This is a genomic window from Halobacillus salinarum, from assembly GCF_022919095.1.
Lineage (GTDB): Bacteria > Bacillota > Bacilli > Bacillales > Halobacillaceae > Halobacillus_B > Halobacillus_B salinarum.
The window spans coordinates 2,879,851-2,937,521 of record NZ_CP095073.1 but is presented as its reverse complement, the minus strand read 5'-3'; the positions used below and the strand labels follow the sequence as shown (position 1 = coordinate 2,937,521).

Below are 57,671 nucleotides of genomic sequence, written 5' to 3'. Positions count from 1 at the left end.
GATAAGATGACAGCTCTTCCATTCTGATCACCTCCTGGAAGTTAGTTGCTTGCTTAACGTTACCCCTGGTTTCTTAAGCTTAAACATCCTTTAGACAGGGCCTAATGCTCGTATACCATTTTTCGAGTCATCCCCCCATCAATCACTAAATTCTCAGCAGTCACAAAGTCATTTTCCTCATCTGTTAAATAAAAGCAGGCTTTAGTGATATCCTGCGGCGACCCCACTCGTTTACTCAAGTGCTGGTGATGATCCTTGGCTCTTAACTCATCATAATGATTGGTTTGAATCCAGCCGGGACTAATTGAATTAACGCGAATTTTATATTGAGCTAAGCTGGCTGCCAAGGCATGAGTTAAAGCGATAATACCTCCTTTAGAAGCGGCATAGCCTTCTGAATCCGGCTCTGACATAAATGCCCGGGTTGAAGCCATATTAACAATTCTTCCATGGAGTTGCTTTTCTTTCCAACGCGCTGCGGCATGTTTAGAAAATAGGTAAACGCTCCGCAAATTCGTATTTAATATTTCGTCCCATTCTGTGTCTGATTGATCAAACATAGATTTGAATCGGCTGATTCCGGCGTTATTAATTAGAATAGAGATGACGCCGATTTCATGAGTGATCGTAGTCATCAGCTGTTTGATTTGCTCCGGTTGACTTACGTCGCAGCGATAGAAGTATCCACTTCCTCCTTGGTCGCGTATTTCTCCTACAAGCTGCCTGCCGTGCTCTTCATCTATGTCACATGTGATCACAGCAGCTCCTTCAGAAGCGTACGATAAAGCTAATTTTCTTCCAATTCCGTTACTTGCCCCGGTTATAAGTACAATTTCATCTTTGAATTTCATATCCAGCCTCCTTGCTGGCTTTTTCCTCTTTTCAAAATGGAATAAACCACTTCGTGTCATCTATACTTGTAGGAATACAAGAAGCATGATATATTAACTTTCAAAAAATCTATAGGAGGCTGGCAAATGACGAGAGTCACCTTAGTTGAAGTATTTAAACATAGAATCACTCAAAAATATTTGCAAAGATCGGGAATTAACCACGCAGTAACAGTGGCCGGCTATGCCTTTGATTTGGCTTTGAAAAATGGTGTAGATCCTAACCTGGCTACTAAATCAGCCCTTTTACACGATATGGGGCATTATGAATGGTACAGGGATGGAAAATGGGATTATGAAGAATACCGGAAACATGATATCCATGCCATCAAAGGAGCAGAGAGAGCCCATAAACTATTGATTCGATTAGGGGAGGACCGCTTAGTTGCCAAAGAAGTTTCATTGGCCGTCCTGCTTCACACAGACAGCTACCTGCCTTTTGACTTGCATAACAAGAGAACGAAACTTCAGCAGGTGGTCGCTGAGGCGGACCGAATTGACGAACAACCGAACGGTTTGCACCATTATAAAGAAATGGATAAAGGAGACGCGGTTAAAAGTCTGTACCAACTCGATCTGAAGATCGACCATTTTCTTCAAAGTGATGGAGAAGAAATGTCAAGATGATTTTGTGACAAATTTTCAAAAAGTTCTTTACTTGTCAGCTCACGTCCGATATAATCTGTTTGTAAGAATAAATTTCCAGAAAGCGAGGTCGGATAATATGTTAAACAAATTAATGAATCTTGATAAACAATACAACCAATTTCAAACGACCTGCGCTGAGCAAATTCACTAATTTTTAATAATTTAATCATATCAGCCGCAGGTGACGCATATTGTATTCCTGTGGCTTTTTTAGAGAAAGGCTGGTTTGACCGTCTTTTTTTAACTATTTACAGCCACAGGGAGCCTGTGGTTTTTTATTTTGCTTAAAAAAGGTAAATTTTACCTTTTAAAATAAAAAACCTCCATCAAACCCGCTGCCTCATTCGTTATCTAGATGAGGACCACAATTCAACAGGCAGCAAATTTTAAAGGGTTTAATTAAAGGAGGTGAGATATGATGACAATCCATTTTTTCGTCTTTACGATCCAAGTAAAGAAAAAAACAGAGGCTCCACCGATGCCGGGTTACCGGCCCAGTGAGCTTGAGAAGATGTTAGATCGAAAAGCAGCAAGTATGTACAACAATTAGAAAGGAGATGGCAATTATGTCAGGGATGAGAAGAATGATATTTATGGAATGGTTAAATGTGGAGAAGGATAGTGCGTAGCTGATCATTATACGTATATTGGAGGTAATTAGTTATGAGACTGAACTTTATTTTGTTCACGGTTTTTATTGAATGGCAGACTCCGGAACTACGAGACCAGGCAGTTGTCCGGAAACAGACCATTGAAAAACATATTGATGAAACGAAAATAAAACAATTGCATTTATAATTAAGAAGGCATCGACTAATCGAGATGTCACCGAAGAACTGCTGACTTTTTGGGTTAAGCATTAAAAGAAGAAGCCGCACTGAACGATAAAATCGTTCAGTGCGGCTTCTTTAATACGATTTGTGAGTATCAATGACAGACTTTAACAGCATCTCTGCCTGAATCGGCGGCGACTATTCCATTAAAACATGCTGGGAATGTCTGACTCCGGAGTGGGGTAGGCCCACAGCATTTGCTGTAAATCCTGTTTTGTCGCTTTTTTGTACATAGCGAAAGAGAATAAGTTGATAAGATGACTGGCATACGACGATAAAAAGTGGGCTCCTAGAATTTCATCTGTAAACGGGTTGATGAGGAGTTTGACATATGCTGATGGTCCATCCGTTCGTTTATAGGTGAAAAAATCCGAAATGTTTCTGGATTGTACTTCATACGGGATATCGTTCTCCTTCGCTTCCTGTTGAGTAATTCCAACAGAAGCAAGCATTGGATAGGTGAACACAACAGAAGGCACGGGGAGTGAAATAGGTGTTTGCTCTTCACCGTGAATTAAATGGCGGGAGAGCCGTTCGGCTTCTTCACCAGCTACAGGTGTAAGAGGTTTTAAACCAGTTTCAGCCGCGTCTCCTGCTGCATAAATGTGCGGATGGAAAATCGCTTGAAAATTATGATTTACGGGGACACCCCTCTTCGAATATTCCAGCCCAATCGACTCCAGCCCTAACTCTTTAAGGTTCGCATGTCTACCTGCTCCATGGATAACAAGATCTGCAGTTAATTCATGCTCATGGTCAAATTTTCTAACATAAGCTTGAAATTTCCCACTGGTTAATTTTTCAATGGATTGAACTTCCGTGCTCGTATGAATCGTTACACCTAAATCCTTCGTATGCTCGACTAATTTATTCGTAATCTCCTTGTCAAAGCCTTCCAGCACATGTCTGTTTCGATGTACGATCGTTACGTTTTTTCCTAATCGTGCGCAAAGGTGAGCGAATTCAAAACTGATGTAACCTCCGCCCACAAATAACAAATTGTCTGGAAGTTCTTCCAGTTCAAAAAAGTCATCGCTCGTAATCATGTGTTCACTGCCTTCTATAGGAAGTGAAGCGGGAGAAGCTCCTGTAGCAATAACGAATTTACCTGCCTGAAGCTGGTGCTCTCCTACTTTTATCGTGTTGGGATCAATAAACGATGCTGTGCCATGGTACGTATCAATTCCTTTTTCTTTAAGAGAGCTTTCAACTTGTTCAGGAACAGGGGTAGTGAATGTGTTTTTATATTGAACGAGATCTTTCCAGGATAGTGATACTTCACCCGTCAGGCCTTTTCCATTAACCCGGGAAGCATCATCGTAAATTTCGGCGATCCCTGCCAACACCCGTTTAGGATCACATCCTCTCTGCGGGCATGTCCCCCCGTAAGATCGATGATCTACGATTGCAGTAGAAAGTCTATTCCGTTTGGCTGCAGCAGCTGCGCGGCTGCCCGCAGCCCCAGTTCCAATTACTAGAACATCATAGGCATGGTTCATAAACATTCCTCCTCTTTCATCCTAATTGTTTATACCCCTGTAGAGAAAGGGAAAAACAGTATATATAAAGAAACAAAAGCTTTGATATTTTCTACTCATTCCGTTAAGGTCAAAACAAATGATTAGACAGTTAAGGGGGAAACTTATGAAGTTACATAGAAAACCAATCCCAGTGAAGGAAGCAGTCTCTAAAGTAATGGAGCGAATGAAAAAAAATAGTCATGAACGTGTAAACCTCGAAAACAGCCACAATCGTTATTTAGGCGAGGATATCACTGCTTCACATCCTATTCCACCTTTTGATAAATCTCCGTATGACGGCTTTGCGTTACACTCTACAGATACCATAGGTCTCGGGAGGGGGCAGGCAGAAGAGTTTCGTGTGATCGAGCAGATCGGTGCAGGGCATCGGGCGAGCCGCCCTTTAAAAAAAGGAGAGGCAGTAAGGATTATGACAGGGGCTGAGATTCCTGAAGGTGCTGATTGTGTAGCGATGTTTGAAATTTGTCAAGCCTACGAAAAAAACGGCCAATCCTATATGTCCTTAAAAAGAGAGCTTAAGCCGGGACAGAATGTTATTCATCAAGGCTCTGAAACGAAGAAAGGGACCGTACTCGTTCAATCAGGAACGAAAATTAATCCCGGAATTAAAGCACTGTTAGCAACATTTGGGTATGATCAAGTAAAAGTTCAAAGAAAACCAAAAGTAGGGATATTTGCTACGGGAACGGAATTACTTGATGTGGATGAGTCTCTTGAACCTGGGAAGATCCGCAATTCAAATGCATACATGATTACTGCCCAGGTGGAAAGGGCAGGGGCCGAGGCCGTTTACTTAGGGAAGCTTAAGGATGATTTTTCGACTTGCTTTGAGGCAGTCAGCAAGGCCGCAGCCGAAATGGATATTCTCATCACTACCGGTGGTGTTTCGGTAGGTGATTTTGACCTTATGCCGGACATTTACAAAGAACTCGGGGCTGAGGTTTTATTTAATAAGATAGCCATGAGGCCTGGCAGCGTGACAACGGTTGCTGAAGTAGAAGGAAAGCTGTTGTTCGGATTATCCGGTAATCCATCAGCCTGTTATGTAGGATTTGAACTGTTTACTTTTCCAATTATTCAAGGATTTCTAGCGAATCCGTTCCCATTTAGAAGGCGTACAAAAGCTTATTTAAACAAAGATTTTCCAAAAGCTAATCCATTTATGAGATTTGTCAGGGGAAAAGTAACCATGAGGGATGGAAAAATCTTTGCTTCACCTGCGGGAATAGATAAATCAGCCGTGGTTACCTCTTTAGCTGAGACAGATGCTTTTATTGTGCTGCCAGGAGGAACGAAAGGATTTAAACTAGGGGATATGGTAGAAGTTATTCTCATAGAAGATTCAGGAAAGCAGGAAGCCTTCCATTAAATCAGCTTCCTAGAAAGGAGCATAAACGTGGTAAATTATGTATTGGATAAATATGACCGTCCGATGAAGGACTTAAGGATATCGGTAATCGACCAATGTAATTTCAGATGTTCTTATTGCATGCCGAAGGAAATTTTCGGAGACGATTATCGGTTTATGCCGGCAAAGGAACTATTGAGTTTTGACGAAATTGTCCGGTTAGTTGAGATATTTGCGAAGTTTGGGACTGAGAAAGTGAGAATTACCGGCGGCGAACCACTGATGCGTAAAAATTTGGACCAGCTGATCGCAAGAATCCACCAAATTGAAGGGATTAACGACATTGCTGTAACTACAAATGCAGTATTTTTAGTTAAACAAGCGAAGAAACTAAAAGAGGCAGGATTAAGTCGGGTAAATATCAGCTTAGATGCGATCGAAGATGAAGTCTTTAAAGAAACGAATGGAAGAGGCATTAAGACAAAGCCGGTTCTTAAAGGAATCGAGGCTGCCAGAGAAGCTGGTCTTAAAATTAAAATAAATATGGTCGTGAAAAAAGGGATGAATGAAAGTCAAATTGTGCCGATGGCCCGTTATTTTAAAAATACAGGAGACACACTCCGATTCATTGAATTTATGGATGTAGGTAACCATAACGGCTGGAACTTCAAACATGTGGTTTCGAAAAAAGAAATTATCGACCAAATTCATCAGGTTATGCCCTTGAGCCGTTGGAAGCTAATTATTACGGGGAAGTCGCTTCACGCTATCGCTATAAAGATAGTGAAGCCGAAATAGGAGTGATATCATCCGTCACTGATTCTTTCTGCGCAAGCTGCACACGTATTCGTTTATCTGCAGATGGAAAGTTGTTTACCTGTCTGTTTGCAACAGAAGGATATGATTTAAAACAAATGCTCAGAAGTCACTTGTCAGACCATGAAATCATTTTACAGCTGATAAAAATTTGGACAAAAAGGGATGACCGCTACTCCGAGGAACGAGTGGAGAATGGCTCCAAAGGTAAAAAGAAAATAGAAATGTCTTATATTGGAGGATAAGTTCAGGTTGAATTAGTGGCCTGAACTTGCTTGTTTTTGCTGAATAATAGAGCGTCCATTATAATAAAGAAAATGATTGATACTTGGAGGTGAAGAAGTGAAAACTTTTAAACTTGTCTCATTAGATATTATTGAGGAAAAAAAAGAGGACATTACTCAGCGCAGGATAAAGCTTCACGATGGCTTGATCATTAATCGTGAAGATGATCGGGGAAGGTGGGTGATTGAAGCCTTTGTAGACCATAGTTACAGTGATTTCTTTAATGAGCTCTGCGATAATAGTGAAGAATTAATGGTACAAGTGAAAATTACGAAACAAAGTAATGAACCAGCCACTTTCTTAGTCAAGCCTATTGACACAAATCAAATCGGAGATTACATGAACGTCATCTTTATGGGAACAATCATTGATCGCAGAAGAGAACAAATCGAGAAAATGCTGAAAATCCTCATGGATGAAGGTTTTCAAGGGGAAGCGCTGCTGGAAGAATTCAAGAGACGCAGAGATGAAGTTACTTCCTGATTTACTTCTGAAGTACTGAAATGGAAGAGGATCATTTCGTTTGTTCACGTCTTTTTGCCTGAGTATAAAGACCTTGAATCTGTTATACTTAAATTTGGAAAAGGATGAATCCTGGGAATAGTAATTCTCAGCTTTCTTCTTAATAACAGATTAGGTCCATCGTCTTAGGAGGCAGAGCAATGCCTAATGATAACAAAAAATTGAACGGCCGGTTTGTAATTGGTTAATACGTCATATAAGAGATGCTTTAATTATTACCGATGAGCATGGAGAAGTTTTGCAGATAAATCCTCCGGCTGTACAATTCCTGGGGCTTAAAGAAGGAGACCGCTTGGATCTTCTGCTGGAAATCAAGGATGGATCAAAGCGTTTGTTTCAATGCTATTTCTTATAATCAATGGCGTCTCCTAATAGATTGGAATACGTTATTTTGCTGCATCCGGTAACCCTTGACATCCCTGTACCTAGTGTGAGAAAAGAATTGGATTTACTGCAGAGTTTAAGGTCAGAGGGGCTTGTTCTTCATGCACAAGGGAAAATTATTGATTGCGACCAGAGTTTCGCTCGTATTCTGGGGTATTCTCTAGAAGAATTGAAAGGGATGAGGTTATCGGAATTAAAAATCGCCCTATTAGAAGATCAGGGACTTCAGGCACTTCATCATCCCTCGCAGTTAAGAGCTTCAAAAAAGGATGGAACCTCCATTTATTTAGAAGTTTTAGAAAATCCCTCTTCCCCAGATGATAACCATTTAGGCGCCATGATTATCCGTGATATTACGGAACGTGTACATAACGAAAAAATTAATGGGTTTGAAAAACAGATAGAGTCTGCCCCTTGCTTCAAAAATAATAGAGTAGTTTTTACGAGGCTGCTCAATGGTAATTAGAATCTTTTCCATTTAGTTCATTCAACTAGTTGGGAAAGGTTCTTTTCTTTTATTAAAAAAATTCTCAACTAAAAAATGCCTGCAGAGAAATTTTCTCTGCAGGCTAGAATTGCACTCAAAATAACATGGATTGTTTAGCAATAAAATGCTGCGCCAACAATGATCAATAAGATGAACAAAACAACGATCAATGCGAAGTTGTTTGCGTAACCACGGCCGCAGCCATATCCGCCAACACGACCGCAACCTCCCCAACCTCCGTAAGGATAGCCGTACATAAGCTCACCTCCTGTTGTTTACATACTCAGCGTATGCAAGGAGGGACAAATGTGTATAGTTATCTACCCAGTCCTTCGACTAATCATTTAGAAACGGATAGGCGGTGAAGATTGCATGATTTTACTTTTCTGCGGTTCTGCATCCGGACGTGAAGGCTCTCTTATATGGTCATACTGTTCGAGCTCATCGCACCAATGATTCAACCGTTCGTTTACTGCTTGATTGAGTGGGTATGAGGAGGTGGAATGAGAGGGGAAATGGGCTCCGGATACCCGCTGATTGGAAAACATGGGAATCCCTCCTTCCTTTGCTTTAGTATGGCCTAATAACATGAGAATATGATCAATTGAACTTAGCAATTCTCCTCCTTTGATAAGGTTATGTTAAGTAGGTTTAGGGAACATTTATTCCATCCAATAGTAAGGGTAATGGAAACAGCACATTGACTGATCTTATAAAATTGTTAGTTTCATACAGGTTTTGTATAATGATTGTACAATGATTATATAATCTGAAAGCAGGTGCTATAGTGAAAACAATAGGGGTCATAGGGGCAGGTCCCGGTGGTCTGGCCGCAGCGATGATACTTTCTTCACAAGGGTATAACGTTCACGTGTTTGAAAAAAAAGATAAAATAGGTGGCAGAAACGGGAGGTTAGAACTAGGAGCTTACTCTTTTGATATAGGACCTACTTTTTTGAGCATGCCGCATATCATGGAAGAAATTTTTCGGATGGCGGGCAGAAATGTCCATGATTATATGCAATTAAAGGAACTCTCACCGATGTATGAGCTGCAATTCGAATCAGACAGGGTCCCTATGTTTAGTGAAAGGGATAAAATGCTTGATTCGATTCGAACTTATTTCCCAGGTAATGAGCATGGCTATGAACGGTTTATGAAAGATACACGGGAAAAAATGAATGCCCTTATGCCTCTGCTTCAAACACGTCATCACAGACTACGGGATTATGTCAGCGTGAGGGCTATCAAAGCGCTGCCTAAACTATCGCTAGGAAAATCTGTGTATGACGTACTTTCTAAGTATTTTACAGACGAACGCTTAAAAATTGCTTTTACATTTCAAGCAAAGTATTTAGGGATGTCCCCGTGGGAGTGTCCCGGTGCTTTCTCCATATTATCTTATATGGAACATGAGTATGGAGTTTTCCACCCGATGGGAGGGGTGAACCAGCTGTCAAAAGCGATGGCTGAAGTTACAAAAGAGCATGGTGGAACGATTCATCTTAGTGAAGGAGTAAACAAGCTTCGTATCAATGAAAAGCGTGTGAAGGGTTTTGAACTTGAATCAGGTAGTCAATTTGATGCAGATGAAGTAATCATCAATGCTGATTTTGCGAATGCTATGAATCATTTAGTAGACGATGGGGTGCTCAAAAAATATTCTAAACAAAAAATAGCAGATAAGAAATATTCCTGCTCCACGTTTATGATCTATTTAGGAGTCGACAAGCTCTATGATATGCCTCATCATACGATTGTTTTCGCTAATGATTATAAGAAGAACGTGGAAGAATTGACGAAGGAGCTCGTGCTTTCAGAGGAACCGTCGATTTATATTCAAAATGCGAGTGTTACGGACGAATCATTGGCCCCTATTGGTCATTCTTCGCTCTACGTGCTTGCACCAGTGCCAAATAATTATTCAGAAATTGACTGGGATGCAAAACAGAAGACTTTTCGAAAGCTTATCCTTGATGAAGTTGAAAAGAAAACAGGTTTTACTGACTTAAGAGAACATATTGTGTCTGAGAAAATTTTGACTCCTAAACAGTGGGAGCTTGACTATCATGTCCATAAAGGAGCGACGTTTAGTCTGGGACATCAGCTTTCGCAAATGATGTACTTCCGGCCGCACAACCGTTTTCAGGAATTGGAGAACTGCTGGCTTGTCGGTGGAGGCACACATCCGGGCAGTGGCCTTCCGACGATTTTAGAATCCTCCAGAATTACTACGAATTGGATCCATGAAGCGGAGGTGAGGTCTTCATGAAGAATCGGCATACGGCTATTGTTGGAAGCGGAATTGGGGGCTCGTAACAGCTCTGTTATTATCCAGGAGTAAGGGTCAGAAAATAACGATTTTTGAAAAAAACAGCCATTGCGGGGGGAGACTTACGTATGTGAAAGAAAAAGGATTCAAAATTGATCAAGGACCCACCATCGTCCTATTACCGGACATGATTTTATCTATTTTAGAGGAGGGAGGCATACATAGAAAAAACATCCCTTTAATAAAGCTGGACCCTTTATATACAATTGATTATCCTGACGGAAGAACTTATACCAAATTTCCAGATCCCAGCAGGCAAAAGGCAGAAATCGAAGCGAAATTTCCAGGCAATGAATTAGGTTTTGACCGCTTTCTGTCAGATATGAAGCAACGTTTTATTCAAGGAAGCGCCCAATTTTTGGAACAGTCGTTTGAGAATAAAAAAAGCTTTTTCACCGGAAGAAATCTTCACGCACTCATGAAATTGAAGGCGTACCAAAATGTTAAACGTATGATGCGAAGTTACTTTAAAGATGAAAAGCTGGTTCAGGCATATTCATTGCAAACCTTATATATTGGGGGACACCCACAGCAATCCCCTGCTATGTATTCACTTGTTTCGTACAGTGAACATCAGCATGGAATTTGGTACATTCGTGGTGGATATGCTCGTTTAGTGGAGATTATTGTTGCTGAACTGCAGGCCAGGGGGGTAACCTTTCATTTAAATACGGAAGTGGAAGAAGTAAAAACAGAAAACAATCGAGCTCATTCCGTGAAAGCTTTAGGTAAAGAAATCAAGGTAGACCGAGTAATTCTAAATGGGGATTTTCCAATTATGGATAAACTGGTGGGGTGCGCCACCAATTGAAACGTAAGTACACACCTTCTTCGGGCTGCCTGCTCATTTATTTTGGCCTGGATAAGAATTTCACAGAAAATCCGGTGCATCAGTTTTTTATGTCGAGAGATTTCGATTATCACTTGAAACAAGTGTTTGAAAGAAAAGAAGTTCCTTCTGATCCTTCCTTTTACACCTTTCACCCGTCGTTAATTGATGACAGTCTTGTCCCTTCTGGGAAGGGAGTACTTTACACTTTGGTGCCGGTACCAGCTGGGACAGCCATTGATTGGGGAAAGCAGAATGATTTAGTACAGTATGTGATTAATCAAATGGAGAAGCGGGGCTTCCCTGATATCCGCGGGCATATTCAATGGATGAAGGTACGTTCTCCTGAGGATGCAGAGAATGAAGGGTTATATCAAGGAGGCAGTTTTGGGATAGCCCCTACCTTGTTTCAATCAGGAGTGTTCAGGCCGCAGCTGCGCCCGTATCCTATCGATCAGCTATTCGCAGTTGGTGCCTCCGTACACCCTGGTGGAGGAGTCCCTATTGTGATGCAGGGTGCCAGATTACTCGCCAACTATTTAAAAGGCAGTGACGTTGACAGGTGTAATTACAAGCGAGGTGTTGAAGGATGAAGGAATTAGACAGGGCATATGACTATTGCAAAGAAATGATTGAAAAACATTCAAAAACTTTTTCCAAAGCATTCGCTATGCTGCCCAAACCACAAAGAAAAGCTTTGTGGGCTGTATATGCTTTTTGCCGGAGAGTAGATGATATTGTAGACGAAGGAGAGCATCCTGAGCATGAGCTTCGGTTATTTTCAGAAGCGTTCGATCGTTTTATTAACGGTAACCGGGAGAGCAGTGATCCCCTGTGGGTTGCGCTTGAGGATGTATTTTCCAAATTCGAAATGAATATTGAGCCTTTTTATGACATGATTAAGGGCCAATCAATGGATTTGTCCTCCATCACGATAGAAAATAAAAGTGATTTACTCTCGTATTGTTATTATGTAGCAAGCAGCGTAGGATTAATGCTTTTGCCGGTTCTTGCCCCTGGTAGAGATGAGGAATTAAAAGAAGGTGCCATAGACCTGGGATATGCCATGCAAATTACAAATATTTTAAGGGATATAGGGGAAGACCTGGAGCGTAATCGTATTTACCTTCCTGCTCACACAATGGAAAAATATCAATATAGGAAAGAGGATTTGATAAATCACAAGGTCAACCACGCTTTTAAGGAGCTTTGGGAGGACTTAGCCTCTATGGCGGAGCACTATTATTCACGTGCCTTGGCGACCATTCCTCAATACCCGGTTTACTCAAGGACTCCTGTTGAAGGAGCAGCAAGAATGTACAGGGCGATATTGAGTTCGGTCAGAAAAAATCATTATGAGGTATTCCACACCCGAAATTTTGTTTCAGATGAAGAGAAGAAGCAGATTATTGCCCGCATACAATAATCTGCTTTCTACTTCATCATTCCATAATTACAAGTCTGCCTAATAGTTGATTTGCTACATTTTGGCCGCTTAAAACGACTAAAGGGGCCCCTCCTCCTGGATGAGTACTGCCGCCGCAGAAATACAAGTTTGAAAAATCAAGGGATCGATTAAATGGACGCATAAATGCTTGACGTTTATTATTTGAGCTGGGACCATAAATAGCCCCTTTAAATGCTCCGAATTGACTTGCTATTTTCTCAGGAGTCCAAACTTCTTCTGCTTGAATATAGTTTTTAATGGGAATGCCGGCAGTATTTAATAGTGAGTAGATTCTTTCTTTAACTTCCTCTGGATCCACGTCATTTCTGCCTGCCCCGACAGGTGGGGCATTGACTAATAGGAAACAATTATCACCGTAAGGAGAAACTGTTGGGTCAGATTTGGATGATGTAGATATATAGATGGTCGGATCCGTTGGATAATCGCCGTTTTTCAAGCTATTAAATTCTTTGTGGTAGTCCGCTGAAAATAAAAGATGATGATGGTGCAGTTGGTCCAGTCTTTTATTAAGACCGGCTAATAAAACGAATGCTGAAGTCGAAGGGTCGTAGCTGTTAATTTTATCATCTGACAGATGGTTGCGTTTTTCATTTTCAATCAGCTCAGGTATAGAGTGAAGAAGATCTCCATTCAAAATGACGTAATCGGCTTCCTGAAAATCTCCTTCTTGTGTTACTACTCCAGTTACTTTCCTGTTGGCAGTGGTAATTCGCTGGATTTTCGTGTTGTTATACAATTCTGCTCCTTGTTTCTTTGCTGCTTTGACAAATGCTTCAGCAATTTTCGTATTCCCTCCTCTTACATAATAGACCCCTTGATTAAGTTCCAAATGAGCGATCATAGCAAACGTCGCCGGAGCATGAAACGGACTTGATCCTATATAAGTTGCATACCGGTTTAAAGATTGGCGGATATAGGGATGGCTGAAATATTTGGCGAAAAACGAATCCATGTTCTGCCATGGTTTTACTTGCACGATCTTTGCTGCCAATGAAGGGGAGAGGTAATCCTTCCAGCTTGAAAAAGTTCTGTTGAGAAAGCTTTGCTTGGAAAGGTTATATAAACGCTCCACCTCTCTTGTAAAGGAATCATACTGATGTTCCTTCCCGGGTTCAAGGGCGGCGATTTGATTCTTCATATCCTGATGATCCGAGGAAAAATCAAAATGACCTCCATCAGGAAATTGGTTTCTCGTATGCCGTTCAATTTTTTCGAAAACAGGCTGATCCTTGGCAGCAAGACCACCTTGAGTAAAGACTTCTTTAAAAACTTCCGGCATAGTAATCGTATTCGGCCCAAAATCAAAATGATACCCATCTAAGTCTATCGGCATCATTTTTCCGCCAAAATGGGGATTTTTTTCAAAAAGTTTTACGGATGCACCATGTCTGGCTAGTGTTACAGCAGCAGATAATCCTCCGAGGCCGCCTCCAATTATGATTACCTTCACTCGTAAGACCTCCCTTTCCATTTGTATGCTTTTCCTCTTACATGTGTAAGCATGGAACTAATCATTACTGCTAAAAGCGCTGCAATAGAAACGGGCAGAAGCCACGCAAGCCATAAAGGGTGGCCGGTTCGTGCATCTACGAACATTTTAAAAGCAACCGTGAGCAGAAAAGGGAGCAGTAAAGTCCAGTTTCCAAGTGCAAGTCCAGTCATTGCATAGGCAAATGGAGTGAGAAACAAAACACTGTAAACCAAAATGATACCAGTTACCATGATTTTTGACCGGCCTAAGCCAGGGAAAATGTTTTTTTTAAACCCTTCCCAAGTTTCTTTAGCGGTATCATACATGAAAGAAACAACGGTAGGAGTAAGATTGGCTAGGATCATTTTATACCCGGACTTCTTAACTTCACGAGCGATATCGACATCTTCCACTAAGGAATTTTTTACAGATGCGTGTCCGCCGATCAGATCGTATACTTCTCTATTTATCAAAATAAAGATGCCGCATGCTGCAGTGAATTTCGGTTTTAAAGTGGAATTAGCGACCATCAAGGGTAAATGGAGCAAGACGACCATATGCTGCAGTGGAACGAGCAGGCTTGCAAACAGGTTACGGCTCGGATAGTTTGGAAATCCGCTTATCATAGCAGCATGGTATTTGTACAAGGTCGCCAGTGCTTTCTCAACAGCTGAAGGTGCCATTCTTGCATCAGCATCAAAGAAGAGAAGATAAGTTCCATTAGAATGGTGAGAAAGCTGATGACAGGCATAAACTTTGCCATTCCAGCCGTCAGGAAGAGGGTCTCCTTTGAATAAGTGGAACCGTTCATCCCCTTTTATCTCTGATTGTAACCGTTCATATGTGCCGTCTTCGGATTGGTCATCGAGAAGGTTAACTTCAAGGTTCGGGTACGTCAACTTTTTTAAGGATTGGACAAGCCCTTCCACTTGTGAAGCTTCATTGCGCAATGGAACTAAAACAGAAACCTTTGGAAAGTGATCCAAACGTTTAGAAGGAGCAAGGGGAAGTAGGAATACACTATTGATGATCGTCCATATATTAAGCACGATTGTCATGATTACAAGCAGGTAAAAAAGCAAGTTGTCCACCTCCTTTCTAAATGGGGGTAAACCCGTTATGATCCTCTGCAATGATTCTTTCCTTCAGCCTGTCCAGCTGTTCCGTGCAATGTTTCTCGAAATAAATCGTCTTCTGCTTCCTCGGAAGAGTATGGTAGCTTTCCTTTGAGAGCGGTTCTCCTAATAAGATATATACATTTGGTTTTCTATGATGCTCAAGTGTGTAATACAGCGAAACCGGGATTACTTGAATGCGGGGTGCTTTTTCAGCAATATAAGAGATGCCATTAAAAAAATCGAGCGGCCTCTTTTCTAAATGCTGCTCTTCCCCTTGAGGAAATATCCAGACAGTCTTGCCTCGATTAAGAAGTTCAATACTGTAGTTTAAAGAATGGAGTAAATGAGTACGGCTTGCTGTATTAATTGAATAGACTCCTATTTTTGAGAAAAATGGAAAGCGGTTCATCCCTTCTTCATCCATCATCCCATATCCATCGGATCGTACGTACTGGTCATTTAAATAGTATAGGATGAGAGAATCCCACCAGCTTGAATGATTGATTAAAAATAAGGAGTGAGAAAAATCGCTCTCCTTTGCTTCCGAGAGTACTTTCATACGATGAAAATTCATTCGCACAAAAAGGCGGTTAAATCGTTTGAATCCCCATTCTATCCATCCGTTTTTAGTTGCTTTACGCATATTTTTTCACTCTCCAATGGTAAATGAAATACCACATGACAGATAAACCAGCAGTCAAGATGGCAGCCCAAAACAGCTCCCCCGTGATGGCAATGAGTATGAACATTCCGTTGATTAAACCAAAGGTCAGGCCCATTCTTCGTTCCCAGCTACTGTTGCAAGCGTGCTTAGAAAGCAAAAGGGAACCAGTGGTATGAAACAGGGAAGCTAATAGAAACCACCCAATAAAATTAGATAATGGAATTCCATAATAGACTCCTTCGTTTTCCCATTCCCAATAGTGTTTTATTATGTATGAAACTGGGTCAAGAATAAGGTCCATAGTCACCGTTACGAGGGAACCGGCTGCGATAAAGCTGACCCACTTGGTTATTCCCTTCATCCCCTTAGTCATCCCTCTTGCCATTTCATGAGAACACCCGATAACGAGCAGCCATGCAAACCCGATCGTTACAGGAGTTTCTCCAATCATGAATCCGAAATTCGTATGATAGTCATAAGCTCCGAATAAAAAATTCGTAGTCACGCCTAAATGTTCTATATAGATACTGGTTACAATAATAAAGAAACTATAAACTCCCCGGTTATTAAGCCATACCGTTGGGTAAAGTAAATACCAGCAACAATTCCTGCGAGCATAAGAAATACAGTGTTTGCCCATTCCAACCATGGCGGAAGGATATTAAACGTTAACAAAAATGCACCGCAGACATACCAGAAAATAAAAATACGATAAAATAAATCCGTCATGAGGCACCTCTTTTTTTCATTGTAGCTGACGTTAGAATTTATTGTATAATAAGAAGCAGGCTGAAATCGTTTAACTCTTTCTTACCTTTAATAAGAGCAGCTTAAACAATTCGGTATGGATTCCTTAAAAGTAGAAGTAACGGAAGCCATTATTTGATAGAATAGACGAGGGGGTGAATCAATGGAAATCGTTATGTTTTTCGTGTCATTGGTCGTCTTATTGGGGTTAATAGGATTTTGCCTGTTTGATCACGGTTAAAGGTTAACCCTCCGGCCGGAAATTATACTTAGTTACGGAACCTGAAGAAAGCGCATTCTTGCTTTCTTCGGGTTTTTTTATATGGGCAGACACCTTTTTTCAAGTGGTTTCGATTATAACTGTGAAAGGAGGTGAACAAGATGGCTATCACATCAGACGTGATTCACTCTCAACTACAGCTAGTATTTGAAACAGGGAAAGATGAAAAAGGGAAGTCAATTTATCGTACAAAATCATTTAACAACGTGAAAATCAGTGCAACTGCAGAACAGCTTTATCATGTAGCCACGGCTTTTAGTCCCTTGCAGCAGCACGTATTAGCTCAAGTAGAACGAAATGATCGTTCGAATCTAATCGACCTTTAATTGAATTACTATCTTAGCGAAAGGAGGGGAAGGATATGAAGAAACTGGAGATGAAATTTCTAGATCAGGAAAACAAAACTGTTACTCTTTCTTTAGATGACCCTAAAGAACCGGTAGATCCTGTCCAAGTCAACCAGGCTATGGACGCGGTACTTGCGGAAAATTGCTTTTTCTCTAGTAATGGTGACTTGGTTGCCAAGAAAGAAGCACGTATTGTGGAAAGAAATGTAGAGGATATTGTGTTATAAGTGACGCGCCACTATGATGAAGATCATAGTGGCTTCTTTACTACAAGTGAGGTGAGAAAAGTGGAAGTTTGGATGCCGTTTATCACAGATGTCGGTTTCCCAGTTGCGGTTACCTTTTATCTGCTCCACCGCATCGAGGGAAAGCTGGATGATTTGATAGAAACGCTTCATCAGTTCCCTGAAAAACTCATGGTAAAATAGAGGGTACTTGGGTTGGAAAATTATAAAAAACAGCCAGCTGCCTGTCAGCTGGCTGGTGAGTTATTTTGTAACGCCCCATTCGTTAAATGGATATACGATAAGTTCGGTTTTTCCGATAATATCCTCTTCGTTTACATAGCCTAACCCATTCCTGCTGTCTTTACTAATCTGTCGGTTGTCACCCATAACGAAGTATTTACCTTTTGGTACTTTAACTGGGCCAAAGTCACGTGTACCTTGAATAGCTTGTTTATTTAAATACTTCTGGTGCTGCTTTTTGCCGTTTATAAATAGCTGGTGATTCCTGATTTCTACTGTATCACCCGGTTCTCCAATGACGCGTTTCACATAACTCTTAACCGGTCTTTCTATAATTACGATGTCGCCCCGCTCAGGTTCATCTAAATAATAGGCGATTTTATTAAACATCACCCGTTCTCCATTTTGAAGGGTGGGATCCATGCTTGCACCTTCAACAATAGAGGTTGCGAAGAAAAAGGTTCGTAAAATGAAGGCTAAAACGACAGCAATAATTATTGCCTTTATCCATTCCAACCATTCTTTCTTAGACTGTTCTGACACTTAAATCTTCCTTTCTAGGTGAACCAATAGGGCTTATTCACTGCTATTTTATCATAAGAAAAACAAATGAAAACAGAACAAGCGATATTTAATTGTGAATTTTTCGTTAAGATTGTAATCTAAGTAAAAGGTCGTAATACTTTACAAGCAGTAAGAAAATTGAGATAATTTAACCCCTGTGTGTTATAATAGCAAATGGAAGGATTAGTCCCTATATGTCTGTTATTACCTTTAAAAAAGAATAAAGAAGACAGGAGGCTATACGGCTATGGGGGATGCAGAAGAGAAGTCACTTACATTTAAAATAGAACAATTAAGAAAAAAAATGACAGAAACAGCCATTCAGCAAGGGTTTTCAAGCCCGGAATCTATTCAAATCAGCCAGGAGCTTGACCATTTGTTAAACCTTTATCAAAATCAAAAAAAACAAAAGTAAACCCAAAGAGTGTACCTTTGCTCTTTGGGTTATTTTATGAATTGCATTAAGAAGTCAGAAACTTCTCCAGCCGGTTTAATGCTTCCTTCAAAGTATCCATGCTGTACGCATATGACAATCTCATGTAACCGTCTCCATACTTTGAAAAAGCGTCACCAGGTACGAGGGCTAATCCTGATTTTTCGAGAATTTCAACAGCATAGTTAAACGAGGATTTGTCTTTAGTCGTAAGCCTTGGGAACACATAAAAAGCTCCGTCTGGAGTTACGTAATCAAGATCCATTTCTTTTAGCCTTTGCAAGACATACGCTCTTCTTTGATCGTAGTCCTCCTTCATGATTTCAGGGTCTTTTCTACCGTTTCTTATGGCCTCCAGAGCTGCGTATTGACTGATGGATGTGGCACAGGAAACGTTATACTGGTGGACTTTCAGCATATGACCGGAAAGCCATGCAGGCGCCAGGATATAGCCGATTCGAAAACCAGTCATCGCATGTGATTTGGATACTCCGTTAATGACAATGACTTGATCCCTTATCTCTTTAAACGTACCAATCGAGGTATGAGGCTGGTTATATACAAGTTCACTATAAATTTCATCAGCAATAACAAACAATTCTTTGTTTTCGACGAGATCTGCAATCTCTTTTAATTCACTAGATGTAAGTGTAACCCCCGTTGGGTTAGAAGGATAAGGGAGTATGATGGCCTTAGTTTTTGAAGTAAGGGCCTGCTTAATCAGATTTGCAGTGAACTTGAATCCATTATGACGAGTGTCCACGTATTTAGGCGTTGCCCCAGCCAGCTTAATAAGTGGTTCATAGCCGGGGTACACCGGACCCGGAAGCACTACTTCATCTCCAGGTTGGATGATCGTACGTAAGCTTACATCAATTGCTTGAGAAGCCCCGACCGTTACAATAATTTCGTTATCAGGATGATAATGAAGCTGGTACCGTTCGTTAACAAAGGAGCTTATCGCCGAACGCAGCTCCCATATCCCGGCATTATGTGTATAAGAAGTCTTATCCGCTTGAATCGCAGCTATGGCAGCTTCTTTCACATGAGTGGGGGTGGAAAAATCCGGCTGGCCAATAGTTAATGATACGACATCATCATATTGACTGACCATGTTGAAAAATTGGCGGATGCCTGATATCTGGATCGTAGTTAAGTTTTGATTTATTAAATGTTCCAATAGTTCCCCTCCAATGGAATGTTAACAAAATGTTCAAATAATTTTGATTATTTATTTACAAATTCCTGTTATAGTGAGAATTGTAAAGCTTGAGAAAGGAGTTGGGCAAATGAGACCAAACCGTACCCCATTTCAAGAACTCTTTGATCAAAATAAAAAAGAACTTCTAGAAGATCAAAAAGAAATGGAAAAAATAGAAAAGCAGATAGATGATAAGCATGTAAAGAAACAGCAGGACTACGTAAACTGATCATATCATACCAAAAAAGCAATCGCCCAGCTGAGCGGTTGCTTTTTGCGTGAGAAGTCTTTTTATCCTAAAACCTTCCGATTGTTGTTATACTCTATAGTATGGAAATGAAAAGGAGGCAGGCTCTAAGTGGAACAGGTTGGTTTAGTTTTGGAGGGTGGAGGAATGAGAGGTGCATATACTGCAGGTGTTCTCGATTTCTTTCTCGACGAAAAAGTTGAATTCCAATATGTAGCGGGCGCATCTGCCGGCGCTTGTAATGGGAGTTCCTATATTTCAAAGCAGCGTGGAAGAAACTATGAAGTAATTGTTGAATATGGTTCACATCCTGAATATATCTCCTTTACAAGAATGCTGACGAAACGCCAGTTATTTGGAATGGATTTTATTTTTGATACGCTCCCTAATCGATTGGTGCCATTTGATTTTAAAAGCTTTTATGACAATCCGTCTGTCTTTGTCGTAGGAACGACAGATATGACCACTGGGAAGCCGTTATATTTTGACCAGTTTCCTAACCCTGAAAGTCTGCTTAGTTTAATTCGAGCTTCAAGTTCTATTCCTTTAATGGCTCCGAGCATATCTTACCAAGGCTATACACTCATGGATGGCGGAATTGCAGATCCAATCCCCATAGGCCCTTCCATTTCATACGGCAACCAGAAACATGTAGTGATCTTGACTCAAAATGATGGATACATAAAAAAGAAGATGAAACTTGGCTGGTATATGCAGAGAAAATTTCGTGAATTTCCGCAGTTCACTAAAACCCTGATCAATCGACATAGCCATTACAACGAGCAGCTAAAGCAAGTCAAAGAAATGGAAAAGAGAGGGGAGGCCTTCGTCTTCCGGCCGATTAGACCTATGCATGTCAGCAGGGTTGAACGAAAGCGGGAGCGCCTCCACAATCTGTATATTCAAGGTTATCAGGAAGCAAGGCTTCATTATGACAAGCTCGTACAATTTTTACAAAAACCAGTGTTATGGGAGGGAAAGGTTTGAATAGAAGTGATCAATTTTCCCAAGTGATTTGGAACACGTTGAATGAGCATGCGAATGAAAATAATCGACCAGCTATGGAAGCTTATATGAAGCACCGATTTGCTTTCTTTGGGATTAAAACGCCTGAAAGAAAACAGCTCCTTAAGCCTTTGTGGAAAGAATATAAGGACATCTCTGAAACGGAACGGCTAGAAACCGCCAAACTGCTGTTTTCAAAAAAGGAAAGAGAATGTCATTATGCTGGACTGGCACTACTGGAGAGGGGAGCTAACAAGTCTCCGCGATCAGCGGTTGGTTTTTATCATGAGCTTCTTAAAACCCATTCGTGGTGGGATACAGTGGATATGATTGCCGCGAATTTATGCGGGGAATATTTTCGCAGGTTTCCAGAATACCTTGTACCGGTTACAGAATCATGGAGGAGTTCCACAAATATGTGGGTACGCCGGTCAAGTCTTCTCCATCAGCTTAGTTATAAAGAAAAAACAAATGAAGCGCTCTTGTTTAGTACAGTTGATCTTCTAAAAGAGGAGAAGGAATTTTTTATTGAGAAAGCGATTGGCTGGGCTTTGCGGGAATACAGCAAAACTGAACCGGAACGAGTCATTAACTACTTAGAACAAACAGATTGCCGTCCTTTAAGTAGAAGGGAAGGTCTAAAATGGTTGAAGAATAAAGGGATGATAACTACATAATCTTCCTCGTTTAAACATTCTCCTTCGTGTCCATAATGGTCATAAAAGACGCACAAAGGAGAATTGACGATGGACAATTGGTTCGATTTTTCATTTCTCGACCAAGTCATAAGCATTTTAAATCCAGATGTACTGCATGTCTTTGGAATTCAACCTGTTTACATTCAGTTTGTACTTGTATTTGTTTTAGTAAGTGCTTTAAGGTGGGTTATGCTTCCGGTCATTGAATGGTTGATGATCAAGCAATGGTCCATGTTTCTCAGTTATGTCGGGACGGTGATGGTTACCTTAATGTTCTTGCAGCTCGTGGACCGTTACGCTATGGGCTCGGACGCTTCCACGCTGCCGGTATTTTTCTGGCCAGTCAGTTTGCTTGCTGTAAGTGGATATGGCGCACTGTACATTTTTGTTCGTCTACTGAGAAAAACAGTAGTACGAATCATAAACTCTAAAAAGACCGCTGCTTAGAATTATTGAAACGTTCCTCCCTTCTTTTCGTATAGTGGAGAGAAGGAGGAATCCGTGTGGAAATTGGAATTATCTTACTTTCGTTCTTATTTTTTGGTTTATTCCTGCTGGTATTAAATATTGTTACCAGCGTTTGGGCTTATCGTGACGCTAAAGGAAAAAAGAAGAGTCAGGAATATTGCTTAGTAGTACTGCTGGGAACTCTCTTCTTTCCAATAGTCGGTTTGATTGTGTATTTCCTGATCCGGAATGATTAATCACGACAATTATGATGCTTAAAGTAGATCGTTGATGCATTTCATCGATCTGCTTTTTTTGCTTTAGAGGCTACCTTTTTCAATAATTATTTTCCTTCTTTTATTTCAACATTTGCTCTAAAAGCCGATATTAATAAAAAGAGAGGCTAAAAGGAAGGGCGAGGTCATTGAATAAAGATCAAGGAATATTACTAGAAAGTGGAACAAATGAACTGGAAATTGTCGAATTCAGCGTTGCCGAAAATCGTTTTGGAATTAATGTCATTAAGGTAAAAGAAATTTTAAATCCAGTTCCTGTAACGAAAATCCCTCATTCTCATCCTTCTGTCGAAGGGATCATAGAAATTCGGGGAGAGGTAGTACCGGTCGTTGATGTAGCTCACGCCCTTGGTTTTCCAGCTTCCAAGAATCAAGATCAGGACAAATTTATTCTAACCGAATTTAACCAGACGAAGATTGTTTTCCACGTTCATACAGTAACCCAGATTCACCGTATTACATGGGAACAGATTGAAAAGCCAAGCCACATGTATCAAGGGCTGGAAACACAAATTACCGGTGTAATAAAGAAGGAGCAGGAAATGCTATTGCTGCTCGATTTTGAAAAAATTGTTGCTGACATTCATCCGGAATCCAGTCTGAACACGGAAGCCATTCATCAGTTGGGTGAAAGAGAAAGGTCAGAGAAGCAGATCTTAATTGCTGAAGATTCAGGTCTTTTAAGAAATTTACTTAAGCAGACTTTAGAGGAAGCCGGGTATCACAAATTAGTCATCGTTGAAGATGGCCGTGCTGCGTATGATAGACTTCTCCAGCTTGCAGAGGAAGGTAAAGCAGTGGAAGAGGAATTCCAATTAGTGATCACAGATATTGAAATGCCTCAAATGGATGGGCATCATTTAACGAAAATGATTAAAACCCATCAAAAACTTAAACAGCTTCCTGTTATTATCTTTTCTTCGTTAATTACTAATGACTTAAAGCATAAGGGTGACGGAGTAGGTGCGGACGCTCAAATTTCAAAACCAGAAATCACTGAATTAGTAGAAATGATGGACCGGTATATTCTTTAATCCAAAATAAGCTCAAGCGAAATCCATGGATTTTGCTTGAGCTTTTACTTTTTATTTAGTCATAATGAGATTTTATAAAGCAGAGGGACGGTTTTTCTCTACATCCTTCCTGCCATATACTTAAGTTCTTTTTCTTCGCTGGTTCCAGGGGGATCCAGTTCTCTGCCCTAGCATCGATGGTTGAGTAGGTGTGGCGAAATTACGCGGCGATTGATGAGTTGGATGCTCCCAGTTCAAATAACGGTATAATGTTTTTTTAGCTTTCGATAAGGATAACTTTGGTTTTGGGTTACGATAGGAATGATCAATTCTCCCTAAATGCTTAAGTTCATCAAAATCTTTTTTGCTTGCAGGTACATGAAAATAATAACCCGCTATTTCTATGAGAAGAGTAGAATGCTGCTGACTTAGTTTGGGGTGGTCTGAAAAGTGAAGTCCAACTTTGCGGGCTCTATCTTCTTGAAGTAGTTTTTCAATTGTATGCTTTTTAATATCGTATAAGTGTTTAGGCTCCGGGGCTGTTTTCGCATGTCGATTCACGATAAACAACGACTCTGCCAGCTCGCGGTTCTTACTATATTCTTTCATCTGTAGACTCCTTTCAAGAGGATAATTCTATCTTAGATCATTTGGAAAAAGTTATCAATTTTATCCGTATTCAACCGGTTAACTCTGTTTTAGTTTTTTTAAGTCTTCAATTATTTGATCAATTTCCTCTGCTTTTGTCCCTTTGTACCTTTTGATTACTTTACCCTCTGGTGTCACGAGAAAGAATCTCGTTCCATGGGCTACCTGATCAGAATTCTCTATATTAGAAACAGGAGATTGAAAGGACTTAATAGAAAGTTCCTTTACATCCTCAAAAGAATATCCGGTTAGAAAACTCCATCTGGAATAATCCGCCTGGTACTGCTCCGAAAATTTCTTTAACACTTTGGGCTGATCATGACTAGGATCTACACTGATTGATATGATTTTTGTATCCAGATTTTCTTTCTCAAGACGGGATTGAAGCCTTGAAAGATTCCCAGTCATTGGAGGGCATACGGTCTTACAGCTAGTAAAGAAAAAATCGATAATCCAATAGTTTCCGTGCAAGTCTTCAGGCAGGTGAATGGATTCTCCGTTTTGAGTTGTGGCAGAGAAATCTCCAACTTTTCGTGACATATTTTCTTCTATTGGCGACCCGCAGGCCGTTACTATGCTAAAAGATAGTAAAATCAATAAAAATTTTGTCATCCTCATTTCATGGGCCTCCGTTTTATTCAACTCCTACTATTGTAACATTTGGTAAGGGATTAGCAGAAGAATAACCGAACTGTCACAAAACTGTTAGGAAATAATACAAACGGGAGGCTTTTCTTATTCTTCTAAAATATTTATAACTCCCCTACCCTTCTCCATTCACTAAATAAACCTATTATTTCCAATTGAAACAAGTTTTTAATCAAAAAACAAAAAAATGAACAGGAATTCATTTTTTTGTGTGGAATGTAGTTATTAAGCAGAAAAGGGGGATGGATAATGAAAGATCAAGTGATTATTGTAACTGGTGGGTCGAGTGGCATGGGATTATATATGGCGGATAGGTTTCTCAAAGAAGGGGCCAACGTGGCGATTACCGGCAGAAATATAGACCGCTTACATAAAGCAGCACAGATGCTGGAAGAGAACGCTGATAATGATAAGCTTCTTTTGATTAACATGGATGTGAGAAACATTGAGGATACAGAGCGAATGGTAAAGGAAACACTGGATCGGTTCGGAAGAATAGATGCTTTAGTAAATAATGCTGCTGGTAATTTTATCGCACCAGCGGAAAAACTTACCGCTAATGGCTGGAGTTCTGTGATCAATATCGTTTTAAATGGGACATTTTACTGCAGTCAGTCAGTAGGTAAATATTGGATAGACAAAGGTGTAAAAGGTTCCATTCTAAACATGGTTGCCACTTATGCCTGGAATGCTGGCGCCGGGGTGATTCATTCTGCTTCTGCCAAGGCTGGCGTTCTTGCAATGACTAGAACGCTTGCTGTCGAATGGGGAAAACGCTACGGAATCAGGGTAAATGCAATTGCGCCCGGACCGATTGAAAGAACGGGAGGAGCGGAAAAACTGTTTGAGTCGGAAGCAGCAGCTAAACGTACGCTTGATTCTGTCCCACTTGGTCGCCTGGGCACTCCTGAAGAAATTGCCGGTCTGGCAAAATTCATACTGTCTGAGGAAGCTTCTTATATGAATGGAGAAGTTGTTACCCTGGATGGAGGACAGTGGCTGAACCAATATCCTTTTTAATTTCAAGCCGCACTCTTGGATAGTGCGGCTTATATTACGTATAGAATAATCGAAAAGAAATGGAAGATGGTTCCTCCAAGTACGAATAAATGCCAAACCATATGGTGAAACGTGAAGCTTCTCCACACATAGAAGATGGCTCCGACAGAATATAATAATCCACCGGTTACTAAATAAGCAATGCCTGCATCAGGAACCTGTGCTTGCAGCGGTCCCCAGGCAAGGACAACGAGCCAGCCCATTAATACATAAATCAGCGTAGATAAAAGAACAAACCTTTTGACGAAAAAGATTTTGAAGATAACACCGAGCAAGGCAATCCCCCACACGACTCCAAACAAGGTCCATCCTAACGAACTTCTCAGAGGAATTAAAAGAATCGGTGTATAAGTTCCTGCTATAAACAGATAAATAGCGGAATGGTCAAAGATTTCGAACAAATCTTTCAGTTTCCCTTTTGGAAAACTATGGACAAGTGTCGATGAAGTATAAAGTACAAGCATCGTAATGCCGTATACAGTGGCAGAAATGACTTGCCAGCTTCCTTCAAAACTGGCAAACACAATGAGAAGGACAAGCATTGCAACACTTAATACTGCCCCGACACCATGTGTGATCGCGTTTGCGATTTCTTCTTGTTTTGTAAACGTATGAGTAGTCACTTTTTCAGCTCCAATACAAGCCAAGATGTTATTATTATACGACCTTCTTATTATTTTATAAAGCTGATGAACTTTTGTGCGTTTAACCTAGAACACTTTTTGGGTATAAAAGAGTGGTTCAAGACCATGGCTGTCGAAAATTGCGATTCGTTAATTCAATCAAAGTATGTTAAAATTATCTTTGGTTATGTTAAACGTTTCTTTCTGCTCCTTCAGTTTGCAAAATTAAGGAGTGATTTATAATGGTAAGTGCAGAAAAGGAAAAATTAGAATTGCCTCTAGTGAGTGAATTAATGATTCCATCAGAAAAGGTCGCTCACGTCCAGGTGGGAAATCCACTTGAACATGCTTTACTAGTACTTGTGAAGTCAGGCTATTCAGCCGTCCCCGTACTTGATCCTAACTATAAATTCAGAGGAATAATCAGCAAAACGAAAATTCTGGAAGAGACGTTGGGCATAGAACAATTTGAATTAAACCGTTTATCTGAAATTCAAGTAAGTGAAATTATGGAAAAAAACACCCCTTGTTTAAAAAAGGACGATCATATGATTGATGCTCTGCACAAATTAATTGATCATCCTTTTGTCTGCGTTGCTGCAGATAACGGAGAATTTGACGGGATTGTTACGAGAAGAACAATTTTAAAACAATTTAGTAAGCATTATCACGAAACACTGAAGCGAGCGTATTAGAAATCAGACGATTATAGAACTATGGCAGAATAGATGGCACCGAATAACGGTGTCATCTTTGTTTTCGTTGCAATGAGGTGTCCTGAATGAATCAAAGTCATCCCACTCTAAAGCGTGGATTTATATTAGTTTCCATTATGCTGGCTATGTTTCTCGCAGCCATTGAAGCCACAATTGTTTCTACAGCTATGCCGAGCATAGTCGCTGATCTAGGTGGTTTCAGCTTGTACAGCTGGGTTTTCTCCGCTTATTTATTAACCAATGCCGCAACTGTTCTCATCTTCGGAAGACTGGCAGATGTTTTTGGAAGAAAACCGATTTTCCTGCTTGGAATAAGCCTTTTTTTAATAGGTTCTGTTATTTGCGGGTTCGCTGGTTCCATGGTTGTACTTATCTGCGCGAGATTAATTCAGGGACTAGGGGCAGGAGCCTTGATGCCTATCGCCTCGACAATAGTCGGCGATATTTACACAAAAGAAGAGCGGTCAAAAATTCAAGGATACCTTTCGAGTGTATGGGGGATTTCTGCTGTAACCGGCCCAGCCTTGGGCGGTTTTTTTGTAGATGTCCTCAGCTGGCCTTTCGTATTTTGGATGAACATACCTCTCGGCTTCCTGGCTATTCTAGGAATTATGATTTTCTTTAAGGAAGATGTCGCTAAAGAAAAGGTTGAACTGGATATGAAAGGCTCTTTATGGGCTTTTATCGCGGTGAGTACGTTAATGGTAATTCTCGTGGAAGGTGGAGTAAGAATTGCCTGGGGCACTTATTTGATGTTGTTCCTACTGTTCGTGCTGGTTATAAGTCTCGTGTTGTTTATTAGGCAGGAGTTCAAAGCCCATGCGCCGATGATGCCATTTTATATTTGGAAGTACCCTGCGATTAAATACGCTAACCTCACTTCGTTAACGACTGGAATGATCTTAATTGGTGTGTCCAGTTATCTCCCTGCCTTTGTTCAGGGAGTTATGGGAAAATCCGCCATTATTGCCGGCTTTACGTTGACGACGATGTCGATAGGGTGGCCGATTTCCTCCACGATTGCAGGAAGATTGATTTTATCTATTGGCTACAGATCTACATCCATTTTAGGTGGAGTCTCTTTGATCATTGGAGGAGCGCTTTTCTCTTTACTTTCTCCAGAAAGAGGTCCGTGGTTTGCAGCTGTAGGTTCTTTATTTATCGGCATAGGAATGGGACTCACATCAACGTCTTTCATTGTCTCTGTGCAAAATGCAGTGGAATGGAAAACGAGAGGCATTGCAACCGCAACCATGATGTTTATGAGGACGATAGGTAGTGCAGTTGGTGCAGCCTTGCTTGGCGGCATATTAAACAATAGAATTGATCATTTACTGGATGAGAGCAGTCTTTCAAAGAAAGTTACCGTTGATTCAGCTAACCAGCTGCTCACAGAGAATGGAAGAAAAGAATTAGGCGCCCAGGCTTCACATGTTTTACGCGAAGGGCTGACTACAGGACTTCATCTTATTTACATAGGAATCCTGGTATTGGCGGCTGTAAGTTTTCTATTCATTCTGCTTCTGCCCAGGAAGGAAACGTAAAGTTCTTGTCACGCTTCCAGCCCTTTGATAAAGTAAAGAATGACAGCTTAATTGTAAAGGAGGAAGTACATATGAAACAAATGGACGCAAATGAGATCATCTCATTTATTTCAAATAGTGAAAAATCTACTCCGGTTAAGGTTTATTTAAAAGGTAAATTAGAGAATCTTGATTTCGGTGAAGATGTTCAGGACTTTATTTCTGGGAACAGCGGTGTTATTTTCGGGGAGTGGAAAGTGATTCAGCCCTTACTTGAGAAATACAGCAGCAGTATTGAAGATTATGTCCTTGAAAATGACCGCCGTAATTCTGCTATTCCATTACTGGACTTGAAAAAGGTAAATGCACGTATTGAACCGGGTGCCGTAATCAGGGATCAAGTCGAAATTGGCGACGGTGCTGTCATTATGCTCGGAGCTATGATTAACATTGGTTCTGTCGTAGGAGAAGGAACGATGATTGACATGAATGTGGTCCTTGGTGGCAGAGCTACAGTTGGGAAAAATTGTCACATCGGAGCGGGTTCCGTTCTCGCAGGTGTAATAGAACCGCCTTCTGCTAAACCTGTCGTGGTGGAAGATGGCGTTGTTGTAGGTGCGAATGCGGTTATTCTTGAAGGCGTAACAGTTGGTGAAGGATCAGTTGTCGCGGCAGGAGCGATCGTTACAGAAGATGTACCTCCTAATACTCTGGTTGCAGGAACGCCGGCTAAGGTCATTAAAAATATTGATGATCAGACGAAGTCAAAAACCGAAATTAAGCAAGAATTACGCAAACTTGATAATTAAAACAGTGGGCCTTGCTGGAGAGCAAGGCCTTTCTTATAAAGGAGTCATTTAAATTGAACTTAGAACAGTTAATCAAGATTCGCAGAGAACTCCACCAAATCCCGGAGCTTGGATTCCAGGAAGTCAAAACGCAGGCTTTCCTGCTTCATTTTATCCAGCAGCTTCCTCAGGAGCATTTAGAGGTTGAAACCTGGGAAACAGGACTGTTTGTTTTTGTAAGAGGAAAAAATGGACACAAAACCATCGGTTATCGCACAGATATTGATGGTTTGCCTTTAGAAGAGGATACAGATTACTCCTTTTCCTCAACACATCAAGGACGCATGCATGCGTGTGGTCATGATTTTCATATGACCATTGCCCTGGGGGCATTGCAGGAACTGGCTCATCAGCCTGCAGATCATCATGTTTTATTTATCTTTCAGCCTGCGGAAGAAGGTCCAGGTGGAGCAGAGCCAATGATTCAATCAAATGAAATGTCAAAGTATAATCTGGATACGATTTTTGCGCTCCATATTGCCCCTGAGCTGCCTGTCGGAACAGTTTCCTCTAAACCCGGACTTTTGTTTGCGAATACGAGTGAATTATTTATTGATCTTGAAGGTAAGGGGGGACATGCTGCGTTTCCTCATTTAACTCATGATATGGTTGTAGCCGCAAGTTCACTTGTCGGCCAGCTTCAGCAAGTAGTGGCGAGAAGAGTGGATCCTCTTGACAGTGCAGTGATTACGATTGGAAAAATTGAGAGTGGGACGGTTCAGAATATCATCGCTGAAAAAGCTAGGCTGGAGGGTACGATCCGTACACTATCCCCTGAATCCATGCACAAAGTAAAAGCTGAAATAGAGAAAATCACCCGAGGAATAGAGATCTCTAACGACTGTTCCCTATCCATTGATTATGGTGCTACGTATCATCAAGTAGAAAATGATTCAGAAAAGGTGTCATCATTTAAATCGATTGTTGCGGACACTGAGTTTAATTATCACGAAGCTAAAATGGCTATGACGGGAGAAGATTTCGGATACATGGTAAAAGAAGTTCCAGGTTTTATGTTTTGGCTTGGAGTTGATTCTGAAGCAGGGCTTCATCATTCGCAGCTGAAGCCAAAGGAAGAGGCATTACAAGTCGGGCTTTCCTTGTAGAAAAATGCTTGCGTGAGCTTTAAGTGCAGATGAATACTCATGCAGACTCAGGCAACAATAATCATGTATATGTCACTTTAACAGGAGGGTTTATACATGAAAAGGATAGCTATTGAAGAGAGTTTGTCGGATATACGTTCAGCACTTCAGGAAAAAGGGTATGAATTAGTGACGATGAAAACTCAGGAAGATGCAAACGACTGTGAATGCTGTATCATTTCCGGACAGGACCGGAATATGATGGGTGTAATGGATACAGTTACGCAAGGTACGGTTATTGATGCACATGGACGAACAGCGGATGAAGTGTGCCAGGAAGTCGAATCCCGTTTTTCCTGATAGGAAGAAAAAGGGGGCATAAGTCCCCGATACATATTGAGCTTTGGGGAGAGAGATGTTCATGGAGTCAACTATAAAATTATTAGTGGTGGCACTACTAATTTTATTCACTGCGTTTTTTGTAGCAAGTGAATTTGCCATAGTAAAGGTGAGAAAAACGAAGCTTGAAGCTCGCGTGAAAAAAGGGAGTAAAAAAGCAGAGCTCGCATTAAATATGGTAAATAATCTTGACAATTATTTGTCAGCTTGTCAGCTGGGGATTACGATTACAGCTTTAGGCATTGGCTGGCTGGGAGAACCAGCTTTAGATCACATATTAGAACCTCTATTAGGAAATTTAGAAGTTCCTGAAGCCATTAATCAAACGATCTCTATTGCTATTGCCTTTTTTATCATTACCTTTTTACACGTAGTTTTAGGAGAACTAGCTCCCAAAACGTTTGCCATTCAAAAAGCGGAGGCGATCACTTTAGGTGTAGCAAGACCGCTTATCTTTTTTAATAAACTCATGCGCCCTTTGATTTGGCTGCTGAATGGATCAGCCAATATATTTGTCCGAATGTTTGGGATGGAAACTGCCAAGGAATCTGATGAAGTCCATTCTGAGGAAGAATTAAGGCATATCCTTTCTCAAAGTTATGAGCAAGGGGAAATTAACCGCTCCGAATACACCTATGTAGACCGTATCTTTGAATTTGATAACCGAACAGCGAAGGAAATCATGATTCCCCGGACAGAAATGGCGGTTGTGGATATAAATGACTCCATTCATACGGTAATTCGGGATATGAAACAACATGGATATACGAGATATCCGGTTATTGACGATGACAAAGACCGGGTTTTAGGTGTCATTCATATGAAAGAGTTTTTTTATGAAAACGTGGAAGAACATGGAACGTTAGAGCCATTTATACGTCCAGTGCTAAAAGTATTTGAAAATATTCCGATTGCTAATTTACTTGTAAGAATGAAAAAAGCCCGCACCCACCTAGCTGTCCTGATTGATGAATACGGAGGGACAGCAGGGATTGTGACAGTAGAAGACATCCTTGAAGAAATCGTGGGTGAAATACGTGATGAATTTGACTATGAAGAAGAACGCGAAATTAAACGTTTAAAAAATGGTCATTTTTTGCTGGAAGGTAAAGTTTCGATCCAGGATGTAAATGATTTTTTTGATGCTCATTTAGACCACGAAGATTTTGATACGATTTCCGGCTGGATTTATACGCAGGATTTTGATGCAAGAGAAGGTACAGTCGTATATGACAGAAATTTATATTTTAAAGTTGTTGATATGGAGGATGGGCAGATTAGAAAGGTGGAGGCCTGGAGGGCTGAGGACTGAAAGACTGGGAACGCTGCGCTCTACCCCTTTTGCTGCTATGATTGGAGAATTTTCTCAATAAAGAGAATGGGCCAAAATAAAGCTTGCAGAGAAATCGAAGTTCTCTGCAAGCTGAATCATACTGCTACGGTAATTTTTATCCTTCTTCTTTTTTCTCTACGAATACGTGATGAGGGTATGGAATTTCAATTCCTGCCCGGTCAAGAGCTTCTTTCATTGCTTTTCTCAAGTCACGTTCAACGCCCCACTGCTGCATATTTTCCGTTTTACCGAGAATGCGGATAACTATATCGGATGACCCGAGGCTCTGTACTCCTAATACACTAGGCCCTTCTTTAAAACGTTCATCGTTCTCGGCAAAATCATCAGCGACTTCTTTTAAAACACTCATTGCTTCATCGATATTTTCATCATAACCAATACCTATATCGACAAGGGCTCTCATATTTCCACGAGAATGGTTGGCGACCCCTGAGATATTGCGGTTAGGTACAAAATTCAATGTTCCGTCAAAGCTGCGGATTTTGGTTGTGCGAATTCCAACTTCCTCAACAATTCCATCATAACCGCCGGCAGTAACATAATCATTCACTTCCACCTGACGTTCAAGGAGAATAAAGAAGCCTGTTACGATGTCTGAAACGAGCCCTTGTGCGCCAAAGCCAATAGCTAAACCAACTATGCCGGCACCGGCTAGAAGCGGTCCGATTTCAATCCCCACTGCACCTAGGAGCATAATGACTAGAATAAACAGCAAAGTGTAGGAAAAAATGTTTAAAGAGAGTTTTTCCAGTGTTTTGCTTCGTCCTTCTTCAAGTTTTCTTTGTGCGCTCATACGATCAATGGCTACTCGAATCGCTTTTTGTCCGATTGGGTTAATAATGGCGAAAGCAAGCAGCAAGATCAAGATTTTCAGTCCACCTGTAATCAGCCATTCTACTAATACACTCGGATTAAATTGAAATCCTTCTTCAAATAAATTCATAAACTACTCCTTTCAGTTTCATGGTCCTTTTTATAGAATAGCTGATAGAGAATAGTTTTTTCAATTATTACCTGTCGATGATGTGCGGAGAATGTCGAATTTTAAGGCAGATCATTTTACTTTCCTCATTATATATTGTTTAATGAGAATCAGAAACGTCTATAATAGTGTTACATAGTTGTATGAATCAGTATGTGACTAGATTACACTAATTATCATTTTACATTGACTACAAATTGACTACTCGTTATACTAGAAGATGTGATTGTCGAAACTAACTATACTCAATGGAAAACATTGTTGGAGGGATTCAAATGGCAGAACGTATGGTAGCCAAGCAAGCACCCCGCTTTGAAATGGATGCGGTGCTTCCAAACAAAGAATTCGGAAAAGTATCATTAGAGGAAAACATGAAAAATGACAAATGGACCGTTCTATTTTTCTATCCAATGGATTTCACATTTGTCTGCCCTACTGAAATCACTGCAGTTTCAGACCGCTTCGACGAGTTTGAAGATTTAGATGCAGAGGTTATCGGTGTATCAACGGATACGATTCATACGCACCTGGCATGGATCAACACTTCTCGTGAAGATAATGGTCTTGGGGACCTTCAATATGCTCTAGCTGCGGATACAAATCACCAAGTAGCTAAAGATTATGGCGTACTCATTGAAGAAGAAGGGGTAGCACTTCGTGGATTGTTTATTATCAGTCCTGAAGGTGAACTTCAATATCAGGTTGTTAACCATAACAATATCGGCCGTGATGTAGACGAAACTCTTCGTGTACTTCAGGCTCTTCAAACGGGTGGACTTTGCCCGGCCAACTGGAAGCCAGGTCAAGAAACTCTATAATAGTTGAAGGACTGGATCAGCAGGGGCCTAACATATTGTTAGGCCCCTTTCCATCATAAAGCATGAAATAAGGAGGATGATTTGATGCGATTAAGACAACCAATGCCTGAACTGCCGGAAGCCACAGAATGGTTAAACAGCGAACCTTTAAATAAAGAGGATTTAGTTGGAGACAAGCCTACACTTATTCATTTTTGGTCCGTGAGCTGTGGTCTTTGTAAAGAAGCGATGCCAAATGTGAACGAATTTCGCGATGAATATGAAAAAGACCTTAACGTGGTAGCTGTGCATATGCCGCGTTCTGAGAAGGATCTAGATTTAGAGCAAATTAAAGAAGTCGCTGAAGAACATGGCATCACTCAACCGATCTATGTAGATAACCAGCATGCGTTAACGGATGCTTTTGAAAACCAATACGTTCCAGCCTACTACGTGTTTGATGAAGAAGGAAATCTTCGTCATTTCCAAGCAGGAGGCGGCGGTATGAAAATGCTTCGTAAACGTGTCAACCGTGTTTTAGGTGTAAATCAGTAGTTGAACCACTAATTCCATATCCGAATGGCATAGCTTGCAGAGAAACGGTTTCGTTTTTCTGCAAGTTTTTTTGTATTAAGATATCTTTTTAAGTATGGGGAGGGAGGGCGCTTTAGAGGAAATTCAGAAAGCATCACACTTCTTTTATTACTCGATTTCTTTCTGCTGGAGAGCTGTTTAGAAAGAGGTTGTAAGACCTTAAATTTTCTTAGGGTATTCGATATCGTTTGGATAATTCTTATTTCCGGTTATCCATACAGCCTGGCCGGTCCTGAGGAAAACGGAGGATGTTTTCGAAGCGGTGGTTTCACTTACAATCTTAGAGCTAATCTCTATTTCCTGGGATTGTTTATGACGTGCTGCATAGATTTAAATTTGTAGCGGAAATTTTTGAAAAATTTGTGCAAATGTGTGGAAATTTATTTCGATACCCGATATATTAGTTATTACGTTAAAAATTAATTGCGGAGGAGGGAGAAAGTTGGATACGCTGAAAAAACTCAAACAATTTTACTGGCCATTTCGAAATTATTTCTTATGGTCGCTATTCGCCCTTATCTTTGTTACAGCTATTACGCTTATTTATCCAATGATTCTTCAGGTTACTATTGATGATGTAGTGAGAGACGAGAAATACAACCTGATTCCTTATATCAGTGCATTGTTCCTCGGACTGATGATTATTAAAGGATTCGCCACCTATTTTCATCAATACTTAGGGGATCTGTTTGGAATTAGATCTGTATATTCATTAAGGGATGAATTATACAAAAAGCTTCAGCGCCTGCCATTTACCTATTACGATAACGCCAAAACCGGTGACTTAATGTCCCGACTCACGGCTGATGTAGAAGGGTTCCGCTTCTTTCTATCTGTTGGTTTTTCTGAAGTGATCCGTATAACCCTGCTTATACTCATCAGCTTGAGCCTCATGTTTTACTATTCTGTTCCACTTGCAATTGTGACGATGGTTGCCATGCCTTTTCTTGCAGTAGTTGTCTACAAATTTGATAAACAGGTTCATCCCGCTTTCCGGAAAATTAGAAAATCATTTGGGAAAATGAATACGCGTGTCCAGGAAAACATCAGCGGCATGAATACTGTGAAATCGCTTTCCAGGGAAGATTTTGAAATTGGACGGTTTTTAAAGCGTAGTGAAGACTATCGAGGAAAATATATTGATACAGCTAATATCTGGGCGAAATACTTTCCATTAATGGAGTTTATCGGCAATGTATGTGTCGTAGCGCTATTAGCTTATGGAGGCTACATGGTCATCAATGAAAATCTGATGCTGGGGGAACTGGTGGCCTTTTTTAGTTTAGTCTGGTACATTTTAGGTCCATTGATGAACCTTGGTTTTGTGATCAATTTATTTTCTCAGGCGAAAGCATCCGGGGAAAGGCTGCTGGAAATTCTGGAGTCTTCAGAGGATATTCGTGAAAAACATGACCCTGTCGTAAAGGATCGCTTAAGCGGACATGTAACTTTTGAAAATGTAACCCTTACTTATCAGAAAGATGATGATTCGGCATTAAAACAAATTTCCTTTGATGCTCCACCTGGAAAAACCATTGGTCTTATAGGCTCAACAGGGTCTGGGAAGACGAGTATCACCCAGCTCATAACACGCTTTTATGAGCCGGAAGAAGGCAAGGTGTTGATCGATGGGGAACCGGTTCAGAACTATGGTTTAAAAACGTTACGAAAAAACATTGGCTTTGTCCTGCAGGAAGCATTCTTATTCTCGACTTCGATTAAAGAGAATATTGCTTATGGGAATCCGGACGCTACATTAGAAGATGTGAAACAGGCAGCGAAACGGGCCCAGGCTCATGACTTTATCATGGAAATGCCTGAAGGTTATGATACTTTGCTCGGAGAGCGCGGCATGGGTTTGTCCGGCGGCCAGAAGCAGCGAATAGCGATTGCGCGTGCCCTTCTTGTTGACCCGGCGATTCTCATTTTGGATGATGCCACATCCGCTGTAGATATGGAAACGGAATTCCAAATTCAAAAAGCATTAAAAGAGGTCATGAAAGGACGAACAACTTTTATCATTGCCCACAGAATTTCTTCCTTAAAACATGCGGATGAAATCCTCGTGCTTGAGGATGGATGGGTTAAAGAACGCGGTGTCCATAATGAACTGCTTGAAAATGGCGGCCCATATCAGAGAATCTATGACATTCAATACCAGGATAAAGAGATTATTATGAACACATCTCATATTTCTTAAAGAGGAGGGACGGACCTTGGCTAGAAAACCTAAACACCGGCCGGAAACGAATAAGCACCTCAATCGATTTAAATATACGCAGGACCAGGCCATTGATAAACCGTTTAACTGGTCGCAAATGGTCAGGTTAATGAAATATATCAAACCTTATACGAAGAACCTGCTTCCCATTTCTATTATTTCTATGCTTATCTCCACTATTGTCAGATTAGTTGTTCCCGTCCTTATCGGTAAGGTAGCCATTGATATTGCGATTGCAAATAAAGATACAAGTTTGCTAACTAAGCTTGTGATCGGAATAGCAGTCCTGTATCTGTTAAGCTATATAGGAAATGCGTTAAGAATAAAATACGTGAATATTTTAGGGCAGAACGTCATCTACGATTTAAGGCGCCATCTGTTTTCTCACGTGCAGCGCCTTTCCCATAAGTTTTTTGATTCACGTTCAGCAGGCTCTATTCTTGTAAGAATTATGAACGACATTAATTCTCTGCAGGAATTGTTTACGAATGGGATTATCAATTTATTAATGGATGTTGTCATGTTAACGGGAATTATCATTATTTTGCTTGTTCTCAGTCCAAAACTGGCACTGGCAATCATGGTTATTATGCCGATCATGTTCTACATCTCTACAAAGCTCAGAAAGAATATTCGAAGGTCATGGCAGCAAGTGCGCATCCAGCAATCGAAACTTAATTCGCATTTGAATGAAAGTATCCAGGGAATACGGATTACACAGTCCTTTTCCCAGGAAAGAGAGAACACCGAATTTTTCAATGGTGTAAATTCTGATAATTTCAATTCCTGGCGTATCGCTACTAAAAAAAGTGCGATGTTCCGTCCATTTGTTGAGATGAGTAATGCTGTAGGGACGGTTATTCTTGTAGCATACGGTGCGTACCTGATCTTACAGCAGGATATTCAAGTCGGTACATTTGTTTCCTTTGCTTTTTTCTTAGGAATGTTTTGGGAGCCGATTTCGAGGCTCGGACAAATGTACAATCAGCTGCTGATGGCGATGGCAGCCTCAGAGCGGATTTTCGAATTTTTGGATGAACAGCCGAATGTAGAAGAAAAAATGAATGCTGTCGACATGAAGAATATGAAAGGTCATATTGAGTTTGACCGCGTACAGTTTGCCTATGATGAAAAGCGTATAGCGCTTCACGAAATTTCTTTGGAAATGAAGCAAGGTGAGACTGTAGCATTGGTTGGTCATACGGGATCCGGCAAGTCTACGATTGCGAACTTGATCAGCCGTTTTTACGATCCAACTAAAGGAACTGTGAAGATAGATGGCATTGACTTAAAGGATGCAGCTATTGACAGTATTAGACAGAACATAAGTGTCGTGTTACAGGATACGTTTATATTCTCAGGGACAATATTAGAAAATATTAGATTCGGACGTCCAGATGCTGCCGATGAAGAAGTCATAGAAGCAGCGAAAGTAGTCGGAGCGGATGATTTTATTAAACGATTAAAAAATGGATACGATACCGAAGTGGAAGAAAGAGGAAGCATCTTATCAGCGGGAGAACGGCAGCTGCTTTCGTTTGCCCGGGCCCTGCTGGCTGATCCGAAAATCCTTATCTTAGATGAGGCTACCGCAAGTATCGATACGGAAACAGAAATGAAAATCCAGGAGGCCTTAAAACGGCTGCTCAATGGACGGACGGCGATAATTATTGCCCATCGCCTTTCAACAATTAGAGAGGCAGATACGATCTTTGTTCTCGAACATGGTAAAATATTAGAAAGTGGCTCTCATAAGGAGCTCATGCAAATGAAAGGTGAATATTTTGACCTGGTGAAATCACAATTTCAAATGCTGGATGCCATTTAGTCCAAAACTCTGCAGTGAGATCTGCAGAGTTTTTTTGTGTTAAAGGGGGAGAAGACAGGGTAAGGAAGAGTAGGTAAATTTGTCAAAAACATGACTTTGTGAACCATGTCACAAAATCGTCATGTCTCATTCCACTTAAAAGCAATGGAGTGTACTATACTGATGACAATACGGATTTTAGATGAAACAGCAAGGAGGTTTTACAATGTTGGGTCTTGATAGCGTTATACTCAGCCGAATGCTCACTTCCCTTACATTAGGCTTTCATATCATATTTGCAACCATCGGAGTTGGAGTTCCAGTCATGGTCTCTATTGCCGAATTTATCGGGATCAAGAAAAAGGATCCTCACTATACGCTGCTCGCCAGAAGATGGACGAGAGGGTTTACGATTACCGTAGCTGTGGGAGTTGTAACAGGTACAGCGATTGGCCTGCAGCTTTCCTTGTTATGGCCAAGCTTTATGCAAATTGCCGGAAATGTTATCAGTCTGCCATTATTTATGGAAACTTTTGCTTTCTTCTTTGAAGCAATTTTCTTAGGGGCTTATCTTTATACTTGGGATCGTTTTAAAAATCCACTATTTCACTGGCTGTTATCTATTCCAGTCATTATTGGATCGACGATGTCTGCCTTCTTTATTACTACGGTCAATGCGTTTATGAATACGCCCCAGGGCTTTCAGCTTGAGGGACGTACCATTACAGCTATTAAGCCGTTAGAAGCGATGTTTAATCCAGCTACACCTACGAAAGTATTTCACGTCATTTCGTCTTCTTATTTAACTTCAGCGGCTGTTTTGGCTACGATTACCGCAATAATTATACTGGCAAAAAAAGGGTCCGTCTATCACAAAAAAGCGTTAAAACTCACCGTCATCTCAACTTTTATTTTTGCAGTTGTCACCGCATTTGCCGGAGACTTATCGGCTAAATTTTTGGCGGATCACCAGCCTGAAAAACTCGCAGCGGGAGAATGGCATTTTGAAACAGAGAAGGGTGCCGATTTGATTGTCTTTGGAACATTAAATGAAAACAACGAAGTAGAACATGCGCTTCGAATTCCTAATGCGCTTAGTTTCCTAGCCCACGAGGACTTCAATGCTGAAGTTACAGGCCTTGATGAGACTCCGAAAGATGAACAGCCTCCGCTTTGGATTCATTATATGTTCGATTTAATGGTGTCTATCGGGTTTTATCTCATCGGCATGGCTCTTCTTTATTTAGTCTTTTGGAAAGTAAAAAGGTGGAACGAGCATAACCGCTTGCTGCTCATCGGCCTCGCACTTACTGGACCACTTGCGATGCTTGCCATAGAATTTGGCTGGATCTTTGCAGAAGTCGGTCGTCAGCCTTGGATTTTGAGAGGATATATGAAAGTAGCTGAAGGGGCCACTACTTCCTCCCATGTTGACCTAATGTTTCTGTTATTCATTGCAGTCTATGCCGTCCTTGCGATTGGCTGCATATCTGTTTTAAGAAAAATGTTTAAAAATAATCCTGCCGAACTTGAACTTGAGCACCGTTATCCTCAAGTGGCGGCTGCCGGGGAGGAGGATGAATAATGGGATTTGAATATATTGGAATTACTGTACTTTGGATCTTTCTTTACGGTTACTTGATTGTTGCTTCTATCGATTTTGGTGCCGGTTTCTTTGCCTTTTATGCGAAAGTGACCAAAAACGATCATATTATAAACCAATTAATCTCCAGATACTTGTCTCCCGTGTGGGAAGTAACCAATGTATTCTTTGTGTTCTTTTTTGTGGGACTAGTAGGCTTTTTTCCTGATATGGCTTATTATTTTGGTCAATCATTATTAATTCCTGGCAGTATTGCCATTGTGTTATTAGCGATTAGAGGTTCTTTCTATGCTTTTGAAAACTACGGTTCGAAAGAAAATCCTTTGTATATCTTTCTTTATGGAGCCACCGGTCTGTTAATTCCTGCCTCTTTGTCTACGGCTTTAACAATCTCTGAAGGAGGCTACATTGAAGAAACCGGGAACGGGGTTCAGCTGCTTTATGGGGAACTCTTAACAAGTCCATACTCATGGAGCGTAGTATTCTTAGCGATCGTATCTGTTTTATATATTAGTTCGATGTTTTTGACGTATTATGCGCACCGGGCTGGTGATGAACCGGCGTTAAACTTAGTAAGAAAGTATGCTTTATTTTGGAGTTCTCCTACCATTATTGCTAGCCTGACGACGTTTATTGCGTTGAGTCAGCAAAATCCAGCACATTACCAAAGAGCGATTGAACTTTGGTGGGTATTCGGGATATCGGTCGCATTTTTCATGATCGCTGTGCTGCTTGTCTATAGAGGAAAGTATTATGGATGGTCGTTTATCGCTGTCATGTTTCAGTTCTTTTTTGCTTTTTTCGGCTATGGGGTTTCTCATCTGCCTTACCTTCTCCATCCACAAGTGACTCTTTCCAGTGGAGTAACTAACGATACAATGGGGGCCGCACTAGTGATTGTATTTATTGCAGGCTTGCTATTGCTGATTCCTTCATTGGTCCTGCTGATGCGGATGTTTTTATTTGACGCTGATTATGTGAAAGGAAAAAAATAAAGCTTTCTGCTCTTTGATTATTTCTGTATTATCCTCTTTCTTCTATGATAGAATAATAATAGACTTCACCTGAAACTTTGGAGGATTTGCAATGAAAAAGGAATTTGCTGTGATCGGCCTTGGCCGTTTTGGCGGAAGTATCTGCCGGGAACTGGCAAGAGAAGGGATGGAAGTGCTCGCCCTTGATCTTGATGAAGATAAAGTTAACGAATACAAGGAGATTGCTGCCCATGCCGTAATCGCTGATTCAACCGATGAAAATGTGCTGAAGGAATTAGGCCTTCGCAATATTGATCACGTGATCGTAGCAATCGGTGATAACATTCAATCAAGTATATTGACTACACTTATGCTTAAAGAGCTGGGAATTAAAACGATTACTGTAAAGGCGCAAAATGACTATCACGAAAAGGTACTTACTAAAATCGGAGCTGATCATGTCGTACATCCTGAGAGGGATATGGGAAAAAGGATTGCTCACAATATCATTTCCAATAATATTTTAGATTATATTGAACTATCTGATGATCACAGCGTTGTGGAAGTGAAGGCAGGTTCGAAAATGAGCGGGCGCACGCTTGTGGATTTAGATATTCGAGCCCATTACGGATGTAACGTTGTAGCTATTAAAAGAAATAAAGATGTGATCGTTTCCCCTATGGCGACTGAGGAGATCCGTGAAAGTGATGTCCTGATCGTCATTGGCGCGGATAAAGATATCAGCCGCTTTGAAAAACACCTTGTAGTAGAAGATGAAAATTAAATAAGCGAATGAGTAAAAGGAAGACCATCCACGGAGTCTTCCTTTTTTCATGCGTGTCGTTCAAGAAAGACTCGTACATGTGTAGAACTCGTCATTTAAATTAGTGTAAATGTGCTGTTCATAAATGAAACTCATTCATACATATGGTATGCTAACTTATACGAACAAGTTTTGTGCCGGGGGGAAACAAGTTTGCAGACAAAGTATAATCTTATTAAACAGGAAATCAAATCCAAAATCTTAGATGGTACCTATGAGCCGCACCAAAAGATTCATTCTGAAAGTGAAATGATGCGCCAATTTAGTGTGAGCCGCCATACAGTCAGGCTGGCTGTAGGAGAACTAGTTAATGAAGGCTGGTTGTACAGAGCTCAAGGAGCCGGAACGTTCTGCGCAGACCGAAGTAATCATACGGAGAATAAGGAGTTGCGGGCCAGGAAAAATATCGCTATTGTGACCACGTATATTTCTGATTATATTTTTCCATCGATTATTCGTGGTGCGGAATCTTATTTAAGTGAACACGGCTACCAGGTCACTTTGTTTAACACGAATAACAATCATGATAAGGAGAGAGAGTATTTAGAGAACATCATTTCGCAGAATTTCGATGGAGCCATTATCGAACCGACAAAAAGCGCTTATTCGAATCCAAATATTAATTATTATTTAAACTTGGAGCGCTTAAACCTGCCCTATGTGATGATCAATGCTTACTACGAAGCATTAGAGCCAATCAGGGTGGTTGTAGATGATGAACGTGGAGCATACCTGCAGACAGAATATTTAATTAAAAGAGGGCATCGTAATATCTTAGGTTTCTTTAAAACAGATGATATGCAAGGCACGCTCCGAATGAAAGGGTATTTAAAAGCCCATAGAGAGTACAATGTTCCAATAAATCCTAAGCATATTACGACTTATAGTACTGGAGAAAAGTGCGAAAAGCCAGCACGTGAACTACGTGAAAAGCTTTCTAACAAGGAAGAGGGTCCGACAGCCATTATTTGTTATAACGATGAATTAGCTATGAAACTTCTCGACGTACTAAGGGAGAAGAAGATCAATATTCCTGAAGATTTATCAATCGTGGGATTTGATAATTCATTTCTGGCCGAGCTTTCTGAAGTAAAGCTTACTTCTGTGAATCATCCAAAAGCGGATATGGGGAGAACTGCAAGCAAACTTATTCTCAGCTTGATTAAACGCAAGCAGCAGGGAAAAGGAGCAAAAGAAGAAGTAAAAAGTGTCATTTATACTCCTGAGCTTGTGGAAAGAAAATCAACAAAGGACCTTACTAGTTCGGGAGAAGACGTAGAGAACGTGAATTAAATATTCTGGGCTCACCTTGGCAGAGATGCTGAGGTGTTTTTTTATGTATTCATGACTGTCCCTCTGAACGTAAGCTGAAGCAGTAAAAAGCCGAAGTGTTAAAATTTTTGAAAAATTTTAAAATATTATTGCATGTACGGACAATTTAATTTAATATAAACGTATAATTAAAAATATATACGTACAAGTTGATGAGAGGTGTTTTAACTAATGCTCGAAACGTTAAAAAAGCAGGTACTTGAAGCTAATCAAGCACTAACCGCTTATAAACTAGTCACTTTTACCTGGGGTAATGTAAGCGGTTACAGTAAAGATGAGGATCTAGTGGTAATTAAACCAAGCGGAATTTCTTATGACAAAATGACTGTCGATGATTTAGTGGTCGTCGATTTGGAAGGTGAAGTGGTTGAAGGAAAGCTCAATCCTTCCTCTGATACGCCTACCCACCTCGAGATCTACCGGAGCTTTCCGGGGGCTGGAGGCGTCGTTCATACCCATTCACCATGGGCAACCAGCTGGGCTCAGGCAGGTTTAGATATTCCTTGCTTAGGCACAACCCAAGGGGATTATTTTTACGGCTCTATTCCTTGTACAAGGAAAATGACCCGTGAAGAAATAAGAGGAGCATATGAATTAGATACAGGACGGGTCATTGTAGAAACCTTTAATGAAAGAAAATTAAACCCAAATGAAATTCCTGGTGTGCTTGTCCATTCTCATGCCCCGTTTTCCTGGGGAAAAGATGCAGCTGATGCCATTCATAATGCGGTGGTTCTTGAAGAAGTTGCAAAAATGGCTTTATATACGTACCAGTTGAATCCGACAGTTTCAAGCATGGACCAGGAACTGCTTGATAAACATTACTTAAGAAAACATGGAGAGAATGCTTACTATGGTCAAAAATAGCAAGGAGGTTCAGCTTAATGAGTGGTAAATATACAATCGGAGTTGATTATGGAACCGAATCCGGCCGCGCAGTATTAGTGTCGGTTATAGATGGAGCAGAAATAGCAGATGATGTGACTCCTTACCGGCATGGGGTAATTGATGAAGCACTACCCGGGTCTCCTATACTGCTGGAGCATGAGTGGGCATTACAGCACCCTTTCGATTATCTAGAAGTACTTGAGAAGTCCATTCCTGCCTTATTAAATAAGACGAAGGTTAATCCTGAAGAAATTATCGGAATTGGTATTGATTTTACGGCATGTACAATGCTTCCTATTGATGAAGATCTTGTGCCGCTATCATTTAATGAAGATTGGAAAGATCATCCTCATAGCTGGGTGAAGCTTTGGAAGCACCATGCTGCTCAGGATGAGGCCAATCAATTGAATGCCATCGCAGAAAAGCGAGAAGAAGCTTTTTTACCAAGGTATGGGGGGAAAATATCTTCTGAGTGGATGATCGCAAAAATATGGCAGATATTGAATGAAGCACCTGAAGTTTTCCACGCTGCTGATCGATTTGTGGAAGCGACGGACTGGGTCGTTTCTCAAATGACCGGCCGATTGCTTCGTAACAGCTGTACTGCTGGATACAAATCTATTTGGCATAAACAAGAAGGCTATCCTGATAAAGATTTCTTTAAGTCATTAGATCCAGGACTTGAAGATGTAATTGAAACAAAACTGCGAGGAGAGGTCGTGTCCTTGGGGACAAAAGCAGGCGGATTAACGCCTCATATGGCGGAGAAATTTGGATTAAAGCCTGGAACAGCAGTCGCGGTAGGAAATGTTGACGCACATGCTGCCGTCCCTGCGATGGGGGTAGTCTCTCCAGGAAAGATGGTAATGGCTATGGGAACATCGATCTGTCATATGGTGTTAGGCACGGAAGAAAAACCAGTGGAAGGGATGTGCGGAGTTGTAGAGGATGGCATTATCCCGGGGCTTTATGGATATGAAGCCGGACAATCTGCTGTTGGCGACATCTTTGCCTGGTATATTGAAAATAGCGTTCCTAAGTCTATACACGATGAAGCGAAAGATTTGAATCTCTCTATTCATCAATACCTAGAACAAAAAGCTGCCGCTTATCTTCCTGGAGAAACCGGCCTTCTAGCTTTGGATTGGTGGAACGGAAACAGATCGGTTTTAGTAGATACAGAATTAAGCGGATTACTTATAGGTGCCACGCTGCAAACAAAGCCTGAAGAAATATATCGGACGCTTCTTGAAGCAACAGCTTTTGGTACAAGAAAAATTATTGATGCTTTTCATCTTAATGACGTACCTGTTGAAGAATTGTATGTGTGTGGAGGTCTGCCGCAAAAAAATAAACTCTTGCTGCAAATCTACGCAGATGTATCGAATAGAAAAATTAACATAGCAGCTTCAAAACAAACACCTGCACTCGGCGCAGCTATGTTTGGAGCTGTTGCAGCAGGGGCTGCTTCCGGCGGCTATGATTCGATTATGGAGGCTTCTGAATATATGGCAAAGGTGGAGGAAGAAGCAATAGAACCCATTCCAGAGAATGTGCAGGTCTATGAAAAACTTTATCAGGAGTACTGTAAGCTTCACGATTATTTCGGGCGAGAAAATGATGTAATGAAACGGTTGAAGCTTATGCGCAGCCAAAAGGATACAAATGGGAAAACGAAGCACAGGGGGAAAAGTTATCATGCAAAACATACAGCCTTATGAATTTTGGTTTTTGACAGGGAGTCAGCACTTATACGGAGAAGAAGCATTGGACAAAGTTCAGGAACACTCCTTGGAAATAGTAGAAGGAATGCAGCAAGCTCTTCCATTCCCGGTCAAATTCAAAGCGGTATTAACTACGGATAAAGATATCGAACGAGTAGTTCAGGAAGCAAATGCTGCTGAAAATTGTGGAGGTATCATTACTTGGATGCATACATTTTCCCCAGCGAAAATGTGGATTTCAGGACTTAGTGTGCTTCAAAAACCGCTGCTTCATTTTCATACCCAGCACAATAGGGACATTCCTTGGGAATCCATCGATATGGATTTTATGAACTTAAATCAATCTGCACATGGCGATCGTGAATATGGGTTTATGGTGTCAAGAATGAAGATTTCAAGTAAAGTCGTCGTTGGCCATTGGCAAAACCCTGACGTTAAAGATAAGATATCCAGCTGGATGAAGACAGCGGCCGCTTATTGTGAAGGAAAGAGAATTCGTGTAGCAAGGTTTGGAGATAACATGAGAAGTGTAGCCGTTACAGAAGGAGACAAAGTAGAAGCTCAATTGAAGTTTGGCTGGACAGTGGATTACTTTGGCATAGGAGATCTAGTCGAAGAAATTAGTGACATTACGGAAAATGAAGTTGAAGCGCTCATGAAAGAATATCGAGCTACCTATCATTTTCCGGAAACCGCTGAAAATGCCATACAATCTATAAGAGAACAAGCCAGAATCGAGTTAGGATTAAAATCATTCTTATCTAAAGGCAGTTACAATGCTTTCACTACCAATTTTGAAGATCTTCACGGAATGAAGCAGCTGCCTGGACTTGCCGTTCAGCGATTGATGGCGCAAGGCTATGGTTTCGGAGGTGAAGGAGATTGGAAGACAGCGGCACTGCTGAGACTGATGAAAATCATGGCAGGAAATAAAGGCACTTCCTTTATGGAGGATTATACGTACCATCTTGAGAGCGGCAACGAGCTGGTTCTTGGTTCGCACATGCTCGAGATCTGCCCGACAATAACGAATGAAAAACCAGAAATTCAAGTCCATCCATTAAGCATGGGAAATAGGGAAGACCCTGCACGTTTGGTGTTTAATGGTCAAGGAGGCGAAGCAGTCAATGCCTCACTCGTAGAAATGGGAGGCAGATACCGTTTGATCATAAGTGAGGTAGAAGCATTAAAGCCGGAATATGAGACGCCGCATCTGCCTGTTGCTAAAGTGATGTGGAAACCAAAACCAAGTTTGTCTGAGGCTACTGAAGCATGGATATACGCGGGAGGTGCTCATCACACAGTCTTTTCTTATGAGCTGACAGCCGATCAGCTGTATGATTTTGCAGACATGGTCCAAATCGAATGTGTAGTGATTGATGAGCATACAAAAATAAGGGATTTCCGAAACCAATTGAAATGGAACGAAGCGGTTTGGAATTAACGCGAGTCATTCACAGGAGATTCACGACTTAAGACTTAAATGAAGGCGCTGTCATTAGAATTCTTCGTTACTACCAGATACATGTTCTTAGGGATTAGAGTAATTACATACTGATGGAGGGGAATTGCTGTGAAAAAATACGTATTACTATCTGTTTTTTTGCTGATGTCTATTCTTCTTATGGCCTGTGGAGGCGGCGATGAAGCTTCGGGACAAGCAGAAGATACTCAAGTAGTCGGAGGGGATATTGAAGGAGCCACTGAGTTAACTTACTGGACTTTTGCTGGACAGCATGTTGATTTATTTAAGGATTCTGCCGAACGATGGAACGAAGAACACCCCGATCGACCGATTAAACTAGTGGCCCAGACGTATCCTTATGATCAAATGCACAATAATTTACTCTTGGCTCTACAATCCGGTAAAGGTGCTCCAGACCTTGCAGACATCGAATTAAGTAAATACGCCAATTTTATGCAGGGAGAGCCACAGCTAGAACCAATGAATGAATATATTGAACCCGTCCTTGATGATTCTGTAAAGTCCCGGTTTGACATTTATGCTAAAGATGGCAAGTACTATGGTGTACCTACTCATGTTGGAGCAACAGTCATGTATTATAATACCGAAATTATGGATCAAGCCGGAGTGGACATCGATAAGATTAAAACGTGGGATGACTTCATCACCGCTGGTAAGAAAGTAGTGAAGAATACGGATTCAGTCATGTGGAATGTAGGAACAACAGATTATTTAATGGATTTCTGGCCAATGATTTCCCAGCAGGATTCCGATTTTTTTGATAAAGAAGGGAACGTCATCCTTGATAATGATACGAATATCAAGACTCTTGACTTTCTGCATCAGGTCGTTTACGAAGATAAGATTGCAGAATTAACTCCCGGTGGGATGAATCAGTCTGAGGAATTTTATGGCTACATGAATGATGGCGGTGCTGCCAGTATATTAGCCCCGATATGGTATATGGGAAGGTTTCTTGATAATATGCCTGATCTGAAAGGAAAAATAGCAATCAGGCCTATGCCGGCCTGGGAAGAGGGAGGAAAAAGATCTGCAGGAATGGGGGTACGGGTACAGTCGTAACCAACCAGTCTGAGGATCCGGATCTAGCTAAGGAATTTTTAGCCTATACGAAGCTTACTAAAGAAGGAAGCATCAATTTATGGCAGGTGCTTGGCTTCGATCCTCCACGTTGGGATGTTTGGAAGAGTGATGCTGTTAGAGAAGACAACAAGTACTATGATTACTTTGGTAAAGGAATTTTTGATGTGCTTTTGGATGTTCGCGAAGAAATTAATGTGTTGAATATAACAAAAAACACACCGGATGTCGCTACAGAGTACAACACAAATGTAGCAGAAAATGTATTGCGTCAGGAGAAGCAGACCCCTGAAGAAGCTTTGAAAGAAGCAGCAGATAAAATAAGAGACCAGCAATAAAGGAAGAAGCAGGGGCAATGGGGCACCCTTGTCTCTGTTTCATTAAAATTTGTATATAGGAGTGAACCATTTCATGACTGACCAATTACAAGCAAAAATGGTGTTGGATAAAAATTATGAAATAGCAAAAGTGGACGAAAGAATTTACGGTTCTTTTATTGAACATCTTGGCAGAGCTGTGTATGGAGGTATCTATGAACCAGGTCATCCACAAGCCGATGAACAGGGTTTTCGAAAAGATGTACTTGAACTTGTAAGAGAGCTTAGAGTCCCTATCGTCCGCTATCCAGGGGGGAATATGGTGTCCGCCTACAATTGGGAAGACGGAGTGGGTCCCGAAGACGAGCGGCCAAGAAGACTGGAACTCGCCTGGAGAACGATCGAAACAAATGAAGTGGGAACGAATGAATTTGCAGATTGGGCCAAGAAAGCCGGCGCTGATGTTATGATGGCTGTCAACTTAGGGACCAGAGGGATCGATGCAGCGAGAAATTTGATCGAATATACGAACCATCCTGGCGGTACATATTGGAGTGAATTAAGAAAATCCCACGGTTATGATCACCCTCACAACATTAAGACGTGGTGCTTAGGTAATGAAATGGATGGTCCGTGGCAGGTTGGTCATAAGACACCTTATGAATATGGAAGGATTGCTGAAGAAACCGGGAAAGCAATGAAACTAGTCGACCCATCTATTGAACTAGTAGCATGTGGAAGTTCAAATACGGACATGCCGACGTTCCCTGAGTATGAAGCGACAACTCTAGATCTTGCTTACGAACAAGTTGATTTTATTTCTCTCCATCAGTATTACGGAAACCGTACGAATGATCCAGCCAGCTATTTAGCGAAAAACATGGATATGGACCATTTTATTCGTACGGTAAGATCCACATGTGATTATATTAAAGCCAAGAAACGGAGTAAGAAAACGATTAATTTAAGCTTTGACGAATGGAATGTCTGGTACCATTCCAATGAAGCAGATAAGCGAATTGAACCATGGACAGTGGCTCCACCACAACTGGAAGACGTGTATAACTTTGAAGATGCCCTCCTGGTTGGAAGCATGTTGATCACTTTTCTGCAGCATGCCGATCGCGTGAAGATGGCCTGTATGGCTCAGCTTGTTAATGTCATCGCGCCAATCATGACAGAAAACAACGGCAAGGCGTGGAAGCAGACGATCTTTTATCCGTACATGCACGCTTCTTTATTTGGAAGAGGTGTTTCTTTGAAACCGGTACTGTCCTCTCCAAAGTATGATAGTAAAGAATTCACAGACGTCCCTTATCTTGACTGTGCTGCCGTGTATAGTGAAGAGAATAAAGAGGTGACCATTTTTATCGTAAATAAAAATTTGACAGATTCCATCCCTCTCACCGCTGACTTAAGAAGTTTTGAGGGATACCATTTAGCTGAGCATTTGGTTCTGGCCCACGATGATCTAAAAGCAGTCAACACCGCCGTAAAAGAAGAAGTCGTACCACACAGCAAGGGCCAATCCACTTTGGAAGAAGGCATATTGAAATCAAACCTGGAGAAAACCTCGTGGAATGTGATCCGCTTAAAAAAATCATAACGTAGGCTTCTGATTTAGTGAATTTTATACTTAGGAGGGTTTGCATGAGTTCAGTGTCTAATAGCAGCCGCACTAAGATTTACGATAAGGCTCATAAGGAGCCAGGACGATTGATGAAATTCCTGAATTCAAAAAAAGTGGTGCCTTACATTTTTATTACGCCTTTCATTCTTTCATTTGCAGTTCTTACGTTATATCCGGCTATACAGGGGATTGTAATGAGTTTTCAAAGCGTTCTGCCAGGGCAGGTTACTTTTATCGGACTGGAAAATTACACAAAAATACCCAATGCAACCTTTTATAAAGCCCTTTCTAATACAACCATTTATGTTGTATTAACGGTGTTTATCTTAACCGTTGTTCCAATGCTGGCTGCAGTATTTTTAAACTCAAAGGTGATTAAATTTAAGACCCTCTTCCGTGCATCTCTATTTATTCCGGCTTTAACTTCCACTATTGTCGGCGGAATGATATTTCGATTAATGTTCGGAGAGCAGGATTCAGCCATAGCTAATCAGATCTTAAATTTTATCGGCCTTGAATCCGTCAATTGGCGGTTTACCGGGTGGGCTGGGATGTTTTTAATGGTCATATTAGCATCCTGGCGCTGGATTGGAGTTAATCTTTTGTATTATTTAGCTGCTTTGCAAAATGTCCCTAATGAGTTGTACGAAGCATCGGATATTGACGGTGCTTCAAAATTTCAGAAGCTATGGTACATTACAATTCCTCAATTAAAGCCTATTATTATTTTTGTCAGCACAATTACTATAATTAATGGATTCAGGATGTTCGAAGAGAGTTTTGTGTTCTGGGAAGCAGGCTCTCCAGGAAATATTGGCTTAACTGTTGTCGGCTATATTTATCAGCAGGGAATCCAGCAGAATGATATGGGATTTGGCGCAGCTGTAGGAGTCGTATTAATGCTGATCATTTTTGTTGTCAGTTTTATTTATCTTTTACTCACTGGGGCATTTAAGAAAGGAGAAGCGTAACGTGAATCCAAAAAAGAAACTTAAGCTGGCAAAATGGGGAGCAAACCTGGTATTTGGAGTCATTTCTTTCGTTGCTTTGTTCCCTATCATCAGCCTAATTATTTCATCGTTTATGCCTTCTTCGGTATTGATGAGGAATGGTATTACTCTAAACATAAATTTCAATCAATTAAGTTTAGCTAACTATTCCTATATCTTCGGAAAATCTGCTGAATATTGGACGTGGTATGGAAACAGCCTGATGATTTCAGTTCTCACTATTGTATTGTCTTTGTTTTTCTCTTCTATGGTCGGATATGCGCTGGCTATGTATGATTTTAAAGGAAGAAATTTTTTCTTTTTACTAGTTTTATTTATTCTCATGGTTCCATTTGAAATTCTAATGCTGCCGCTCTATCAGCTAATGATTACAACTCAGCTTATTAATACCTATTTCGCAGTTGTACTGCCGTTGATTGTAGCACCGGTTGCTGTTTTTTTCTTTAGACAATATGCCTTAGGTCTTCCTAAAGAACTGATGGATGCAGCAAGGATTGATGGTTCTACGGAGTACGGAATCTTTTTCAAAATCATGCTTCCGCTGATGGGGCCATCGCTAGCAGCGATGGCGATATTGCAGGGCTTAGCTAGCTGGAATAACTTTTTATGGCCGCTTTTAGTGTTACGTTCCAATGATATGTTCACGCTGCCTATCGGACTTGCAACATTGCTTACTCCTTATGGCAATAACTACGACGTCCTTATTGCAGGGTCTGTAATGACAATTATCCCCATAGTTCTGCTGTTTATTTTTTTCCAGCGCTATTTTGTCTCCGGATTAACTGTTGGTGGAGTAAAAGGATAGTAAAGTCCGGTCACAAAACTGTTCTATTAGTATGTTCATCTTTGGAAGGAGTTATTAAACAGAGGTGTGGTGTAAGTGAATGAGAAAATAGTTAATTCATTAGACCTGTTGTTAACCTGGGTAGTACGGCTGGCTGCTGTAAACCTGCTTTGGATTGGTTTTACATTGGGTGGGCTAGTGGTAGTTGGAATATTTCCGAGTACAGTAGCAGCACTTGGTGTATCGCGTAAGTGGATTATGGGAGAAACAGAGATCCGGGTTTGGGAAACATTTAGGAAAATCTATCAAGAAGAATTCGCCAGTGCCAATAAATTAGGCTGGCTGCTCTTCCTGACCGGAGGATTATTGTTCTTGAATTATAAAATGCTCCAAAACGCTAATGGACAAATCGTACTCTTCATTCCAATTGCCTTTTACTTGCTTGTGTTTATCTACTTCCTTGCTGTTCTTTGGTCGTTTCCATTGTTAACTCATTTTAAAGGTGGAGTGCTCAATCATATAAAGAATGCATTGATTATAGGATTCAGCAAACTTCCTATTTCTTTAATGCAAATCGTTCTCTTGTTTGGACTTGCCTACGTTTCTCTCTTATATCCATCTGTTATACCCTTTTTTACTTTCAGTGTATGTTCTTTTCTTTGGATGTGGCAGTCGGTCCATGTATTTAAGAAGTTAGAAGTTAAGTTGCAAAAGACTTGAAAGCAAGGAGGATGAAAAATTTGAATTCATTTATCATTAATGCAGATATAACGCCTAATACAATTAATAAGAATATCTATGGTCACTTTTCAGAGCATTTAGGTCGATGTATATACGAAGGACTATGGGTAGGAGAAGATTCTGAAATTCCGAATACTCAAGGGGTAAGAAACGATGTCATCCAGGCACTTCAGCAAATAAATATTCCTGTACTTCGGTGGCCCGGTGGCTGTTTTGCAGATGAATACCATTGGAAGGATGGAGTTGGTCCAAGGAGTCAACGAAAAAGAATGGTGAACACTCATTGGGGAGGCGTAGTTGAAAATAATCACTTCGGCACCCATGAGTTTATGATGCTGTGTGAACAATTAGGAGCAGAACCTTACATATGTGGCAACGTTGGAAGCGGTACGGTACAGGAAATGTCGGAATGGGTGGAATACTTGACGTTTGACGGGGAATCACCGATGGCGGATTGGCGCCGGGAGAATGGCCGTGATGCTCCGTGGAGCTTAACGTACTTTGGTGTAGGTAATGAGAATTGGGGATGCGGAGGGAATATGCGTCCTCAATATTATGCTGATCTTTACAAGCAGTATCAAACCTATGTACGGAATTACGGAAAAAATCAAATTTATAAAATTGCAGGCGGACCTAATGTTGATGATTTTTATTGGACAGAAGTATTAATGAGAGAAGCTTCAGATTATATGGACGGTCTTAGTCTTCACTACTATACTTTCCCTGGAGACTTTTGGGAAGGCAAAGGTTCGGCAGTTGATTTTACGGAATCTGAGTGGAAGTTGACGCTGAGCAGAGCTTGGCATATGGATCAATTAATTCAAAAGCATGCCACGATTATGGATAAATATGACCCTGAAAAGAGAGTAGGATTGATTGTTGATGAATGGGGGACATGGTTTGATGTAGAACCAGGAACGAATCCGGGATTTTTATACCAGCAGAATACCATTAGGGATGCGCTGGTAGCGGGAACGACTTTAAATATATTTAATAACCATAGTGATCGTATCCATATGGCAAATATTGCTCAAACTGTGAATGTGCTGCAAGCTATGATCTTAACTGAAGGCAGTGACATGCTGTTGACACCGACTTATCACGTATTTGAAATGTATAAAGTTCACCAGGATGCGGATTTGCTTCAGGTAGGGAGTGAAGTAGAAACGATCACATGCGGGGAAAGCTCTTTTGATAAGGTTAGTATTTCAGCTTCAAAATCCAAAGGAGGGGTCATTCACATCAGTTTATGTAATCTGCACCATACACAAGGGGCAGCAGCAGACTTAGACGTAAGAGGCTTTACAGTTTCGCGTGTATCAGGAAGGATCTTAGCCGGGAGTAATATGAATGATCGGAATACCTTTGAAGACAAAGAAAGAGTAAAGCCTGAGCTGTTTACAGATTTTGAGAGAACGCAGGAAAAAATACATGTGCAGCTGCCGCCTATGGCAGTGGTTATGTTGTCAATCGGCTGAACTTGAATAAAGGAGGATGAAGCGTGGATATTCAAACCATTGAAAAGCTCGCTGAAGAATTAGGAATAAAAGACGCACTCCCTAAGATAGAAGTTGGGAGAGGAACTCTTGACTCTGTTCTTCCTAAGTTGAAAAAAGAAGGAATAAATCATGTAGGAATGGTTATGGATACTAAAACAAAGCTGGCAGCTGGAGACCTATTAAAATCCAAACTTACTGCAGGGCATCTAGACGTCTGTGCCATAGAACTGGTGGAGAATCAAAACGGACAGGTGTTAGCGGAGGAACAGACATTGGTTCAAGTGTTTAAAGAGACACCAGCAGACTGTGAACTTCTTCTTGCTGTCGGATCGGGGACAATCCATGACATCACTCGCTTTTGCGCTTACAAGATGAAGATTCCTTTTATCTCAATACCGACAGCTGCTTCAGTCGATGGTTTTACTTCAAAAGGAGCCCCGTTAATTATCAGGGGAGTGAAACAAACCGTTCAAACCTCGGCACCAACTGCCGTTTTTGCAGATTTAAACATTCTAATGGAAGCCCCTCCTGAGATGACTGCGGCAGGTTATGGAGATATTCTTGGAAAATATACGTCCCTTCTGGATTGGCAAATATCCCGTTGGATTGGGAAGGAACCATTTAACTCTACTGCGTATCAATTGACTTTAAGTTCATTGCAAAGCTGTGTCGAACATACCGAAGAAATTGCGGCTGGAAGCGAAGAAGGCATGAAGATTTTGGTCCACTCTTTAATCGAATCGGGTCTTGTCATGCTGCTATTGGACTTTTCAAGACCAGCTTCTGGAGGAGAGCATCATCTTTCTCATTATTGGGAGATGGAACTAATTAAAAAAAATCAACCCCAGGTGCTTCACGGAGCGAAGGTAGGGGTTGCTGCAATAATTATAGCGGAGCTTTACAAAGCTTGGGCAGAGAGCTATAGTCCAAAAGCATTCTTTAATGAGGATCATGATCTGGTCCGATATTGGGATGAGATTCAGGATGCCCTGCGTCAGCTCCCAGAGCCGGATGAGCTGAAAAGATTATTGTTGAAAATGGGCGGTCCCGTCACCCCGGGCGAATTGCGTCTCAGTGATGAATTAGTAGAAGAAAGTCTAAATGAAGCCTATCACCTCCGTGACCGCTGTACTGGTTTACGATTAATTAATCAATTGAAATCAAAACAAGTGACGTATCCATTTCAACCTTCACTTTCTTTAATCAGCATTCTTAAGCCAATGAATTAAAGCAGGAGGTTGAATAATGAGCTGCAAAGCCTGTCAAACATCTGTCTATGTAACGAAACAGAGGGTTGTCGAGTCCGTGCATCAACAGCTACAATTAGAAACAAACCTAGTTAGCGAGGCAATGAAAAAAGGCTGCAAGCTTGCAGCTCCTGTCCTGATTTAATGAATGAAACAACTTGTACTTTGTGTGGTTGTTATGTTCAGTTCAGGTCAAAGCTCGCTTACAAAAGTTGTCCCAGTCCGATACATAACAAATGGGAGGCTTTATCATAAGGCAGTATGGAGGGAAGCTATGAATCTTAAGTTGCAAGATGTCCAAGTAGAAAAAGAGCGCAAGTGGAAATTATTCACGGTAACAAACGAAAACGGCATGGAAGTAAAATTTCTTAATTTCGGAGGCATCATTACTGAAATCTGTGTTCCGGATCGAAAAGGAAAGCTTGAAAATGTTGTTCTTAGCTACAAAAATTATGAAGATTATTTAACAAATGAAGATTTTCTTGGTGCACTCATCGGCAGAGTAGCTGGAAGAATAAAAGGAGCGGCTTTTCAAATAGATGACGAAAGGTATGCGTTGGAAGCCAATGACGGAAACCACCATTTACATGGCGGTTCTAATGGTTTTCACCATGTGCTATGGAAGGCAGAACCGTTTAAAAATAAGGAAACGGCAGGAGTTGAGTTTACTTATCTAAGCGAAGATGGGGAAAGCGGTTATCCTGGACCAGTAGAACTAAAGGTGACGTATTCGTTAAATGAGGAGAACCAATTTATCATTGATTATGAAGCAAAGAGTGATCAATCTACTCCACTTACATTGACGAATCATGCCTACTTTAACCTGGCTGGTAATGCAAAGAATACTATTCACCATCATCAAGTGAACATAGACAGTTCATCCTTTGCAGAGCTTGATGAGGATTTGATTCCAACAGGAAAACTGCTTGAAGTGGACGATACTCCCTTTGATTTTAGAAAGGAAAGAGATTTAAGAGAGGGAATAGAAAGCAGCAGCCATCAGAATTTAGTGGCAGGTGGAGGTTATGATCATTATTTTATCTTTGCTCAGCAACAACAAGATGCCGTTGTTGTAAAAGACCGCCAGAGCGGAAGAGTGATGAAAGTAAGAACAAATCAGCCTGGAATGGTGATGTACACTTCTAATAATCTTAATGAAGCCCATCATTTAGCTGAAGGTAAATCCCAAAAGCATCTCGGCGTCTGCCTTGAAACTCAAGGCTCTCCTGCATCGCTTCATGAACAAGGTTTTCCTGAGATTATGCTTAACCCTGAGGAAGTGTATAAAAAGCAAACTGTATTTGCATTTGAAATTGAGAATTTATAGCCTGTAAAGAGGATGAGAGCATGAACAGATACGATGAGTTACACGGGTTTTTAATTGATTTAGATGGGACAGTTTGGAAAGGTGCTCACATCGTTGCAGGGGCAGCAGAGACCATCCGCACTCTGAAAGAAGACGGTAAAAGAGTGTTAGGCTTAAGTAACAGGGGCACACATTCAAGAAAAGGGATTTCTCATTTTCTAAAAGAACACGGCATTGACCTTCCACCTGAGGATCTCATCCTTTCTTCATATGTAGCTGCTGATTTCCTGGCAAGCCGGTACAAAAAACAGAAAGTGTGGGTGCTTGGGGAAGAGGGGCTGGTAGAAGAGTTAAAGGAGAATGGAGTGCCAATTGCGGACCACCCAAAAGAAGCTAAATGGCTGGTTGTTTCTTTACATACGAAGTTAGGATATGAAGATTTAAATCACGCTTTTCAAGCAGTCACCCATGGAGCCAGAATTATTGCTACCAATAAAGACAAAACGTACCCCGGCCCATCAGGGTTATCCATTGATGTTGCG

At 40.9% G+C, this 57,671-nt stretch carries 63 protein-coding genes and 3 pseudogenes (2 of these 66 only partly in view); 50 read left to right on the top strand and 16 right to left on the bottom strand.

Features of this window, described 5'->3' with window-relative positions; genetic code table 11:
- Window positions 1-22 carry the 5' end (the start) of a hypothetical protein gene (locus tag MUN89_RS15110; RefSeq protein WP_244708611.1) on the bottom strand. 311 nt of this gene lie to the left of the window's left edge, so the window shows 22 of its 333 coding nt (coding positions 1-22); its start codon is at window positions 20-22; its stop codon lies beyond the left edge, outside the window.
- Between the two features lie 79 nt (window positions 23-101).
- On the bottom strand, window positions 102-851 hold the full coding sequence (locus tag MUN89_RS15105; protein WP_244708610.1) for an SDR family oxidoreductase: 750 nt from the start codon (window positions 849-851) through the stop codon (window positions 102-104).
- A 126-nt stretch (window positions 852-977) separates the two neighbouring features.
- Between MUN89_RS15105 and MUN89_RS15100 the strand changes: the two genes are divergently transcribed.
- The 3 genes from MUN89_RS15100 (at window position 978) to MUN89_RS21825 (ending at window position 2,336) form a co-directional block, all read left to right on the top strand.
- Window positions 978-1,517, top strand: a complete 540-nt coding sequence (locus MUN89_RS15100) for an HD domain-containing protein (protein WP_244708609.1) — start codon at window positions 978-980, stop codon at window positions 1,515-1,517.
- Between the two features lie 436 nt (window positions 1,518-1,953).
- Window positions 1,954-2,088 (top strand): hypothetical protein, encoded by a 135-nt coding sequence (locus MUN89_RS21830; RefSeq protein ID WP_256463994.1) that lies wholly within the window; start codon window positions 1,954-1,956, stop codon window positions 2,086-2,088.
- A gap of 113 nt (window positions 2,089-2,201) precedes the next feature.
- The gene (locus MUN89_RS21825) at window positions 2,202-2,336 is read left to right on the top strand and encodes a hypothetical protein (protein WP_256463993.1); all 135 of its coding nucleotides are present in this window, start codon (window positions 2,202-2,204) and stop codon (window positions 2,334-2,336) included.
- Window positions 2,337-2,517: 181 nt separating this feature from the next.
- On the opposite strand, the gene MUN89_RS15095 is transcribed toward MUN89_RS21825, so the two are convergent.
- On the bottom strand, window positions 2,518-3,870 hold the full coding sequence (locus MUN89_RS15095) for a dihydrolipoyl dehydrogenase family protein (RefSeq protein WP_244708608.1): 1,353 nt from the start codon (window positions 3,868-3,870) through the stop codon (window positions 2,518-2,520).
- A gap of 145 nt (window positions 3,871-4,015) precedes the next feature.
- Here MUN89_RS15095 and MUN89_RS15090 point away from each other — a divergent pair, with 145 nt between their 5' ends.
- The 5 genes and pseudogenes from MUN89_RS15090 (at window position 4,016) to MUN89_RS15075 (ending at window position 7,733) form a co-directional block, all read left to right on the top strand.
- Entirely contained in the window at window positions 4,016-5,281 is a 1,266-nt protein-coding gene (locus MUN89_RS15090; RefSeq protein WP_244708607.1) for a molybdopterin molybdotransferase MoeA, read from the top strand.
- Window positions 5,282-5,308: 27 nt separating this feature from the next.
- A pseudogene (moaA, locus tag MUN89_RS15085) lies at window positions 5,309-6,321 on the top strand (GTP 3',8-cyclase MoaA).
- Window positions 6,322-6,418: 97 nt separating this feature from the next.
- Window positions 6,419-6,844, top strand: coding sequence for a YwpF-like family protein (locus MUN89_RS15080; RefSeq protein ID WP_244708606.1), 426 nt, complete (start codon window positions 6,419-6,421; stop codon window positions 6,842-6,844).
- A gap of 199 nt (window positions 6,845-7,043) precedes the next feature.
- Window positions 7,044-7,238 (top strand): PAS domain-containing protein, encoded by a 195-nt coding sequence (locus MUN89_RS22105; protein ID WP_396266117.1) that lies wholly within the window; start codon window positions 7,044-7,046, stop codon window positions 7,236-7,238.
- Window positions 7,239-7,313: 75 nt separating this feature from the next.
- Window positions 7,314-7,733: a PAS domain S-box protein gene (locus tag MUN89_RS15075; protein ID WP_244708605.1), complete on the top strand. Its 420-nt coding sequence runs from the start codon at window positions 7,314-7,316 to the stop codon at window positions 7,731-7,733.
- 134 nt (window positions 7,734-7,867) lie between these two features.
- Here the strand turns inward: MUN89_RS15075 and MUN89_RS15070 are convergent, their stop codons facing one another.
- Window positions 7,868-8,011, bottom strand: coding sequence for a YjcZ family sporulation protein (locus MUN89_RS15070; RefSeq protein ID WP_244708604.1), 144 nt, complete (start codon window positions 8,009-8,011; stop codon window positions 7,868-7,870).
- An 87-nt stretch (window positions 8,012-8,098) separates the two neighbouring features.
- On the bottom strand, window positions 8,099-8,302 hold the full coding sequence (locus tag MUN89_RS15065) for a hypothetical protein (RefSeq protein WP_244708603.1): 204 nt from the start codon (window positions 8,300-8,302) through the stop codon (window positions 8,099-8,101).
- Window positions 8,303-8,538: 236 nt separating this feature from the next.
- Here MUN89_RS15065 and MUN89_RS15060 point away from each other — a divergent pair, with 236 nt between their 5' ends.
- The 3 genes and pseudogenes from MUN89_RS15060 to MUN89_RS15050 all read left to right on the top strand — a co-directional run bounded on the left by MUN89_RS15060 (window position 8,539) and on the right by MUN89_RS15050 (window position 12,341).
- Entirely contained in the window at window positions 8,539-10,026 is a 1,488-nt protein-coding gene (locus tag MUN89_RS15060; RefSeq protein WP_244713840.1) for a phytoene desaturase family protein, read from the top strand.
- Window positions 10,023-11,508, top strand: a pseudogene (locus MUN89_RS15055) (phytoene desaturase family protein). Before MUN89_RS15060 ends, MUN89_RS15055 begins: the two are co-directional and overlap by 4 nt.
- Window positions 11,505-12,341 carry a phytoene/squalene synthase family protein gene (locus MUN89_RS15050; RefSeq protein WP_244708602.1) on the top strand — a complete coding sequence of 279 codons (837 nt, stop codon included), beginning with the start codon at window positions 11,505-11,507 and terminating at the stop codon, window positions 12,339-12,341. The pseudogene MUN89_RS15055 and the gene MUN89_RS15050 overlap by 4 nt, the downstream one beginning before the upstream one ends.
- A gap of 16 nt (window positions 12,342-12,357) precedes the next feature.
- On the opposite strand, the gene MUN89_RS15045 is transcribed toward MUN89_RS15050, so the two are convergent.
- The 5 genes from MUN89_RS15045 to MUN89_RS15025 are packed head-to-tail and all read right to left on the bottom strand — an operon-like array spanning window position 12,358 to window position 16,365.
- Entirely contained in the window at window positions 12,358-13,833 is a 1,476-nt protein-coding gene (locus MUN89_RS15045) for a phytoene desaturase family protein (RefSeq protein ID WP_244708601.1), read from the bottom strand.
- Window positions 13,830-14,945: a glycosyltransferase family 2 protein gene (locus MUN89_RS15040; RefSeq protein ID WP_244708600.1), complete on the bottom strand. Its 1,116-nt coding sequence runs from the start codon at window positions 14,943-14,945 to the stop codon at window positions 13,830-13,832. Before MUN89_RS15040 ends, MUN89_RS15045 begins: the two co-directional genes overlap by 4 nt.
- A 7-nt stretch (window positions 14,946-14,952) precedes the next feature.
- Window positions 14,953-15,615 (bottom strand): lysophospholipid acyltransferase family protein, encoded by a 663-nt coding sequence (locus MUN89_RS15035; protein ID WP_244708599.1) that lies wholly within the window; start codon window positions 15,613-15,615, stop codon window positions 14,953-14,955.
- Window positions 15,608-16,162 (bottom strand): carotenoid biosynthesis protein, encoded by a 555-nt coding sequence (locus MUN89_RS15030; RefSeq protein WP_396266115.1) that lies wholly within the window; start codon window positions 16,160-16,162, stop codon window positions 15,608-15,610. Before MUN89_RS15030 ends, MUN89_RS15035 begins: the two co-directional genes overlap by 8 nt.
- A gap of 5 nt (window positions 16,163-16,167) precedes the next feature.
- Window positions 16,168-16,365, bottom strand: coding sequence for a hypothetical protein (locus MUN89_RS15025; protein WP_244714012.1), 198 nt, complete (start codon window positions 16,363-16,365; stop codon window positions 16,168-16,170).
- A gap of 399 nt (window positions 16,366-16,764) precedes the next feature.
- Here MUN89_RS15025 and MUN89_RS15020 point away from each other — a divergent pair, with 399 nt between their 5' ends.
- From MUN89_RS15020 to MUN89_RS15010, 3 genes are read left to right on the top strand one after another with little or no spacing between them, the layout of a single operon-like run.
- Window positions 16,765-16,989, top strand: a complete 225-nt coding sequence (locus tag MUN89_RS15020; protein WP_244708598.1) for a DUF1659 domain-containing protein — start codon at window positions 16,765-16,767, stop codon at window positions 16,987-16,989.
- A gap of 35 nt (window positions 16,990-17,024) precedes the next feature.
- The gene (locus MUN89_RS15015; RefSeq protein WP_244708597.1) at window positions 17,025-17,237 is read left to right on the top strand and encodes a DUF2922 domain-containing protein; all 213 of its coding nucleotides are present in this window, start codon (window positions 17,025-17,027) and stop codon (window positions 17,235-17,237) included.
- Window positions 17,238-17,297: 60 nt separating this feature from the next.
- A complete protein-coding gene (locus tag MUN89_RS15010; RefSeq protein ID WP_244713836.1) occupies window positions 17,298-17,438 on the top strand; it encodes a YvrJ family protein in 141 nt (46 codons plus the stop codon).
- A 60-nt stretch (window positions 17,439-17,498) separates the two neighbouring features.
- On the opposite strand, the gene lepB is transcribed toward MUN89_RS15010, so the two are convergent.
- Complete coding sequence (gene lepB, locus MUN89_RS15005; protein ID WP_244708596.1) at window positions 17,499-18,020, bottom strand: signal peptidase I; 522 nt, start codon at window positions 18,018-18,020, stop codon at window positions 17,499-17,501.
- A 268-nt stretch (window positions 18,021-18,288) separates the two neighbouring features.
- Here lepB and MUN89_RS15000 point away from each other — a divergent pair, with 268 nt between their 5' ends.
- On the top strand, window positions 18,289-18,456 hold the full coding sequence (locus MUN89_RS15000) for an aspartyl-phosphate phosphatase Spo0E family protein (RefSeq protein WP_244708595.1): 168 nt from the start codon (window positions 18,289-18,291) through the stop codon (window positions 18,454-18,456).
- A 46-nt stretch (window positions 18,457-18,502) separates the two neighbouring features.
- Here MUN89_RS15000 and MUN89_RS14995 read toward each other — a convergent pair whose 3' ends face one another.
- Window positions 18,503-19,654: an aminotransferase A gene (locus MUN89_RS14995; RefSeq protein WP_244708594.1), complete on the bottom strand. Its 1,152-nt coding sequence runs from the start codon at window positions 19,652-19,654 to the stop codon at window positions 18,503-18,505.
- A gap of 109 nt (window positions 19,655-19,763) precedes the next feature.
- Here MUN89_RS14995 and MUN89_RS14990 point away from each other — a divergent pair, with 109 nt between their 5' ends.
- From MUN89_RS14990 to MUN89_RS14965, 6 genes are all read left to right on the top strand, one after another.
- Window positions 19,764-19,904, top strand: a complete 141-nt coding sequence (locus MUN89_RS14990) for an FbpB family small basic protein (RefSeq protein WP_244708593.1) — start codon at window positions 19,764-19,766, stop codon at window positions 19,902-19,904.
- Window positions 19,905-20,033: 129 nt separating this feature from the next.
- Complete coding sequence (locus MUN89_RS14985; RefSeq protein WP_256463992.1) at window positions 20,034-20,909, top strand: patatin-like phospholipase family protein; 876 nt, start codon at window positions 20,034-20,036, stop codon at window positions 20,907-20,909.
- Window positions 20,906-21,604 (top strand): DNA alkylation repair protein, encoded by a 699-nt coding sequence (locus MUN89_RS14980; protein WP_244708591.1) that lies wholly within the window; start codon window positions 20,906-20,908, stop codon window positions 21,602-21,604. Before MUN89_RS14985 ends, MUN89_RS14980 begins: the two co-directional genes overlap by 4 nt.
- A 69-nt stretch (window positions 21,605-21,673) precedes the next feature.
- Window positions 21,674-22,072: a hypothetical protein gene (locus MUN89_RS14975; protein WP_244708590.1), complete on the top strand. Its 399-nt coding sequence runs from the start codon at window positions 21,674-21,676 to the stop codon at window positions 22,070-22,072.
- A 56-nt stretch (window positions 22,073-22,128) separates the two neighbouring features.
- Window positions 22,129-22,329 carry a PLDc N-terminal domain-containing protein gene (locus MUN89_RS14970; protein WP_244708589.1) on the top strand — a complete coding sequence of 67 codons (201 nt, stop codon included), beginning with the start codon at window positions 22,129-22,131 and terminating at the stop codon, window positions 22,327-22,329.
- Window positions 22,330-22,496: 167 nt separating this feature from the next.
- Complete coding sequence (locus tag MUN89_RS14965; RefSeq protein ID WP_244708588.1) at window positions 22,497-23,402, top strand: chemotaxis protein; 906 nt, start codon at window positions 22,497-22,499, stop codon at window positions 23,400-23,402.
- Between the two features lie 120 nt (window positions 23,403-23,522).
- Here the strand turns inward: MUN89_RS14965 and MUN89_RS14960 are convergent, their stop codons facing one another.
- Complete coding sequence (locus MUN89_RS14960) at window positions 23,523-23,990, bottom strand: YkyB family protein (protein ID WP_244708587.1); 468 nt, start codon at window positions 23,988-23,990, stop codon at window positions 23,523-23,525.
- A 78-nt stretch (window positions 23,991-24,068) separates the two neighbouring features.
- The gene (locus MUN89_RS14955; protein WP_244708586.1) at window positions 24,069-24,647 is read right to left on the bottom strand and encodes an SCO family protein; all 579 of its coding nucleotides are present in this window, start codon (window positions 24,645-24,647) and stop codon (window positions 24,069-24,071) included.
- A 279-nt stretch (window positions 24,648-24,926) separates the two neighbouring features.
- Between MUN89_RS14955 and fadH the strand changes: the two genes are divergently transcribed.
- Window positions 24,927-25,697, top strand: a complete 771-nt coding sequence (gene fadH, locus MUN89_RS14950; RefSeq protein WP_244708585.1) for a 2,4-dienoyl-CoA reductase — start codon at window positions 24,927-24,929, stop codon at window positions 25,695-25,697.
- Between the two features lie 29 nt (window positions 25,698-25,726).
- Here fadH and trhA read toward each other — a convergent pair whose 3' ends face one another.
- Window positions 25,727-26,383, bottom strand: coding sequence for a PAQR family membrane homeostasis protein TrhA (trhA, locus tag MUN89_RS14945; RefSeq protein WP_244708584.1), 657 nt, complete (start codon window positions 26,381-26,383; stop codon window positions 25,727-25,729).
- Window positions 26,384-26,601: 218 nt separating this feature from the next.
- Between trhA and cbpB the strand changes: the two genes are divergently transcribed.
- The 6 genes from cbpB to MUN89_RS14915 all read left to right on the top strand — a co-directional run bounded on the left by cbpB (window position 26,602) and on the right by MUN89_RS14915 (window position 32,242).
- Window positions 26,602-27,054, top strand: coding sequence for a cyclic-di-AMP-binding protein CbpB (gene cbpB / locus MUN89_RS14940; protein WP_244708583.1), 453 nt, complete (start codon window positions 26,602-26,604; stop codon window positions 27,052-27,054).
- An 86-nt stretch (window positions 27,055-27,140) separates the two neighbouring features.
- Window positions 27,141-28,619 carry an MDR family MFS transporter gene (locus tag MUN89_RS14935; RefSeq protein ID WP_244708582.1) on the top strand — a complete coding sequence of 493 codons (1,479 nt, stop codon included), beginning with the start codon at window positions 27,141-27,143 and terminating at the stop codon, window positions 28,617-28,619.
- Between the two features lie 71 nt (window positions 28,620-28,690).
- Complete coding sequence (gene dapD / locus MUN89_RS14930) at window positions 28,691-29,407, top strand: 2,3,4,5-tetrahydropyridine-2,6-dicarboxylate N-acetyltransferase (RefSeq protein ID WP_244708581.1); 717 nt, start codon at window positions 28,691-28,693, stop codon at window positions 29,405-29,407.
- Window positions 29,408-29,460: 53 nt separating this feature from the next.
- A complete protein-coding gene (locus tag MUN89_RS14925; RefSeq protein ID WP_244708580.1) occupies window positions 29,461-30,552 on the top strand; it encodes an N-acetyldiaminopimelate deacetylase in 1,092 nt (363 codons plus the stop codon).
- A gap of 96 nt (window positions 30,553-30,648) precedes the next feature.
- The gene (locus MUN89_RS14920; RefSeq protein WP_244708579.1) at window positions 30,649-30,891 is read left to right on the top strand and encodes a YkuS family protein; all 243 of its coding nucleotides are present in this window, start codon (window positions 30,649-30,651) and stop codon (window positions 30,889-30,891) included.
- Window positions 30,892-30,952: 61 nt separating this feature from the next.
- Window positions 30,953-32,242, top strand: a complete 1,290-nt coding sequence (locus MUN89_RS14915) for a hemolysin family protein (protein WP_244708578.1) — start codon at window positions 30,953-30,955, stop codon at window positions 32,240-32,242.
- Between the two features lie 136 nt (window positions 32,243-32,378).
- On the opposite strand, the gene MUN89_RS14910 is transcribed toward MUN89_RS14915, so the two are convergent.
- The gene (locus MUN89_RS14910) at window positions 32,379-33,227 is read right to left on the bottom strand and encodes a mechanosensitive ion channel family protein (protein ID WP_244708577.1); all 849 of its coding nucleotides are present in this window, start codon (window positions 33,225-33,227) and stop codon (window positions 32,379-32,381) included.
- 314 nt (window positions 33,228-33,541) lie between these two features.
- Between MUN89_RS14910 and MUN89_RS14905 the strand changes: the two genes are divergently transcribed.
- The 22 genes and pseudogenes from MUN89_RS14905 to MUN89_RS14805 all read left to right on the top strand — a co-directional run.
- The gene (locus tag MUN89_RS14905; protein ID WP_244708576.1) at window positions 33,542-34,084 is read left to right on the top strand and encodes a peroxiredoxin; all 543 of its coding nucleotides are present in this window, start codon (window positions 33,542-33,544) and stop codon (window positions 34,082-34,084) included.
- Window positions 34,085-34,168: 84 nt separating this feature from the next.
- Window positions 34,169-34,618: a TlpA family protein disulfide reductase gene (locus MUN89_RS14900; protein ID WP_244708575.1), complete on the top strand. Its 450-nt coding sequence runs from the start codon at window positions 34,169-34,171 to the stop codon at window positions 34,616-34,618.
- 481 nt (window positions 34,619-35,099) lie between these two features.
- A complete protein-coding gene (locus MUN89_RS14895; protein WP_244708574.1) occupies window positions 35,100-36,857 on the top strand; it encodes an ABC transporter ATP-binding protein in 1,758 nt (585 codons plus the stop codon).
- Between the two features lie 16 nt (window positions 36,858-36,873).
- A complete protein-coding gene (locus MUN89_RS14890) occupies window positions 36,874-38,706 on the top strand; it encodes an ABC transporter ATP-binding protein (protein WP_244708573.1) in 1,833 nt (610 codons plus the stop codon).
- Window positions 38,707-38,911: 205 nt separating this feature from the next.
- A complete protein-coding gene (locus tag MUN89_RS14885; protein WP_244708572.1) occupies window positions 38,912-40,270 on the top strand; it encodes a cytochrome ubiquinol oxidase subunit I in 1,359 nt (452 codons plus the stop codon).
- Window positions 40,270-41,283, top strand: a complete 1,014-nt coding sequence (locus MUN89_RS14880) for a cytochrome d ubiquinol oxidase subunit II (RefSeq protein WP_244708571.1) — start codon at window positions 40,270-40,272, stop codon at window positions 41,281-41,283. The genes MUN89_RS14885 and MUN89_RS14880 overlap by 1 nt, the downstream gene beginning before the upstream one ends.
- Window positions 41,284-41,374: 91 nt before the next feature.
- Window positions 41,375-42,046: a potassium channel family protein gene (locus tag MUN89_RS14875; protein WP_244708570.1), complete on the top strand. Its 672-nt coding sequence runs from the start codon at window positions 41,375-41,377 to the stop codon at window positions 42,044-42,046.
- Between the two features lie 192 nt (window positions 42,047-42,238).
- Complete coding sequence (locus MUN89_RS14870) at window positions 42,239-43,378, top strand: GntR family transcriptional regulator (protein ID WP_244708569.1); 1,140 nt, start codon at window positions 42,239-42,241, stop codon at window positions 43,376-43,378.
- Between the two features lie 210 nt (window positions 43,379-43,588).
- Window positions 43,589-44,284 carry an L-ribulose-5-phosphate 4-epimerase gene (gene araD / locus MUN89_RS14865; RefSeq protein WP_244708568.1) on the top strand — a complete coding sequence of 232 codons (696 nt, stop codon included), beginning with the start codon at window positions 43,589-43,591 and terminating at the stop codon, window positions 44,282-44,284.
- 17 nt (window positions 44,285-44,301) lie between these two features.
- On the top strand, window positions 44,302-46,026 hold the full coding sequence (locus MUN89_RS14860; RefSeq protein ID WP_244708567.1) for a ribulokinase: 1,725 nt from the start codon (window positions 44,302-44,304) through the stop codon (window positions 46,024-46,026).
- Window positions 46,004-47,473: an L-arabinose isomerase gene (araA, locus tag MUN89_RS14855; RefSeq protein ID WP_244708566.1), complete on the top strand. Its 1,470-nt coding sequence runs from the start codon at window positions 46,004-46,006 to the stop codon at window positions 47,471-47,473. Before MUN89_RS14860 ends, araA begins: the two co-directional genes overlap by 23 nt.
- A 129-nt stretch (window positions 47,474-47,602) precedes the next feature.
- Window positions 47,603-48,933 (top strand): annotated as a pseudogene (locus MUN89_RS14850) (ABC transporter substrate-binding protein).
- A 73-nt stretch (window positions 48,934-49,006) separates the two neighbouring features.
- Window positions 49,007-50,518, top strand: a complete 1,512-nt coding sequence (arfA, locus tag MUN89_RS14845; protein ID WP_244708565.1) for an arabinosylfuranosidase ArfA — start codon at window positions 49,007-49,009, stop codon at window positions 50,516-50,518.
- Window positions 50,519-50,562: 44 nt separating this feature from the next.
- Complete coding sequence (locus MUN89_RS14840) at window positions 50,563-51,513, top strand: carbohydrate ABC transporter permease (RefSeq protein WP_244708564.1); 951 nt, start codon at window positions 50,563-50,565, stop codon at window positions 51,511-51,513.
- 1 nt (window position 51,514) lies between these two features.
- Window positions 51,515-52,357: a carbohydrate ABC transporter permease gene (locus MUN89_RS14835; RefSeq protein WP_244708563.1), complete on the top strand. Its 843-nt coding sequence runs from the start codon at window positions 51,515-51,517 to the stop codon at window positions 52,355-52,357.
- Window positions 52,358-52,432: 75 nt separating this feature from the next.
- Complete coding sequence (locus tag MUN89_RS14830; RefSeq protein ID WP_244708562.1) at window positions 52,433-53,056, top strand: YesL family protein; 624 nt, start codon at window positions 52,433-52,435, stop codon at window positions 53,054-53,056.
- 11 nt (window positions 53,057-53,067) lie between these two features.
- Entirely contained in the window at window positions 53,068-54,555 is a 1,488-nt protein-coding gene (locus MUN89_RS14825) for an alpha-N-arabinofuranosidase (protein ID WP_449768878.1), read from the top strand.
- A 23-nt stretch (window positions 54,556-54,578) separates the two neighbouring features.
- On the top strand, window positions 54,579-55,805 hold the full coding sequence (locus MUN89_RS14820; protein ID WP_244708560.1) for a sn-glycerol-1-phosphate dehydrogenase: 1,227 nt from the start codon (window positions 54,579-54,581) through the stop codon (window positions 55,803-55,805).
- A gap of 16 nt (window positions 55,806-55,821) precedes the next feature.
- Window positions 55,822-55,968, top strand: a complete 147-nt coding sequence (locus MUN89_RS14815) for a hypothetical protein (RefSeq protein ID WP_244708559.1) — start codon at window positions 55,822-55,824, stop codon at window positions 55,966-55,968.
- Window positions 55,968-56,078 carry a hypothetical protein gene (locus MUN89_RS22100; RefSeq protein WP_396266026.1) on the top strand — a complete coding sequence of 37 codons (111 nt, stop codon included), beginning with the start codon at window positions 55,968-55,970 and terminating at the stop codon, window positions 56,076-56,078. The genes MUN89_RS14815 and MUN89_RS22100 overlap by 1 nt, the downstream gene beginning before the upstream one ends.
- Before the next feature lie 19 nt (window positions 56,079-56,097).
- A complete protein-coding gene (locus MUN89_RS14810) occupies window positions 56,098-57,150 on the top strand; it encodes an aldose epimerase family protein (protein WP_244708558.1) in 1,053 nt (350 codons plus the stop codon).
- A 20-nt stretch (window positions 57,151-57,170) separates the two neighbouring features.
- Window positions 57,171-57,671, top strand: partial view of an HAD-IIA family hydrolase gene (locus MUN89_RS14805; protein ID WP_244708557.1) — the 5' portion only. Its footprint extends 327 nt past the window's final position; the window shows 501 of its 828 coding nt (coding positions 1-501); the start codon lies at window positions 57,171-57,173; the stop codon falls past the right edge of the window.

Bases quoted from the DNA above. Each gene is read 5' to 3' on its own strand.
- MUN89_RS14840 (WP_244708564.1), top strand. From the start codon at position 50,563: ATGAGTTCAGTGTCTAATAGCAGCCGCACTAAGATTTACGATAAGGCT.
- MUN89_RS15000 (WP_244708595.1), top strand. From the start codon at position 18,289: ATGGGGGATGCAGAAGAGAAGTCACTTACATTTAAAATAGAACAATTA.
- araA (WP_244708566.1), top strand. From the start codon at position 46,004: ATGCAAAACATACAGCCTTATGAATTTTGGTTTTTGACAGGGAGTCAG.
- MUN89_RS14960 (WP_244708587.1), bottom strand. From the start codon at position 23,990: ATGAAAGAATATAGTAAGAACCGCGAGCTGGCAGAGTCGTTGTTTATC.
- MUN89_RS15050 (WP_244708602.1), top strand. From the start codon at position 11,505: ATGAAGGAATTAGACAGGGCATATGACTATTGCAAAGAAATGATTGAA.
- MUN89_RS14815 (WP_244708559.1), top strand. From the start codon at position 55,822: ATGAGCTGCAAAGCCTGTCAAACATCTGTCTATGTAACGAAACAGAGG.
- MUN89_RS14910 (WP_244708577.1), bottom strand. From the start codon at position 33,227: ATGAATTTATTTGAAGAAGGATTTCAATTTAATCCGAGTGTATTAGTA.
- arfA (WP_244708565.1), top strand. From the start codon at position 49,007: ATGACTGACCAATTACAAGCAAAAATGGTGTTGGATAAAAATTATGAA.
- MUN89_RS14810 (WP_244708558.1), top strand. From the start codon at position 56,098: ATGAATCTTAAGTTGCAAGATGTCCAAGTAGAAAAAGAGCGCAAGTGG.
- cbpB (WP_244708583.1), top strand. From the start codon at position 26,602: ATGGTAAGTGCAGAAAAGGAAAAATTAGAATTGCCTCTAGTGAGTGAA.
- MUN89_RS15025 (WP_244714012.1), bottom strand. From the start codon at position 16,365: ATGACGGATTTATTTTATCGTATTTTTATTTTCTGGTATGTCTGCGGT.
- MUN89_RS15015 (WP_244708597.1), top strand. From the start codon at position 17,025: ATGAAGAAACTGGAGATGAAATTTCTAGATCAGGAAAACAAAACTGTT.
- MUN89_RS14880 (WP_244708571.1), top strand. From the start codon at position 40,270: ATGGGATTTGAATATATTGGAATTACTGTACTTTGGATCTTTCTTTAC.
- dapD (WP_244708581.1), top strand. From the start codon at position 28,691: ATGAAACAAATGGACGCAAATGAGATCATCTCATTTATTTCAAATAGT.
- MUN89_RS14915 (WP_244708578.1), top strand. From the start codon at position 30,953: ATGGAGTCAACTATAAAATTATTAGTGGTGGCACTACTAATTTTATTC.
- MUN89_RS14905 (WP_244708576.1), top strand. From the start codon at position 33,542: ATGGCAGAACGTATGGTAGCCAAGCAAGCACCCCGCTTTGAAATGGAT.
- MUN89_RS22100 (WP_396266026.1), top strand. From the start codon at position 55,968: ATGAATGAAACAACTTGTACTTTGTGTGGTTGTTATGTTCAGTTCAGG.
- MUN89_RS15095 (WP_244708608.1), bottom strand. From the start codon at position 3,870: ATGAACCATGCCTATGATGTTCTAGTAATTGGAACTGGGGCTGCGGGC.
- MUN89_RS21830 (WP_256463994.1), top strand. From the start codon at position 1,954: ATGATGACAATCCATTTTTTCGTCTTTACGATCCAAGTAAAGAAAAAA.
- MUN89_RS15090 (WP_244708607.1), top strand. From the start codon at position 4,016: ATGAAGTTACATAGAAAACCAATCCCAGTGAAGGAAGCAGTCTCTAAA.
- MUN89_RS21825 (WP_256463993.1), top strand. From the start codon at position 2,202: ATGAGACTGAACTTTATTTTGTTCACGGTTTTTATTGAATGGCAGACT.
- MUN89_RS14825 (WP_449768878.1), top strand. From the start codon at position 53,068: ATGAAAAATTTGAATTCATTTATCATTAATGCAGATATAACGCCTAAT.
- MUN89_RS15105 (WP_244708610.1), bottom strand. From the start codon at position 851: ATGAAATTCAAAGATGAAATTGTACTTATAACCGGGGCAAGTAACGGA.
- MUN89_RS14920 (WP_244708579.1), top strand. From the start codon at position 30,649: ATGAAAAGGATAGCTATTGAAGAGAGTTTGTCGGATATACGTTCAGCA.
- fadH (WP_244708585.1), top strand. From the start codon at position 24,927: ATGAAAGATCAAGTGATTATTGTAACTGGTGGGTCGAGTGGCATGGGA.
- MUN89_RS14875 (WP_244708570.1), top strand. From the start codon at position 41,375: ATGAAAAAGGAATTTGCTGTGATCGGCCTTGGCCGTTTTGGCGGAAGT.
- MUN89_RS15065 (WP_244708603.1), bottom strand. From the start codon at position 8,302: ATGTTTTCCAATCAGCGGGTATCCGGAGCCCATTTCCCCTCTCATTCC.
- MUN89_RS14990 (WP_244708593.1), top strand. From the start codon at position 19,764: ATGAGACCAAACCGTACCCCATTTCAAGAACTCTTTGATCAAAATAAA.
- MUN89_RS14955 (WP_244708586.1), bottom strand. From the start codon at position 24,647: ATGAGGATGACAAAATTTTTATTGATTTTACTATCTTTTAGCATAGTA.
- MUN89_RS14860 (WP_244708567.1), top strand. From the start codon at position 44,302: ATGAGTGGTAAATATACAATCGGAGTTGATTATGGAACCGAATCCGGC.
- MUN89_RS15100 (WP_244708609.1), top strand. From the start codon at position 978: ATGACGAGAGTCACCTTAGTTGAAGTATTTAAACATAGAATCACTCAA.
- MUN89_RS15020 (WP_244708598.1), top strand. From the start codon at position 16,765: ATGGCTATCACATCAGACGTGATTCACTCTCAACTACAGCTAGTATTT.
- MUN89_RS15070 (WP_244708604.1), bottom strand. From the start codon at position 8,011: ATGTACGGCTATCCTTACGGAGGTTGGGGAGGTTGCGGTCGTGTTGGC.
- MUN89_RS14935 (WP_244708582.1), top strand. From the start codon at position 27,141: ATGAATCAAAGTCATCCCACTCTAAAGCGTGGATTTATATTAGTTTCC.
- MUN89_RS14885 (WP_244708572.1), top strand. From the start codon at position 38,912: ATGTTGGGTCTTGATAGCGTTATACTCAGCCGAATGCTCACTTCCCTT.
- MUN89_RS14975 (WP_244708590.1), top strand. From the start codon at position 21,674: ATGGACAATTGGTTCGATTTTTCATTTCTCGACCAAGTCATAAGCATT.
- MUN89_RS14900 (WP_244708575.1), top strand. From the start codon at position 34,169: ATGCGATTAAGACAACCAATGCCTGAACTGCCGGAAGCCACAGAATGG.
- araD (WP_244708568.1), top strand. From the start codon at position 43,589: ATGCTCGAAACGTTAAAAAAGCAGGTACTTGAAGCTAATCAAGCACTA.
- MUN89_RS15035 (WP_244708599.1), bottom strand. From the start codon at position 15,615: ATGCGTAAAGCAACTAAAAACGGATGGATAGAATGGGGATTCAAACGA.